55 protein-coding genes and 1 pseudogene (1 of these 56 running past the window's edge) are annotated in these 56,834 nt (G+C 49.8%); 30 read left to right on the top strand and 26 right to left on the bottom strand.

Annotated elements, in window-relative coordinates; all coding sequences use genetic code 11:
• Positions 1-776: the 5' portion of a formate dehydrogenase accessory sulfurtransferase FdhD gene (locus J3L11_RS11345; RefSeq protein WP_207571049.1), read on the bottom strand. 76 nt of this gene lie to the left of the window's left edge; 776 of the gene's 852 nt are visible here — the first part of the coding sequence; it begins with the start codon at positions 774-776; its stop codon lies off the left edge, out of view.
• 275 nt (positions 777-1,051) lie between these two features.
• On the opposite strand from J3L11_RS11345, the gene J3L11_RS11340 reads away from it, so the two are divergent.
• The 13 genes from J3L11_RS11340 to J3L11_RS11280 all read left to right on the top strand — a co-directional run bounded on the left by J3L11_RS11340 (position 1,052) and on the right by J3L11_RS11280 (position 16,152).
• Positions 1,052-1,507, top strand: coding sequence for a DUF3305 domain-containing protein (locus J3L11_RS11340; protein WP_207571048.1), 456 nt, complete (start codon positions 1,052-1,054; stop codon positions 1,505-1,507).
• Entirely contained in the window at positions 1,507-2,109 is a 603-nt protein-coding gene (locus J3L11_RS11335) for a DUF3306 domain-containing protein (RefSeq protein ID WP_207571047.1), read from the top strand. Before J3L11_RS11340 ends, J3L11_RS11335 begins: the two co-directional genes overlap by 1 nt.
• A 164-nt stretch (positions 2,110-2,273) precedes the next feature.
• Positions 2,274-3,938, top strand: coding sequence for a 4Fe-4S dicluster domain-containing protein (locus J3L11_RS11330; protein WP_207571055.1), 1,665 nt, complete (start codon positions 2,274-2,276; stop codon positions 3,936-3,938).
• A gap of 10 nt (positions 3,939-3,948) precedes the next feature.
• Entirely contained in the window at positions 3,949-4,605 is a 657-nt protein-coding gene (locus J3L11_RS11325; protein WP_133038226.1) for a molecular chaperone TorD family protein, read from the top strand.
• Between the two features lie 72 nt (positions 4,606-4,677).
• Complete coding sequence (locus J3L11_RS11320; protein WP_133038225.1) at positions 4,678-4,878, top strand: twin-arginine translocation signal domain-containing protein; 201 nt, start codon at positions 4,678-4,680, stop codon at positions 4,876-4,878.
• Positions 4,879-4,896: 18 nt separating this feature from the next.
• Positions 4,897-7,746 (top strand): molybdopterin-dependent oxidoreductase, encoded by a 2,850-nt coding sequence (locus tag J3L11_RS11315; protein WP_207571046.1) that lies wholly within the window; start codon positions 4,897-4,899, stop codon positions 7,744-7,746.
• Positions 7,747-7,773: 27 nt separating this feature from the next.
• Positions 7,774-8,373, top strand: coding sequence for a formate dehydrogenase FDH3 subunit beta (gene fdh3B / locus J3L11_RS11310; RefSeq protein ID WP_133038223.1), 600 nt, complete (start codon positions 7,774-7,776; stop codon positions 8,371-8,373).
• Positions 8,374-8,416: 43 nt separating this feature from the next.
• Positions 8,417-9,424: a formate dehydrogenase subunit gamma gene (locus J3L11_RS11305; RefSeq protein WP_207571045.1), complete on the top strand. Its 1,008-nt coding sequence runs from the start codon at positions 8,417-8,419 to the stop codon at positions 9,422-9,424.
• 370 nt (positions 9,425-9,794) lie between these two features.
• A complete protein-coding gene (locus J3L11_RS11300; protein WP_133038221.1) occupies positions 9,795-9,992 on the top strand; it encodes a twin-arginine translocation signal domain-containing protein in 198 nt (65 codons plus the stop codon).
• An 18-nt stretch (positions 9,993-10,010) separates the two neighbouring features.
• The gene (locus J3L11_RS11295) at positions 10,011-12,866 is read left to right on the top strand and encodes a formate dehydrogenase subunit alpha (RefSeq protein ID WP_207571044.1); all 2,856 of its coding nucleotides are present in this window, start codon (positions 10,011-10,013) and stop codon (positions 12,864-12,866) included.
• 29 nt (positions 12,867-12,895) lie between these two features.
• Positions 12,896-13,465 carry a formate dehydrogenase FDH3 subunit beta gene (gene fdh3B, locus J3L11_RS11290; protein WP_189617319.1) on the top strand — a complete coding sequence of 190 codons (570 nt, stop codon included), beginning with the start codon at positions 12,896-12,898 and terminating at the stop codon, positions 13,463-13,465.
• A gap of 56 nt (positions 13,466-13,521) precedes the next feature.
• Positions 13,522-14,538: a formate dehydrogenase subunit gamma gene (locus J3L11_RS11285; protein ID WP_133038218.1), complete on the top strand. Its 1,017-nt coding sequence runs from the start codon at positions 13,522-13,524 to the stop codon at positions 14,536-14,538.
• Positions 14,539-14,814: 276 nt separating this feature from the next.
• On the top strand, positions 14,815-16,152 hold the full coding sequence (locus J3L11_RS11280) for a coproporphyrinogen III oxidase family protein (RefSeq protein ID WP_133038217.1): 1,338 nt from the start codon (positions 14,815-14,817) through the stop codon (positions 16,150-16,152).
• 359 nt (positions 16,153-16,511) lie between these two features.
• Here J3L11_RS11280 and J3L11_RS11275 read toward each other — a convergent pair whose 3' ends face one another.
• Positions 16,512-17,057 carry a hypothetical protein gene (locus tag J3L11_RS11275; protein ID WP_207571043.1) on the bottom strand — a complete coding sequence of 182 codons (546 nt, stop codon included), beginning with the start codon at positions 17,055-17,057 and terminating at the stop codon, positions 16,512-16,514.
• 929 nt (positions 17,058-17,986) lie between these two features.
• Here J3L11_RS11275 and J3L11_RS11270 point away from each other — a divergent pair.
• Both J3L11_RS11270 and J3L11_RS11265 read left to right on the top strand, forming a co-directional pair.
• Positions 17,987-18,229, top strand: coding sequence for a type II toxin-antitoxin system Phd/YefM family antitoxin (locus tag J3L11_RS11270; protein ID WP_207571042.1), 243 nt, complete (start codon positions 17,987-17,989; stop codon positions 18,227-18,229).
• 7 nt (positions 18,230-18,236) lie between these two features.
• Entirely contained in the window at positions 18,237-18,536 is a 300-nt protein-coding gene (locus J3L11_RS11265) for a type II toxin-antitoxin system RelE/ParE family toxin (RefSeq protein WP_207571041.1), read from the top strand.
• A 217-nt stretch (positions 18,537-18,753) separates the two neighbouring features.
• On the opposite strand, the gene J3L11_RS11260 is transcribed toward J3L11_RS11265, so the two are convergent.
• Positions 18,754-19,110 carry a darcynin family protein gene (locus tag J3L11_RS11260; RefSeq protein ID WP_189617312.1) on the bottom strand — a complete coding sequence of 119 codons (357 nt, stop codon included), beginning with the start codon at positions 19,108-19,110 and terminating at the stop codon, positions 18,754-18,756.
• A gap of 88 nt (positions 19,111-19,198) precedes the next feature.
• On the opposite strand from J3L11_RS11260, the gene J3L11_RS19665 reads away from it, so the two are divergent.
• The 3 genes from J3L11_RS19665 (at position 19,199) to J3L11_RS11245 (ending at position 20,326) form a co-directional block, all read left to right on the top strand.
• Positions 19,199-19,825: a TetR family transcriptional regulator gene (locus J3L11_RS19665; RefSeq protein WP_207571040.1), complete on the top strand. Its 627-nt coding sequence runs from the start codon at positions 19,199-19,201 to the stop codon at positions 19,823-19,825.
• 65 nt (positions 19,826-19,890) lie between these two features.
• Positions 19,891-20,043, top strand: coding sequence for a hypothetical protein (locus J3L11_RS11250; protein WP_189617310.1), 153 nt, complete (start codon positions 19,891-19,893; stop codon positions 20,041-20,043).
• A 16-nt stretch (positions 20,044-20,059) separates the two neighbouring features.
• Positions 20,060-20,326 carry a DksA/TraR family C4-type zinc finger protein gene (locus J3L11_RS11245; RefSeq protein WP_189617309.1) on the top strand — a complete coding sequence of 89 codons (267 nt, stop codon included), beginning with the start codon at positions 20,060-20,062 and terminating at the stop codon, positions 20,324-20,326.
• A gap of 49 nt (positions 20,327-20,375) precedes the next feature.
• Here the strand turns inward: J3L11_RS11245 and J3L11_RS11240 are convergent, their stop codons facing one another.
• Positions 20,376-21,137, bottom strand: a complete 762-nt coding sequence (locus J3L11_RS11240) for a DUF4097 family beta strand repeat-containing protein (RefSeq protein ID WP_189617308.1) — start codon at positions 21,135-21,137, stop codon at positions 20,376-20,378.
• Between the two features lie 372 nt (positions 21,138-21,509).
• Here J3L11_RS11240 and J3L11_RS11235 point away from each other — a divergent pair, with 372 nt between their 5' ends.
• A complete protein-coding gene (locus J3L11_RS11235; RefSeq protein WP_207571039.1) occupies positions 21,510-23,570 on the top strand; it encodes an EAL domain-containing protein in 2,061 nt (686 codons plus the stop codon).
• 27 nt (positions 23,571-23,597) lie between these two features.
• Here J3L11_RS11235 and J3L11_RS11230 read toward each other — a convergent pair whose 3' ends face one another.
• The 3 genes from J3L11_RS11230 to J3L11_RS11220 form a co-directional block, all read right to left on the bottom strand.
• A complete protein-coding gene (locus J3L11_RS11230) occupies positions 23,598-24,977 on the bottom strand; it encodes a diguanylate cyclase (RefSeq protein ID WP_207571038.1) in 1,380 nt (459 codons plus the stop codon).
• Between the two features lie 94 nt (positions 24,978-25,071).
• Positions 25,072-25,377 carry an AzlD domain-containing protein gene (locus J3L11_RS11225; RefSeq protein WP_207571037.1) on the bottom strand — a complete coding sequence of 102 codons (306 nt, stop codon included), beginning with the start codon at positions 25,375-25,377 and terminating at the stop codon, positions 25,072-25,074.
• Entirely contained in the window at positions 25,374-26,120 is a 747-nt protein-coding gene (locus tag J3L11_RS11220; protein WP_207571036.1) for an AzlC family ABC transporter permease, read from the bottom strand. Before J3L11_RS11220 ends, J3L11_RS11225 begins: the two co-directional genes overlap by 4 nt.
• A 387-nt stretch (positions 26,121-26,507) precedes the next feature.
• On the opposite strand from J3L11_RS11220, the gene J3L11_RS11215 reads away from it, so the two are divergent.
• Complete coding sequence (locus tag J3L11_RS11215) at positions 26,508-27,656, top strand: MFS transporter (protein WP_207571035.1); 1,149 nt, start codon at positions 26,508-26,510, stop codon at positions 27,654-27,656.
• A gap of 18 nt (positions 27,657-27,674) precedes the next feature.
• Here the strand turns inward: J3L11_RS11215 and J3L11_RS11210 are convergent, their stop codons facing one another.
• The 7 genes from J3L11_RS11210 to J3L11_RS11180 form a co-directional block, all read right to left on the bottom strand.
• Positions 27,675-28,349: a Fe2+-dependent dioxygenase gene (locus J3L11_RS11210; protein WP_207571054.1), complete on the bottom strand. Its 675-nt coding sequence runs from the start codon at positions 28,347-28,349 to the stop codon at positions 27,675-27,677.
• Between the two features lie 66 nt (positions 28,350-28,415).
• Positions 28,416-30,671 carry a TonB-dependent siderophore receptor gene (locus J3L11_RS11205; RefSeq protein WP_207571034.1) on the bottom strand — a complete coding sequence of 752 codons (2,256 nt, stop codon included), beginning with the start codon at positions 30,669-30,671 and terminating at the stop codon, positions 28,416-28,418.
• Between the two features lie 245 nt (positions 30,672-30,916).
• A complete protein-coding gene (locus tag J3L11_RS11200; protein ID WP_189617301.1) occupies positions 30,917-31,678 on the bottom strand; it encodes a S1/P1 nuclease in 762 nt (253 codons plus the stop codon).
• 73 nt (positions 31,679-31,751) lie between these two features.
• Positions 31,752-32,528, bottom strand: a complete 777-nt coding sequence (locus J3L11_RS11195) for a CDP-diacylglycerol diphosphatase (protein WP_189617300.1) — start codon at positions 32,526-32,528, stop codon at positions 31,752-31,754.
• Positions 32,529-32,664: 136 nt separating this feature from the next.
• Entirely contained in the window at positions 32,665-34,410 is a 1,746-nt protein-coding gene (locus J3L11_RS11190) for an aryl-sulfate sulfotransferase (RefSeq protein ID WP_207571033.1), read from the bottom strand.
• A 113-nt stretch (positions 34,411-34,523) separates the two neighbouring features.
• On the bottom strand, positions 34,524-35,981 hold the full coding sequence (locus tag J3L11_RS11185; protein WP_207571032.1) for a HAMP domain-containing sensor histidine kinase: 1,458 nt from the start codon (positions 35,979-35,981) through the stop codon (positions 34,524-34,526).
• On the bottom strand, positions 35,974-36,699 hold the full coding sequence (locus J3L11_RS11180) for a response regulator (protein WP_189617297.1): 726 nt from the start codon (positions 36,697-36,699) through the stop codon (positions 35,974-35,976). Before J3L11_RS11180 ends, J3L11_RS11185 begins: the two co-directional genes overlap by 8 nt.
• Positions 36,700-36,876: 177 nt before the next feature.
• Here J3L11_RS11180 and J3L11_RS11175 point away from each other — a divergent pair, with 177 nt between their 5' ends.
• Positions 36,877-37,239: a hypothetical protein gene (locus J3L11_RS11175; protein WP_207571031.1), complete on the top strand. Its 363-nt coding sequence runs from the start codon at positions 36,877-36,879 to the stop codon at positions 37,237-37,239.
• Between the two features lie 96 nt (positions 37,240-37,335).
• Here the strand turns inward: J3L11_RS11175 and J3L11_RS11170 are convergent, their stop codons facing one another.
• On the bottom strand, positions 37,336-38,493 hold the full coding sequence (locus tag J3L11_RS11170; protein WP_207571030.1) for an iron-containing alcohol dehydrogenase: 1,158 nt from the start codon (positions 38,491-38,493) through the stop codon (positions 37,336-37,338).
• A gap of 171 nt (positions 38,494-38,664) precedes the next feature.
• On the opposite strand from J3L11_RS11170, the gene J3L11_RS11165 reads away from it, so the two are divergent.
• Complete coding sequence (locus J3L11_RS11165; protein ID WP_207571029.1) at positions 38,665-39,546, top strand: AraC family transcriptional regulator; 882 nt, start codon at positions 38,665-38,667, stop codon at positions 39,544-39,546.
• Here J3L11_RS11165 and J3L11_RS11160 read toward each other — a convergent pair.
• The 4 genes and pseudogenes from J3L11_RS11160 to J3L11_RS19660 all read right to left on the bottom strand — a co-directional run.
• The gene (locus J3L11_RS11160) at positions 39,540-41,177 is read right to left on the bottom strand and encodes a PepSY-associated TM helix domain-containing protein (protein ID WP_207571028.1); all 1,638 of its coding nucleotides are present in this window, start codon (positions 41,175-41,177) and stop codon (positions 39,540-39,542) included. The genes J3L11_RS11165 and J3L11_RS11160 overlap by 7 nt on opposite strands.
• Before the next feature lie 3 nt (positions 41,178-41,180).
• Entirely contained in the window at positions 41,181-41,462 is a 282-nt protein-coding gene (locus J3L11_RS11155; RefSeq protein WP_189617292.1) for a hypothetical protein, read from the bottom strand.
• The gene (locus J3L11_RS11150) at positions 41,459-41,722 is read right to left on the bottom strand and encodes a hypothetical protein (RefSeq protein WP_189617291.1); all 264 of its coding nucleotides are present in this window, start codon (positions 41,720-41,722) and stop codon (positions 41,459-41,461) included. Before J3L11_RS11150 ends, J3L11_RS11155 begins: the two co-directional genes overlap by 4 nt.
• 221 nt (positions 41,723-41,943) lie before the next feature.
• Positions 41,944-42,081, bottom strand: a pseudogene (locus J3L11_RS19660) (excalibur calcium-binding domain-containing protein); the annotation flags it as partial.
• Between the two features lie 296 nt (positions 42,082-42,377).
• Between J3L11_RS19660 and J3L11_RS11140 the strand changes: the two are divergent.
• The 4 genes from J3L11_RS11140 (at position 42,378) to J3L11_RS11125 (ending at position 45,558) form a co-directional block, all read left to right on the top strand.
• Positions 42,378-43,241: a patatin family protein gene (locus J3L11_RS11140; protein WP_189617290.1), complete on the top strand. Its 864-nt coding sequence runs from the start codon at positions 42,378-42,380 to the stop codon at positions 43,239-43,241.
• 18 nt (positions 43,242-43,259) lie between these two features.
• Positions 43,260-44,129, top strand: a complete 870-nt coding sequence (locus tag J3L11_RS11135; protein WP_133038193.1) for a PfkB family carbohydrate kinase — start codon at positions 43,260-43,262, stop codon at positions 44,127-44,129.
• 329 nt (positions 44,130-44,458) lie between these two features.
• Complete coding sequence (locus tag J3L11_RS11130) at positions 44,459-45,178, top strand: MOSC domain-containing protein (RefSeq protein WP_207571027.1); 720 nt, start codon at positions 44,459-44,461, stop codon at positions 45,176-45,178.
• A gap of 2 nt (positions 45,179-45,180) precedes the next feature.
• Complete coding sequence (locus J3L11_RS11125; RefSeq protein WP_207571052.1) at positions 45,181-45,558, top strand: DUF4870 domain-containing protein; 378 nt, start codon at positions 45,181-45,183, stop codon at positions 45,556-45,558.
• A 4-nt stretch (positions 45,559-45,562) separates the two neighbouring features.
• Here the strand turns inward: J3L11_RS11125 and J3L11_RS11120 are convergent, their stop codons facing one another.
• Together J3L11_RS11120 and rsmD are read right to left on the bottom strand one after the other, a co-directional pair.
• Positions 45,563-45,856: a DUF1145 domain-containing protein gene (locus J3L11_RS11120; RefSeq protein WP_207571026.1), complete on the bottom strand. Its 294-nt coding sequence runs from the start codon at positions 45,854-45,856 to the stop codon at positions 45,563-45,565.
• Positions 45,853-46,434 (bottom strand): 16S rRNA (guanine(966)-N(2))-methyltransferase RsmD, encoded by a 582-nt coding sequence (gene rsmD, locus J3L11_RS11115; protein WP_207571025.1) that lies wholly within the window; start codon positions 46,432-46,434, stop codon positions 45,853-45,855. The genes J3L11_RS11120 and rsmD overlap by 4 nt, the downstream gene beginning before the upstream one ends.
• Positions 46,435-46,677: 243 nt before the next feature.
• On the opposite strand from rsmD, the gene ftsY reads away from it, so the two are divergent.
• From ftsY to rpoH, 4 genes are all read left to right on the top strand, one after another.
• Complete coding sequence (gene ftsY / locus J3L11_RS11110) at positions 46,678-48,006, top strand: signal recognition particle-docking protein FtsY (RefSeq protein WP_207571024.1); 1,329 nt, start codon at positions 46,678-46,680, stop codon at positions 48,004-48,006.
• Positions 48,007-48,008: 2 nt separating this feature from the next.
• On the top strand, positions 48,009-48,695 hold the full coding sequence (ftsE, locus tag J3L11_RS11105) for a cell division ATP-binding protein FtsE (RefSeq protein ID WP_133038188.1): 687 nt from the start codon (positions 48,009-48,011) through the stop codon (positions 48,693-48,695).
• 8 nt (positions 48,696-48,703) lie between these two features.
• Positions 48,704-49,666 (top strand): permease-like cell division protein FtsX, encoded by a 963-nt coding sequence (gene ftsX / locus J3L11_RS11100; RefSeq protein WP_133038187.1) that lies wholly within the window; start codon positions 48,704-48,706, stop codon positions 49,664-49,666.
• 157 nt (positions 49,667-49,823) lie between these two features.
• Positions 49,824-50,681 carry an RNA polymerase sigma factor RpoH gene (gene rpoH / locus J3L11_RS11095; RefSeq protein ID WP_133038186.1) on the top strand — a complete coding sequence of 286 codons (858 nt, stop codon included), beginning with the start codon at positions 49,824-49,826 and terminating at the stop codon, positions 50,679-50,681.
• Between the two features lie 64 nt (positions 50,682-50,745).
• On the opposite strand, the gene menE is transcribed toward rpoH, so the two are convergent.
• From menE to J3L11_RS11070, 5 genes are all read right to left on the bottom strand, one after another.
• The gene (gene menE / locus J3L11_RS11090) at positions 50,746-52,140 is read right to left on the bottom strand and encodes an o-succinylbenzoate--CoA ligase (protein ID WP_207571023.1); all 1,395 of its coding nucleotides are present in this window, start codon (positions 52,138-52,140) and stop codon (positions 50,746-50,748) included.
• Positions 52,141-52,143: 3 nt separating this feature from the next.
• Complete coding sequence (gene menC / locus J3L11_RS11085; protein WP_207571022.1) at positions 52,144-53,187, bottom strand: o-succinylbenzoate synthase; 1,044 nt, start codon at positions 53,185-53,187, stop codon at positions 52,144-52,146.
• Positions 53,184-53,993, bottom strand: coding sequence for a 2-succinyl-6-hydroxy-2,4-cyclohexadiene-1-carboxylate synthase (gene menH, locus J3L11_RS11080; protein ID WP_242695206.1), 810 nt, complete (start codon positions 53,991-53,993; stop codon positions 53,184-53,186). The genes menC and menH overlap by 4 nt, the downstream gene beginning before the upstream one ends.
• The gene (menD, locus tag J3L11_RS11075) at positions 53,975-55,696 is read right to left on the bottom strand and encodes a 2-succinyl-5-enolpyruvyl-6-hydroxy-3-cyclohexene-1-carboxylic-acid synthase (RefSeq protein ID WP_207571021.1); all 1,722 of its coding nucleotides are present in this window, start codon (positions 55,694-55,696) and stop codon (positions 53,975-53,977) included. The genes menH and menD overlap by 19 nt, the downstream gene beginning before the upstream one ends.
• An 89-nt stretch (positions 55,697-55,785) precedes the next feature.
• On the bottom strand, positions 55,786-56,834 hold a 1,049-nt coding region (locus tag J3L11_RS11070), incomplete at its 5' end, for a LysR family transcriptional regulator (protein WP_207571020.1).

Genomic DNA, 56,834 nt, shown 5'->3' with positions numbered 1-56,834 from the left:
AAATGCCGCCCTTTCGCGCGGGCGATCATGGTAATTCCCAGTTGTTGCGCCAGTTCCAAGCCCATCTGGGTTACGCCGCTGCGAGACAACAGCACCGGAATGCCCATTTTAGCCACCTTGATGACCATCTCTGAGGTCAGACGGCCAGTAGTATAGAAAATCATATTGCCGCCGTCTTGTTGCTTCAACCACATCTCGCCAGCAAGTGTATCAACGGCGTTGTGGCGGCCGACATCTTCTACAAAGGAGCTGATACTGTCACCTATGCAGACGCCGCAGCCATGCACCGCACCAGCATTTTTGTAGGTATCATTGTATTGGGCAATGTTGCGCAGCAAGCTGTAAATCATGCTTTGTTTAAGCTGTGGTATCGGCAAGGTGATGTTGTCTAGACCTTCCATAAAGCCACCAAATACGGTGCCTTGACCACACCCGGTGGTGACGGTTTTTTCCGCCAGTTTAGCGTCTAGATCTTGCGTCTGTTCTTTGGTAATGACTGCGGCAGAATTTACTTCCCAATCGACAATCACTGATTCCAATTGCGTGACATCACTGATAAACCCTTGGTTTTTTAAATATCCTAGCGCTAAGGCTTCGGGCCTTGCCCCCAGTGTCATCAGTGTCACAATTGGGCGCCAGTTGAGATACACCGTCAGTGGCCGCTCACAGGCAACGGACTTTTGCTGAACGACTCCATTTTCGTCGATGGCGGTAACATTGATGGTGAGCGGAACTTCAGTCGCAGTTTTTATCAGATGCAGCTTGGCTTGGGTCATGATAGGACTCATGCAAAAAAACAAGACTCAGAACTAGCAATAATCATACCCGCCATAACTGAGAGCATAAATGCGTGATCTACTGCAACTCTCCGTCAAGTGGCAATGTATATTGTGCAAAGTGTCATTTGGGGTGCGACATAATGTCCGTCACCTCAGCTGGAATACTTGATCACCGTCATGAATTTTTTTGATTTTGTATCTGGTTTATTTTTTGCATACGCCTATGGTTGACCTTGTGACCCGAAAATAATAACTCGGGAGGAAGAATTCTTATGCAGCATACTCAAAGCGTATGGCCCATGTACGTAACCCTGAAAAAGGTGGAAAAACAGATTGGGCGTTGGATGTCAGAAAGCTGGGAACTGGATCAGGTTGTTCCAGCCTCGCAAGATGCGCCAGCAGGTGCCAGTCTAGTGTTGTTGGAGTTGTTTTTGGATGAACGCGCCAGCTATCGTCTTAATCTCGATATGGATAATCCCATGCTCTATATCGTGTGTGATGAAAAGGAGGATGGCACCTGGGTTCCTGCCGCGATTTCTGCGGATCAGAATGTGGCGGCCGGTTGTCTTGAAGGCGATACCCCAGTATTGAACATGGTGATGCCGGAGGCTATTGCCTGTTGGATTGAAGCGTTTATTTCGGAGCACGGTGAAGTGGAGATCTGTGCTCATCGTCGTAAACATGTTAACCGCCGTAAGGAAGTGGCCGAAGAACAGCGGAGGCATTAATGGCTGAAGAACGCAGTTTTCTGAGCCGTTGGGCGCAGCGCAAACAGCAGGCGCTGGAGGGCGAAGTCCTTGATGAGCCTGAAGTCGCGGCTCCTGACGAAGTGGCCGATGAGGAAGTAGCGACAGTCGTTGATGCTGATGGGGCGTCAGCGGTAACAGCAGAGGTTGCTAGCGCAGAGTCTGAGACCCTGCTAGGTGCTGAAGATTTACCCGATCCTGACAGCATCGAAATCGGTGGTAGCTTTGCCAGCTTTATGGCTAACAATGTGGATCCTGATGTGAAGAAAAATGCCCTGCGGGCATTATGGAAGCAGCCACATTTCAGTGAGATCGACGGCATGATGGAATATGCCTTGGATTATAGCTGCCAGCCGACCTTAAGTGCCGAGGTTTCTAGTGAACTGGCGAAGAAAGTCTTTCGTCATCTCCTTGAAAAAACAGAAGAAGCTGTTACGGAATTGGCCGATGAGCCTGTTCCTGCGGTTACTGAAGCGGAAATGCCCGCGCCAACCCTGTTGGCGGACAATTTGGACGAAGCTATAACAGCGGATAGCCAAAATGCCACGTTACCAGCAGCAGAACCCGACAAAGGGGTTGTTTAACGTCAGTTTGGCAGTATCTAAATACCATAATTTTGGTATGTGAATTGCTGATAATTCCAATTAGTCGGGCTGTGATAAAGCGCATAAATCAATAATAAAAGCAGATAGATACTAACAATCATCACAGCCAAAAACCTGTTCAGGAACGCAAAGTGAGCAATAGTGTGAGCAATACCCCCGCCCAGCAAGCGCTGCGGCAGGTGCGCACTGAGGTGCAACAGCAGACCCGGATTCTGCAAAACCTGATCCCGCCCACCGTCAGTTACACCACAGAGGGGAGTGTGTTGGTGATTGGGCCTGAGGATCTGGCACGGTTGGCGGCGGACAAATTGTCTAGCATGGCTGGCTGTGTGATTTTGGCCAATGAGGCGGTTACCAGCCAGGATGAGGCCCACCTAGAACGGGTGATGGCTGCCGCTGAAAACGTTGAGACTTATTACAACAAGCTGTTATCGGTAAAAGGTTTTTTAGGCCAGTTTCAGGTTGCGGTGGAGCATAACGGTGGTGCCGCAGAATTAAGTTTGGTGGCGTTGCGTAAGGCGCATTTTGACTTGATTCTGGATCTGAGTCGTGAGCCGGTTATCCAATTGGAAATGCTGCCGCCCGGTTATTTTTATGTGGGTCAGGATCAGGCCAAACTGGCGCAGGCGCTGGAAGAACTGCCGCAGATGGTGGGACAGTTCGATAAACCGCGTTACGTTAAGATCAATGCCGATATCTGCGCCCATTATCGTAATGGTGTTAACGGTTGTAACCGCTGTCTAAATTTCTGTCCCGCCGATGCCATCAAGAGTGTGGCGCAGCAGATTGAGGTTGACCCTTATCTGTGTCATGGTGCGGGTAGTTGCAGTAACGCTTGTCCCACTGGTGCCTTGACTTACGATTTGCCAACGCCCCAAGCCCTTCACTCCTATCTGCATAAACTGATCAGCCGTTATCTGGAAAAATCCGGCACGGCACCTGTCATCCTCTTCCACGATGCAACTCAAGGTGCAGCGTTGATCTCCAGCGAACTTCCGGGCGATGTCTTACCGGTAGAGCTGGAGGAGATCACGGTCGCGGGGATGGATCACTGGTTAGCGGCATTGGCATGGGGAGCACGTCAGATATTAGTGTTGAACACTGCGGCAACTGCTCCTAGCTTGACGCAGATGTTGCAGGGCGAGTTGTCGCTGACCAATACCTTGTTGCAAGAAATTGGTCAGCCTGCACGCATCTCTTTGATTGGCGAAACCGAGTTGCTAGAGCTCTGGCCTATACTTGATAGCAGCATGGGCTGGCCGTTAACGGTTCCGGCAACGTTCGAGGCAGACAGCAAACGTGCCATCTTGTTTGCGGCACTGGATTACCTCAACCAACAGGCAGCACAAGCCAAACACCGTTTGCCACTGAGTAACGTGCCGTTTGGTCAGGTGCAGGTAAAAGCTGACGGTTGTACCTTGTGTATGTCCTGTGTGGCGACTTGTCCGACGAAGGCGCTGCAGGATGGCGGTGACAAACCGGCGTTGTACTTTGTTGAGCAAGATTGTGTGCAGTGTGGGCTTTGTGAAGCCTCTTGCCCGGAAAAAGTCATCAGTTTGCAATCGTCTGTTAATTTGGATCAGCCGTCCAGACAACAACGACAGACCCTAAAAGAAGAAGCTCCGTTTGAATGTATTCGTTGCGGAGCCCCATTTGCGACCCAGTCTATGGTGCATCGGATGCTGGATATGGTCGGAACCCACAATGCTTTTAGTGCGCATATCGATCGCTTGAAAATGTGTGGGGATTGCCGGGTGAAGGATATGTTCGAAGAGATCCTTAACGACCCCGAAAAGCAACTGAGATAAGAGAGCCGTTATGACCGAAACAACAAAACAAGTATCCGAAAACGATCAGCTCCGGGCCGACATTTATCAGCTGTTGGCCGCTTTGCTCAGACGCGAGCCCAGCCAGGAACTATTGCAGTTTCTGACAAATTTGGAAGTAGATGCCAACGAAGATAACGCTATGACCCGTGCCTGGTTGGCCCTGAAACTGGCGGCGGCACAGTTCAGCCCTGAACAATTACAGGATGAATACTTCAATCTGTTTATTGGGGTCGGGGCCGGTGAAATTCTGCCTTATGGCAGTTGGTTTATGACCGGTTCTTTAATGGATAAACCGTTGGCTCTGTTGCGTCAGGATTTGATGCAGCTTGGCTTTGAACGGCAGGACGAGGTCAAAGAGCCTGAAGATCATGTGGCGGCGTTGTTTGAAGTGATGAGTGTGTTGATCCTGGAAGCGCCATCACATCAGCAATTGGCGTTCTATCGGCGCCACATCGGCAGCTGGATTGTGCGCTTTTTCGACACCTTGTCCCGCTGTCAGAGTGCGGCGTTCTATGGAGTCGTTGCGCAATTAGGCCGTGCCTTCTTTGAAACCGAAATCGCTGAATTTGAACGGCTGGTGCTCAGCACCCCGGTGGTGGAAACCCCAGACGTTCAGATCCAGCCCAAAGCCAGTGAAATGGCTTGATTGACAGGTCTGTTACTCAACAGATCTATGGTGTGGGAGTTCGCTCCCACGTAATTGAAACAAGGAGACGCTATGAAGAAGCAAGCTTCCGATATGAGTCGCCGTCAACTGCTGAAAGCCTTGGCGATTGGCAGTGCCGCCGGAGCTGTAGCCACTGTCAGTGGTCAGGCGATGGCTGCTGCGCCGCAGGCTACAAATGAGCCAAAGCCGCAGGACGGTTACCGTGAAACCGAGCATGTCCGCAGTTATTACGACACTTTGCGTAATAAATGATAAAAAGGAGTGTGTGAGATGCGATTAACCCGTACATCCGAACAGGCACCAGTGGCTGAAAAGCCATCGTTGGGCCTGAATCGCCGTCAGTTCCTCAAGTCAGCAGGCTTGGCAACTGGTGGTATTGCTGCCGCTTCCATGCTTGGGGCTGGAATGATGCGCAGGGCCGAGGCGACTGAAGTGCCTCATGATGCACCTACCGAAGTGAAGCGTACTATCTGCTCTCACTGTGCTGTAGGTTGCGGTCTTTATGCTGAAGTGCAAAACGGTGTGTGGACAGGTCAGGAGCCTGCATTCGACCATCCGTTTAACCGTGGCGGTCATTGCGCCAAAGGCGCGTCATTGCGTGAAGTAGCGCATGGCGACAAACGCAATAAATACCCCATGAAGCTAGAAGGCGGTAAGTGGAAGCGTCTGAGTTGGGAACAGGCCATCAACGAGATTGGTGACCAGATGCTGAAGATCCGTGAAGAATCCGGTCCAGATTCCATCTATTTCATGGGCAGCGCTAAGTTCTCTAACGAACAATCTTACCTGTACCGCAAACTTGCGGCGATGTGGGGCACTAACAACGTCGACCACTCAGCCCGTATTTGTCACTCTACCACTGTAGCCGGTGTGGCCAACACCTGGGGTTATGGTGCGCAAACCAACTCTTTCAACGACATGCATCACTCTAAGTTGATCCTGTTCGTTGGTTCTAATCCAAGTGAAGCCCACCCAGTTGCCATGCAGCACGTACTGGAAGGGAAAGAACGCGGTGCCAAAATTATTGTGGTTGATCCACGTTTCACCCGTACTGCAGCTAAGTCTGACGAGTACGTGCATATCCGTCCCGGCACCGACATTCCTTTCATCTACGGTCTGCTGTGGCACATCTTTGAAAATGGCTGGGAAGATAAGAAATTTATCGATTCACGCGTGTACGGCATGGAACGTATCCGTGATGAAGCGGCCAAGTTTAACCCAGAAGAAGTGACTAACATCACTGGCGTTAGCAAAGAGCAGATGTTCCGAGTTGCCAAAATGCTGGCTGAACACAAACCCGGCACTATTGTATGGTGTATGGGTGGTACTCAGCATCATATCGGTAACGCGAATACCCGTTCATACTGCATCCTGCAGTTGGCACTGGGTAACATGGGCGTTGTGGGCGGCGGTACTAACATTTTCCGTGGTCACGATAACGTACAGGGCGCTACTGACTTCGGTCTGCTGTTTGACAACCTGCCTGGTTACTATGGTTTGACTTCCGGCGCTTGGGGCCACTGGTCTCGCGTTTGGGATCTGCCTGCTGACTGGGTTGCCAGCCGCTTTGACCAAGGTGAATATCTGGGGCAGAAACCACAAACTTCTGCTGGTATTCCTTGTTCCCGTTGGCACGATGGGGTGCTGGAAGACAAGACCAAGATTGCCCAGAAGGACAATATCCGTCTGGCATTCTTCTGGGGTCAGTCCGTTAACACCGAAACCCGTGGTCGTGAAGTGCGTGAAGCACTGAACAAAATGGATACCGTGGTGGTAGTCGATCCACATCCAACCATGGCTTCTGTGATGCCGGAACGTAAGGATGGCGTCTATATTCTGCCCGCCTGTACCCAGTTTGAAACTTACGGGTCAGTGACGGCTTCCAACCGTTCATTGCAGTGGCGTGACAAAGTGATTGAGCCGCATTTCGAATCGCTGCCTGATCACACCATCATGTACAAACTGGCGAAGAAATTGGGTGTTGAGAAAGAATTCTGTAAACACATCCAAGTCAACAACGATGAACCTTTGGTTGAAGATGTTACCCGCGAATTTAACCGCGGCATGTGGACCATTGGTTACACTGGTCAGAGCCCAGAACGTCTGAAAGAACACCAGAAAAACTGGGGTACTTTCGACTTTGATTCACTGGAAGCTCCCGGTGGCCCATGCAAGGGTGAAACCTATGGTTTGCCTTGGCCATGTTGGGGCACCCCAGAGATGAAACATCCTGGCACCCAGATCCTCTATCGTACCGACCGTGAAGTCCGCTTTGGTGGTGGTAACTTCCGTGCCCGTTACGGTGTGGAACACAATGGTACCAATATTCTGGCAGAAGGCTCATTCTCAAAAGGCAGTGAAATTCAGGATGGTTATCCAGAATTTTCTGACAAGATGCTGAAGCAACTGGGTTGGTGGGATGATCTTACCGGCGAAGAAAAAGCGGCGGCTGAAGGCAAAAACTGGAAGACTGACCTATCCGGTGGTATCCAGCGTGTTGCCATCAAGCATGGTTGTATTCCTTTTGGTAACGCCAAAGCCCGTTGTATCGTGTGGAACTTCCCGGATGATATTCCGCTGCACCGCGAACCGCTGTACACACCGCGTCGCGACTTGGTAGCCAAATATCCAACCTATGAAGACCGCATGGTGGCGCGTTTGCCTACCTTGTACAAGTCAATTCAGGACAAGGATTTCTCTAAAGACTTCCCGATGATCCTCACCTCAGGCCGCTTGGTGGAATACGAAGGCGGCGGTGAAGAAACCCGTTCTAACCCATGGTTGGCAGAGTTGCAGCAGGAGATGTTCATTGAAATGAACCCTGCCGATGCGGCTGATCGTGGTGTGCGCAGTGAAGACGATGTCTGGGTACATAGTCCAGAGGGCGCACAGATCAAGGTCAAAGTGATGGTAACGCCAAGGGTTCAACCGGGCGAATGCTTTATGCCTTATCACTTTGCGGGGATCTTCGAAGGTAAGAGTTTGGTTGATAAATATCCTGAAGGCACCGTGCCTTATGTTCAGGGTGAGTCTGCCAACACCGTATTGACTTACGGCTATGACGTGGTGACACAGATGCAGGAAACCAAAACCAGCCTGTGTCAGATCACCAAAGCCTGACCGTACTTGATGAGGAGATAAGCCACTATGGCAGTCATGAAATTTCTATGTGACACCAAGCGCTGCATCGAGTGTAACGGTTGTGTCACAGCGTGTAAAAACGAAAACGACTCCGCTCTTGAGTGGGGTATCCAGCGTCGCCGCGTGGTTACCATCAATGATGGTCAGCCCGGTGAAGCCTCCATCTCAGTTGCTTGTATGCACTGTACTGATGCGCCTTGTATGGCAGTTTGCCCGGCAGACTGTTTCTACCGTACTGAGGAAGGCATTGTGCTGCATAACAAAAACACCTGTATCGGTTGCGGCTACTGCTTCTATGCTTGTCCTTTCGGCGCGCCTCAGTTCCCGAAAAAGACCGCATTCGGCAGTCGCGGCAAAATGGACAAATGTACGTTCTGTGCTGGCGGCCCGGAAGAGAATTTCTCCGAGCGCGAACGCAAACTGTACGGTGCCAACCGTATCGCAGAAGGTAAGTTGCCGATGTGTGCCGAGCTTTGTTCTACCAAAGCGCTGCTCGCGGGTGATGCCCAGGTTGTCTCTGGGATCTACCGTGAGCGTATGGCCCGCCGTGGTGCCAGTCCTGATGTGATTTGGGGCTACAACCCCAAGACTGGTGTGATCAACTAAGAGTGAACCGGAACGGGGTGACCCGTTCCGGCGAGGAGTGACTATGGTTATCAAATCACTGCGCAGCCTGTTCGCTCTGATGTTGTTGGTTTGCGGTATGGGGCTGTCTGCAACAGCTTTTGCCGCCGACCAACAGTCCAGTCAGCAGCAGGCAACTGCGCAAACCAGCGAAGCCGACTTGTGGCGTGCGGTAAAATCTGGCGAAGCCGGATATACCACCGCTAAAGGGGTGGAGCGGGGTGTGTTGATTAATGTGACCGGGGAACAAGGGCGGGAGATCCGCAACAAATACGTGACACCCGTGATGGGAATTGCTGTTGTCGGCGTATTTGGCGCGTTTTTGCTGTTTTACTTTGTTAACGGTCCGGCACGACTGAATGACGGCTTTTCCGGCAAGATGGTATTCCGTTGGAGTAAAGCCGATCTCATTCTCCACTGGTGCGTGGCTATCAGCTGTCTGACCCTGATATTCACCGGCCTTAATATTATGCTGGGCAAGCATGTATTGCAGCCGATGGTTGGTGAAGGTAGCGGCATTTGGGCATCATTGATATACGGTTCCAAAACTATCCACGATTGGGTAGGACCCTTCTTTATCGTCTGCTGGGCGATATTGGTGGTGAAATGGATGCCGCATCAGATGCTTAAAGGTTATGACTTTAAGTGGTTCCTGACTGTTGGCGGTTATTTCAACGTCGGCCCACTCAAAGGCAAACATGCTGATTCCGGCTTTGCTAACGCGGGTGAAAAGGCCTGGTTCTGGACGTTGGCGATCTTCGGCCTATTCATTGCCATTTCTGGCGTGATGATGGTACTACCAGGTTTGGATCTGCCACGTGAAGCCTCAATGGCAGCGCTGTTGGTGCACGGTGTCAGTGCCATTCTGATCATTGCCTTTACTATCGTCCATATCTGGATGGCGACTGTCCTCAGCGAGGGCGGTATGGAGTGTATGGTGTCCGGTTATTGTGATGAAAACTGGGCTATGCAGCACCACAATCTGTGGTATGACGAAATCAAGGCCAATGGCACGCTGAAATATCGCGAATAAAAGTTAATTGTTACGTAAAACACCTCGGCATGCCGGGGTGTTTTTTTAGTAAATTCAGTACGCGATTTCGATACAAATAGTTAACAGTTTGATGGCTATAATCCCTATCTAAACTAGGGTTTTCTAGCCACGAAAAACATGATGCAGTTAACGCTTTCCCCCGTTGATAAGCCCATTGAGACGGTAAAACTGCGCTAGATCAATATCAGTATTTCTTGATCCCCTTATATTCCCCGAGCCTAATGATAACCCCTTATTCAATTGATTGAATTTCGGTCAAATTTGGCCGGTGTTGTGAATAATTCGTTAATTCTCAAATACCGCATTTCCCTCATATTTCGTATGGATGCACCACCCCAGGAGTAACAAAGTGAAAGAGCAGAAGCCCGATCTGCAACGCAGATCCCTGCTGAAAGCCCTGACCATAGGCACAGCTGCCGGCGTAGCCGTGGCTGCCTCCCAGGTCTCTGTGGCACAGGCAAATGAAAGCACTGATAGCGCTACCACCCATCAGGATGGTTATCGTGAAACAGCGCACATCCGCAACTATTACAACAGCCTGCGTTAACCCAGGAGAAATTAAGCGATGAAGTTAACTCGCACATCTAGCGTCGCCGCCAAGACCGACGCCACCATACTGGGGATTAGTCGTCGCCAGTTTATGAAAAGCGCTGGTATCGCCACTGGTGGTATTGCTGCTGCATCATTCTTAGGAACCGGCATGATGCGCCGCGCAGAAGCCAAAGAAGTCCCTCATGATGCCCCGATTGAAGTCAAGCGCACTATCTGTAGCGCCTGCGCTGTAGGTTGTGGCCTGTATGCTGAAGTACAGAATGGCGTGTGGACTGGTCAGGAACCCGCCTTTGATCATCCCTTCAACCAAGGTGGTCACTGTGCCAAAGGTGCGGCACTGCGCGAACACGGCCACGGGGAAAAACGCGTTAAATATCCAATGAAGCTTGAAGGCGGCAAATGGAAACGCATCAGTTGGGAACAGGCCATCAATGAAGTTGGTGACCAAATGCTGAAAGTTCGCAATGAGTCAGGTCCAGATTCGCTGTACTTCATGGGCAGTGCTAAGTTTTCTAACGAAGGCTGCTATATGTACCGTAAATTTGCAGCAATGTGGGGCACTAACAACGTCGACCACTCAGCCCGTATTTGTCACTCTACCACTGTAGCCGGTGTTGCTAACACTTGGGGCTATGGTGCGCAAACCAACTCATTCAACGATATCCAGAATACCAAAGCGATTTTCTTCATCGGTTCTAACCCGGCTGAAGCACATCCGGTGGCGATGCAGCATATTTTGCTGGCGAAAGAACGTAACAAAGCCAAGATCATCGTAATTGATCCACGTTTCTCCCGCACCGCCGCGCACGCAGATCTGCATGTGAATATTCGTCCAGGTACCGATATTCCTTTCATCTACGGTATGTTGTGGCACATTTTTGAAAACGGTTGGGAAGATAAAACCTTTATCCAACAACGCGTTTTTGCTATGGATGAAATTCGCAAAGAAGCCGCTAAGTTCCCACCCAAAGAAGTGGCTAACATTTGTGGTATCAGTGAAGACTCACTCTATCAAACCGCTAAGTTGTTTGCTGACAACCGTCCGGGCACTGTGGTTTGGTGTATGGGGGGTACGCAGCACCATGTGGGTAACGCCAACACCCGTGCTTACTGTATTTTGCAGTTGGCCCTTGGCAACATGGGTAAACAAGGTGGCGGTACTAACATTTTCCGTGGTCACGATAACGTGCAAGGCGCGACTGACCTTGGTCTGCTGTTTGATACATTGCCAGGTTACTACGGTTTGACTACCGGTGCCTGGAAGCATTGGACCCATGTGTGGGATCTGGACTTTGATTGGGTCAAAGGCCGTTTCGACAATGGCAACTATCTTGGCCGTGAACCGATGATCACCCCGGGGATCCCTTGCTCTCGTTGGCACGATGGCGTGCTTGAAGACAAAACCAAGCTGGCTCAGAAAGACAATATTCGCATGGCGTTTTTCTGGGGTCAGTCAGTGAACACCGAAACCCGTCAGCGCGATGTGCGTGATGCGCTCGACAAGATGGATACCATTGTGGTGGTGGATCCTGCGCCAACTATGGCCGGGGTAATGCACCGTCGTAAAGATGGTGTGTATCTGTTGCCTGCCTGTACTCAGTTTGAATCCCGTGGTTCTCTGTCAAACTCTGGCCGCTCAGTACAGTGGCGTGAACAGGTTATTGAACCGCTGTTTGAATCTAAAAACGACTTGGAAATCATGTACCTGTTGTCTAAGAAATTGGGCTTCGATAAAGAGTACACCAAGCGCATCCAGTTGGATGAAAAAGGCATTCCATTAGTGGAAGATGTGACCCGCGAAATCAACCGTGGCATGTGGACTATCGGTATGAGCGGTCAGAGCCCTGAGCGTATTAAAGCGCACACCATGAACTGGGGTACCTTCAGCAACAAAACACTGGAAGCTGACGGCGGCCCATGTAAAGGCGAAACCTACGGTTTGCCTTGGCCATGTTGGGGCGCACCAGAGCAGAAACACCCTGGCACCCAAATTCTGTACAACACAAGCAAACACGTGTTGCAAGGTGGCGGTAACTTCCGTGCCCGTTACGGCGTGGAATACCAAGGCCACAACATTCTGGCTGAAGGGTCTTACTCTTTGGGATCAGAAATCCAAGACGGTTATCCAGAATTTTCCGACAAACTGCTGAAACAACTCGGCTGGTGGGATGATCTGACCGCAGAAGAAAAAGCCGAAGCAGAAGGCAAGAACTGGAAGACCGACCTGTCTGGCGGTATCCAGCGTGTGGCTATGAAGCACGGTTGTATCCCGTTTGGTAACGCCAAGGCCCGCTGTATTGTGTGGACCTTCCCAGATCAAGTGCCAGTGCACCGCGAACCGCTGTACACCCCACGCCGTGATCTGGTTGCCAAATACCCAACTTACGATGATATGCAAGTGCATCGTCTGCCAACGCTGTACAAGTCAATCCAACAGCAAGATATGACCGGCAAATACCCACTGGCGCTGACGTCTGGCCGTTTGGTGGAGTTTGAAGGTGGTGGTGAGGAATCCCGTTCCAACCCATGGCTGGCAGAACTGCAACAGCAGATGTTTGTTGAAATTAACCCCGCTGATGCTGCCGATCGCAGTATTCGCAACGGTGACAAAGTGTGGCTGGAAGGCGCCGAAGGTGGCCGCGTGCTGGTACAGGCGTTGGTGACTCCGCGCGTGAAACAGGGCGTAACCTGGATGCCATACCACTTTGCCGGTGTGATGCATGGTGAAAGTCTGGAGGCGAACTATCCGGAAGGTACTGCGCCGTATGTGCTGGGCGAATCTGCCAACACTGCGCTGACCTACGGTTACGACCCAGTGACCCAGATGCAGGAGACCAAAGCGTCTCTGTGCCAGATCGTCAAAGCCTGATTGCAGCGTAAGTGAGGAGAATTGCCACTATGGCTACTATGAAATTTCTGTGTGATACCAAACGCTGCATCGAATGTAACGGTTGCGTCACCGCTTGTAAAAACGAAAACGACTCCGCGCTTGAGTGGGGTATCCAACGTCGCCGTGTAGTCACTCTGCACGATGGGCAACCCGGCGAAGCTTCTATCTCTGTGGCCTGCATGCATTGCTCTGATGCGCCATGTATGGCGGTATGTCCAGCAGATTGCTTCTATCGCACCGAAGATGGTGTGGTGCTGCATAACAAAGACAAGTGTATCGGCTGTGGTTACTGCCTGTACGCCTGCCCGTTCGGTGCGCCGCAGTTCCCGAAAAAAGGCGCATTTGCTGCTCGCGGCAAAATGGACAAATGTACTTTTTGCTCAGGCGGCCCTGAAGAGAATTTCTCGGAAGCTGAACGCCAGAAGTACGGTTCCAACCGTATTGCCGAAGGCAAGCTGCCAATGTGTGCTGAGTTGTGTGCCACCAAGGCGCTGCTCGCCGGTGATGCCGAAGTGGTTTCTGGCATCTACCGTGAGCGTGTCGCCTATCGTGGTGCTGACAATGCAGCCTGGAAGTAAGCGTCCGTACAGAGATAACTGGCTCGCGCAATGCGAGCCAGTGAGAGAGGTTTTTAATGAACAAATGGTTCAAACAACTGGGTTTGGCCGCTGCGCTGTTATTTAGCACAGTGAGCTTTGCCGCTGAAACCCCGGCACCTGCAGCACAACCAGAAGCGGTGGTGGCTGCGGTGCAGGCGCAGCAATCGGAGTATTCACAGCTGTGGACCGAACTTAAAAACGGCGCGACCGGGTATACCACCTCCCAGAGCCAGTTTCATAACCAGCCGATCAATAGCTACGATCTGCGGGTACTGGAACTGCGCAGTGGCTGGTTGGCTCCCGGTTTGATGCTGGCACTGTTCGGTATGATCATCATTTTTGCCCTGTTTATCATGGTTAACGGTATTTCCAAACTACACCATGGTTTTTCAGGCAAGATGGTCCATCGTTGGTCAAAGCTGGATATTTCTATCCACTGGTTAGGGGCGATCCCTTGCCTGACATTGATCCTTACTGGCTTAACCCTGTTGGCAGGTCGTTTTTTCCTGCAGCCGGTGGTGAGTGAAGGGTTCTGGGCTGGGGTGGTGTATTTTGCTAAGCAAGTACACAACGTCATGGCTATCCCGTTTATGTTCGGTTGGTTGCTGATGACGTTGATGTGGGCGAAAAACCAAATGCCGAAGATGTATGACCTGAAATGGTTCCTGGTGGTTGGTGGTTATATCAACTTCGGGCCGTTCAAAGGTAAACATCCAGACTCTGGTTTTGCCAATGCTGGTGAAAAGATGTGGTTCTGGACCTTCGCCTTGTTTGGTCTGGTGATCTCGGCTTCTGGTATGTTGCTGCTGTTCCCGAACTTGTTCGAGCCTAGCCGCACCCTGAGCCTGATTTCGCTGATCCTGCATGCGGTCAGCGCCATCATCATCTGTGCCTTTTCTATCGTGCACATCTTCATGGCTACTGTGATGTCTGAAGGTGGTATGGAGTGCATGGTTTCCGGTTACTGCGATGAAAACTGGGCGACCCAGCACCATAATCTGTGGTTCGATGAAATCAAGGCTAACGGTACACTGAAGTATCGCGAATCCTGATTTTTTAAGCTTGAGTTAAGCCGCGTATCACACGCGGCTTTTTTATGCCACATACCTAGCAGTTTTGGCCTTAGCGGTTGACATTTATTCGTATTAGCTAAAACATGACAAACTTAACAAAACAGGGCGACCATAGCTGATAGGTGATGTTAACTTCTAGCCAGTTCACGTTTTGCCGGCGACTTAGGATGTACCCTGCAAACTCAAGACACTGCCTTGGATAGTCACTAACTTGTTGTGGTATTTAAGGATTATGTTACCCAGACAGGAACCGTTATGTCATCTGTGATCCAAACTCTCGATCGTCAACTGGTATCAAACTACCAATCCAATATCACAGTACCCAACTGGATGCTGCGAGCCATGGAAGGGGTGATGCATTACTATGTCGATAAGAATCTGAGACTGGATACTATCTCTGCTGACATTATGCCAGCGCCAGTGGCGGGCAAAAAGTACATGCTGTATGCCCATGTGCCGTTTTGCCATACGCTTTGCTCCTATTGTACTTTCCATCGCTTCCTGTTTAAGGAGGACAAGGCTCGTCGCTATTTTGTGGCGTTGCGTAAAGAGATGGATATGGTCAAGGCTTTGGGCTATGACTTCGAGTCCATGTATATCGGTGGTGGTACCACCACAGTGCTGGAAGATGAGCTAGCACGCACCATTGAACACGCTAAAACCTTGTTCCCATCGATTAAGGAAGTGTCTTGCGAATCTGATCCGCAGCATCTGGATAGCCCCGGTTTCAAGCAGCTCAAAGGGCTGGTGGACCGCATGTCGATTGGCGTGCAGAGCTTTAATGACGATATTCTGCGGATGACAGAACGGCTGGAAAAATTCGGCTCTGGTCAGGAAACGTTCGATAAGATCATGGCTGCTAAAGAGCTGTTCCCCATCATTAACGTTGACCTGATCTTTGGTTTCCGTGGTCAGACCGACGAAGTTATCCAGCATGATCTGGACATGGCTTCCCGGCTTGATCCGCGACAGATCACCACTTATCCACTGATGGTGACCCACCAGACCCGTAAGAGTGTGAAGGCTACGCTGGCGGCACCGCATGCGGATATGGCGAACCAGTATCGGATGATCCTCAATACCTTAGTAGGGCAATATAACCAGTTGTCTGCTTGGGCCTTCGGTAAAGCCAACAATGAAGGCTTTGATGAGTACGTCATTGATTACGATGAATATCTTGGTGTGGGTTCCGGCTCTTTCAGCTTCCTCAATGACACCCTGTTCGTAAATACCTTCTCGCTGCGTAATTATGAAGAACGCATCAAGAACGGCAAAATGGGCGTGGAGCAGCAAAAGAATTACAGCAAAAAAGATGTAATGCAGTATCGCTTCCTGTTGGGGATGTTTTCTGGCCGTCTGTCACGCAAATATTTCCGCGATACTTTTGGCGTTAACCTGGATACCGCCTTGCTGAAAGAGATGACCTCAATGAAACTGATTGGGGCGTTAAAGAATGACCCCGATAACCCAGAAGAGCTAATCGTCACCGATAACGGCAAGATGATGGGCTTGTTGATGATGAAAGAATTCTACTCCGGCATGGATAACGTGCGGGCGCAGCTGCGCAAGCCGCTGAAACCTTGTGATATGTAGTTATCTTGCAAGCTGTTGCTTGCGCTGATTTTGATGGAAGGAATGCTAAGGCATTCCTTTTTTGTTGGCTACGCCAAAGCAACCTAGCGGTTGCGGAAGTCGTGGAACTACTCGCTCCACACCAGAGCCAAAGGGCGATGCTCGTCCCTCGCCCTTTGGAAACCCGACGACGCCCCACGGCGCTAAACGCTACGGCACTTCTGGTTTGTCATTTTCGCAAATCGCTCTGATTCGCGGTCCCTCGCTCACCATCGCTTCTCGTCTTCCCTGACTCGATTGCTCAATGCCTGCCCAACGCACCTACGCAGCGTCGAAGGGGAATCAGTGTTGCCTGTTAGTTTGGAGTCTTTTCGGAATAACTACGGCATATATCCCTCACAGTCATCGATGAAAACTTCCAATTCTTCAAGATGAATTCTACAGATATCCCATATCGGAAGTTGTGGATCATCATTAGTAAAATAATAGTAACCTTTAGAAAACTTCAGTTGGATGGGGGTTATTTTATTTGCTTCAGCAATTTTATCTGATGGTCTGAATCGAAGAGTAACTTTGCCTATGGGTTGTGGGCTGTAACCATCGTAACTTGGCTCTACTGGTTTATAGTGCACCGCTGTTGTGCGGTAAGCGCCATCTGGGCCTGATTTATAAAAGTCGGGGTGCTGATTTCTAAATTCTTTCACCCTGTCAACTAAGATACTCATTCTCTTGAGGTGTTCACTAGAACTATAACAAGCGTTAAGAAAAGCGCTTAAAAAGAATGTAAATTCTTTGGCGGGTTCATGCTCTTTGAAAACTGATTTGCGAGAAATTTCTATATGGTCCATCAAAGACAAGAAAAAAGACGCTTCATCAACTTTTTGTCTAGCATTCAAAATTACATCATCCTTGATATTCTCTTTCATTATGGCACCTACCAATTCAACTGAAATTTAATCCTTAACCAACATTACGCCTAAAAATTTCATCGCCTCAATTAAAGAAAAATCTTTAGCTCTACTAAAATTTCGTCTATTCGCAAATAAGCCAATTGAGCCCCTCAATATTCTCATAATCGTTTGGGGAAAGCTTTCAAGTAAGCAGAGAACTTGCAGGTGTACTCCGTGAATTCCCAGCACATGCGGACTTGTGGCCGTCGCCAGCATGGATGCTGGTGTCGAGATTACAGGGATGTACTTGCATCGTGCCACAAGATCGCATGTGCGTAGTAGCCCACTGCAGGTGATTCCGCGCTTGGATCAGAGTGTAATCGCCCATACTGAGATAAGTACGCTGCAATTCGTTAAATCACATGGTGAGCGATTGATAACATCAGCACCATTCAGGAGATCTGCATGTCGAGTCAGTTTCACTTTTATCAGCCCAAAATAAAATATAGGACAGTAATCAATTTTGTTGGTTGCGCCAATGCAAACTAGCTTTTGCTAGAGCTTAGGCTAGCGCCTGGCATGGCAAGCGAGTATTTGGCTTAATGGTATCGCTGCGCGATGGCAAACTGCGTTTGCGAACGTCATAGAAGACATACAGAAAGTATTAATACTGCGGGCACATGGATGTGCTTGAGCGGCGAATGTCTCAATGACGCAATGCCTGTCCAACGCGCCTGTGCCGTGCCAAAGGGGAGTCGGTATTGCCTAGTAGCTCGATAGCAACTTTTGGGTGAACGCGAGTTTGATTGCTAACGCTAATTGATGAGTTTCTGGTAACAATTTTCATGGAATCCCTCTTGAGCTATTTGTGAGTTTATATTTCGCACAAATCACGTGATTTAATTAAATTGACCATTTCGTGCGATACATTATAATCTGACTGGGTACTCAACCGGGAATTGACCATGCATACATTGACAGCGAATGATGCCAAACGAAATTTTGGCGAACTACTGCTGAGCGCACAACGCGAGCCTGTAAAAATCAGCAAAAACAGTAAAGATGCTGTGGTGGTAATGTCGATTCGAGACTTTGAAGCGCTGGAAGCGATGAAAGCTGAATACCTTAAGCACTGCTTCACAGCAGCGAAGGAAGAGTTAAATAATGGCAATGTTGTTGATGGCGAAAATTTCCTGAATTCGCTGTAATTCACTGATGCAAAATAACAAATACAAGCTAAGTAGCTTAGCGCAGTCGCACTTGCGCAAAGTAAAAAGTTACACTGTTGAAAATTTTTCAGAATTGCAATGGCGTACCTACAAAGACACTTTGTTATCAGGGTTACAAATGTTAGCCGACAACCCGGGCGTAGGCATAAGCTGTGACGAGATCTACCCCAATGGCTTTTACTTCCCCATTGGCAAACATACGGCTTACTTCACCAAAGAAGACGGCTTTATCTTGATCGTGGCGGTTTTAGGTCAGCCACAACTCCCCCAGAATCATCTGAAGTAACGCTATTTCACCCCAGAAAACATGTAGAAAAGCATGACAGGCATCAACTTGGACCATTCCAGCAGAAGGGAGAAATGGAGCAATAGCTGTTCAATGTTTGCTGAATCCATTCAACTTCATGTTTTCCAGAGGGTGTTGGTGGATGACTGCATGGATAGAAAAAGCGGTGCTCACTTAAAACGCCGCTTTTTAGGCTATCGATTGTACGGTCAGATCGCTACTGATTGAGGTGCGTCTGGGTGAGCAATGCTTTATGTTCAAACTCAACAAATCCATCTTCAATGGCCGGTAAGATGGCGATAACATTGAAATAAGGTGTTGTGTATATTTTGCTGTCTCTTAGCTGTTCCATCATGAAATAGTAATGTTGAATGTTATCGGTTTCGCACATCATGATATCGCTACAAAACGTGGTGAAGGCTTCTGCATCAAACAGTCGAATATGTACGTCTGGATACTTGGCAAAGACTTCGCGTTTTAGTTGGTCAAAATAAGCGTTGCGGTCACGTCTATCTAATTGCAGCCATTCCTTTCTAGCATTTAAATGTACAAAAAAAGTATAGGTTCTAGCCATGTTTGTTTTCCTTCAATTCTGGTTTCGGCGGTAAATATAGAATACGATTAAACATTCGCGTTTTATATTCGCATTCCGAGATAAGCCAGTGAACTCAAAGGTAATAGATTGTATTGTAAGTAGAAAACTACCAAGACAAGGGCGTTCAAAGACACTCGTTGCTGCGATACTAGAAGCTGCTATTCATGTTTTAGCGGATGGCGGCATTCGGGGATTTACCACCGCCAGAGTGGCTGAAAAGGCGGGAATTAGCGTTGGCTCACTTTATCAGTACTTCCCAAATAAGGCCGCCATTCTGTTTCAATTACAAGTCAACGAATGGCGAAAAACTCAGCAACTTATTGAAACTATATTGGCCGACATGACCAAGCCACCACGAGAGAAATTAGAGACGGCTATTCGTTCATTCATACAGTCAGAATGTGATGAATCGAGTATTCGCAAAGCTTTGGGGGATGCATCGCCCTTTTACCGAAATGCCCCTGAATTCGCTGTTGCGAAATCCGATACAAAAATTAATCTCGTACAATTTATCAGCGAGTTTCTGCCTGATGCTTCCGATGAAACATTGGTTTTTGTTGAAGATTTACTACTCAGAGTGGTTACCAGCTTCGGCAAACAATTTTCTGAGGAAAGCAAAACAGACGCGGATATCAAACGTTATAGCGCAGCGCTAGCCAATATGTTAGCTATGCAGATTGAGACTTATAAGTAATACAACGTCTCTATTACATTTCGCTATCGCCAAGTGCCACATCAATAGTATTGGAGCCGCGAGCATTGGGCGCACATATCGATAAGCGCTTTATCAAAGACGGCATTTATCAAACCATTGCGGCAGAGCCGATATTGCGCGCTGGTGGTCCAGCGAGCTATTTTGGTATTAGCGTGGCGACCGCATTTGAGATGGTGCGGCCGTCAGTTACCAAGTAGATAAGTGGAGGTCATTTTGGCATCAGGTTGGGCACAAGATGGGGCTGAGCAACAGCAGATAGACAGCACTGTTGAAGATGCACTTGCTCGGGTGCGAGGCGAGCTTCCCAAAGGCGAAAGCCTGACAGAGTGTGAAGAGTGTGGCGAAACGATCCCAGAGGCGCGGCGTTTGGCGATTCCTGGCGTGCGTTTGTGCGTGAATTGTCAGGCGTTGGAAGACAAGCGACGCCAAGCATTTGCCGGATATAACCGTCGAGGTTCTAAAGATAGCCAGTTACGTTGATGCTGGCAAAAAGCCGGACAGCAAGTCCAGCTTTTCGCGTTAATGCTGATTATTTGTCCATCGTCACCGGGCCATTGATATCGTCGAAATGTACATCGCCGGAGCCAGCGCTGATGATATTTAACCCTTGTGTATGACGGACATTGATGTCCCCGGAACCATCGTCAATGGTGACAATGCCGTTTACATTGGTAACAGTCAGTGAGCCGGAGCCATCATCAATGCGGACATCACCACCCACGTCACGGATATCGATGTCACCCGAGCCATCATCCAGACGAATTTTACCGCTGACATTTGCCAGTGTCACACTGCCGGAACCATCTTGAATATCCAGATCGTGACCACCGCGAATAGTCAACTCACCTGAGCCATCTACGACCTTGATATTGGCCGTCATATCGCGGATTTCCAAAGGACCAGAGCCATCGGTCACATCCAGCATCAGCGCGGCGGGCACCGTAACGCGCAGGTTGATATAAGGCGAACGATGGCTGAAGGAAACATGGTTGGCAAATTTTGCAGTCAACACTGCACGTGAGCCTTGCTGTTCCAGCGTCAGAATGGCGGGCACATCGGCATATTCATACACATCCGCTTCTACCTTGATCTGCTGTTGGTCAGCAACACCGACGATAACCAGCTCACCTGCGCCAGTGTCGGCCTGCAGTTGGCTGATATTGGTGCTATCCAGTACCAAGCTGCGGTGACCATAATTCAGTGGCTCGCTGTGGGCGCCATTTACATAGAAAACACAGCCAGTGAGTGGCAGCATGCAAACAAGTGCTAGCAAAGTTGAGCGTACAAACATAATTTTTGTGTCCTTAACGGTAAGCGTCAGTGATTGCAGAAGACTGAACATTGGGTGTTATTAATGTAGTCACAGTGTAAGCAGATGTTGTGCCATAAATAATTTTAATTAATAATCAATGAGATATAGATTTTAGATGAACGAATTAAATAACAAGATGGCAATTTTCATTATTAAACGGTGAGTTTCGCTAACGGTCACAGTTCCACCATTGTATTCGTCCAGCACACGGGCATTGGCAGCGGTTTCCAATAAAAAATTCTCTCGTTGTCAGACGGAGGCAACTACACTAGAAGTGGTGATAAATTCGCCATTACCTCTTATTTTTCGTCAGAAATTACCACTGCGCTGTTAACAGGGAGTGTCTACAGTATGAAAAGAGCCTTGTATCAGAATCCCCATCTGCTGCGGTTACACTGGCGCCGTGGCACCCTGACATATCTGTTGGCGTTGCTGATCATTGGCATTTTGGCGTTACTGTCACACTACTTAGTACAACGCATTGTTAATCAACAGGAAGCTAGTGCCCGCGTGGTGAACCTCGCCGGTCGTCAACGTATGCTATCGCAACGTATTACGCTGTTTGCCGGGCAATTGTTGGCGGAAAAAGATCAACGATCGCCAACTCTGTTCCCGGGGGAATATCTTGATGCGATAGCTACTATGAACAAGGTTCATCAGGCGCTGATGCATGGCTCGGTATCGATGGCGATTCCGGCTCCAAGTTCAAAGGCTATACAGCAGATCTTTCATCAACCGCCCGTAGATCTCGACCAGCGCTTGCAAGCGTTTTTTCGTTTGGCAAAGCAGGTCGTGGATCAATCGCTGACCCTGCCGGAAAGGGAACAAGCGTATTTGCAGCTGCGGGCATCCGCGCGTTATGACATCCTCAACTCACTGGATACCCTGGTGTTGCAATTCCAACAAGACAGCGAAGCCGCCATTGTGAAATTACAGCGCTATAACCGTCTGTCATTGATCGGGATGCTAAGCACTCTATTGTTAGAGGCGTTGTTTATTTTTTGGCCGCTGTTGGTTTCCTTATACCGCCGCGAGAAACAGTATCTGCAGTTGCTGCGAAAAATGGATAGCGAAATTGCCCATCGGGTACGTTTTCAAGCATTTAACGACCCGCTGACATGCTTGCCAAATCGATTGTCGATGTTAGAAAAAATCCAGACATGCGTTGATTTAGCGCAAAAAAATAAAAGTGCCTTGGTCGTTATTTCGGTGGGGTTGGATCGCTTCAAGGATATCAACAATAGCCTTGGACATGATAAAGGGGATGAATTACTCGTCGGCATCGCTACGCGCTTAGAAACCCTGGTGAAGCAGTATCGCGGCTTTCTTGGCCGCATCACCGGCGACGAGTTTGCCATTGTATTAGACCAACGTAAGGATAATCTCGAGCTGGTACAACTGATGCGGGAACTGCTACAGGCCGTGGCCGCACCGTTTGAAGGTGACGGTTTTTGTGTGCAGGTTACCGCTTCTCTGGGGTTGGCTTTTTATGCCGATGATGGTGCCAGTGCCCGCAGTCTGCTGATGCATGCCAACCAAGCGATGCGTATTGCCAAAGATGAAGGCGGGCGGTGTTTCCGTTTCTTCCAGCCGATGATGACCTCCAAAATGACCCGACGTATTCAGTTGGATCAAGAGCTGCGACAAGCGATGACTGACTGCGCGCAACTAATGTTGTTCTATCAGCCAAAGGTGGATCTGCGCGATGGGCGGATTTGTGGCGTGGAAGCGTTGTTGCGCTGGAAGCATCCGCAACAGGGCATGATTTCTCCGGCGGAATTTATTCCCATCGCAGAAGATTCTGGACTGATAGTAGAGTTAGGTGATTGGGTGATGGTTCGGGCACTGGAGCAACTGGCACAGTGGCAGCAACAGGGGATGGCAGTCGATGTTGCTATCAATGTATCGGTCAAACAGTTGTTGCGCAGTAACATCAGCGAGCGTATCCAGACCTTAGCGCAGCAGTTAGGCGTCGCATCACAGCATGTCCAGTTAGAGATCACCGAAAACAATATCATGGACAATATGAGTCGCATTATGCCGCAGCTGCAAGCGTTGACACAGCAAGGATTTACCTTGGCTATCGATGACTTTGGCACCGGCCATTCCAGTCTGTCTCGGTTACGGGATTTACCGATGAAGGTGCTGAAAATTGATAAATCTTTTGTCGCAAATGCCCTGCGTGATCAGAAAGATGTGCAACTGGTTGAGGCAATTATAGAAATTGGCCATATTCTGAACCGGACTATCATCGCGGAGGGGATTGAAACTGCGGAACAGATGGCATTGTTGCAGCAACTGGGCTGCGAAGAAGGACAAGGATATTTGTTTGCCAGACCGATGGCGGCGGAACAGTTGGAGCCGTTGTTAAGGCAGGGCACCATTGATATTCGTCACGAGGCTATGGCTTGACAGCTGCCATAGCCAGAATCTCCGCCGTCAGAGCTGATCTGTATCGGCAACAATAACGCGGTTCCGTCCCAAGTGTTTGGCGTCATACAGTGCTTTGTCTACCTGTCGCAAAATCACTTGATAATCGGGATGGCCATTAAACAATGCCAGGCCAGAGCTGACGGTAATTTGGATACGCTCACCGTTTGGCAACATAAAGTTTTCGGCGGACACTTTATTACGCATATTTTCGGCAATCGCTTGGGCGTTGTGTTTGTTCACATCAACCAGCACCACCATGAATTCCTCGCCCCCCAGACGAAAGACAAAATCACCAGCACGCGAATTGCTCACCAGAAAACCGCTCAGTTGCTGTAATACACTGTCTCCGGCCTCATGACCGTAAGAGTCATTGACCTCTTTAAAGTAGTCAATATCCAGTGACAACAGTGCGAACTGACTGTGATTGCGGCGGGCGTGGGTAATTTCACGGCTTAGTACTGTCGGCAGGAATTTGCGATTCAGCAGTTTGGTCAGGACATCCCGACCGCTTTCCAACTCCGAGCTTTTGGCAAAAATGTCATCCAGCAGGAATTTGATCCGTTTGGTTTCGTCTCGTACCTTGCGTAAGCTCTGGATCCTGGTGTCAGCAGGCCCTTGCTGCATATCTGCTAGCAGTTGTTCATCAACGATGTTTATACGTTCGTCAATGAGCTGGGTTTCCGGGTAGTCTTGAAATGCATGTGCCCCTTTGTGTGTAAACCATAAACCAAATTCAGAAGTAGACAGCGCTGGCAGTTCGGCATTGGGATTGCCAAGGGTGCACTCAAACATCAAGCGATTTTCCCAGTCCAGCAACGCCCCTTTCTGCTTTTCGCGTTCAGTCGACAGGTTCTGAGAGATAGAGAACAGCCGGTATACCTCATCAGAGCGGGTGTTGCGGTCGTAAGAGCTGGCATAGGCTTGCGCCATGACTTCCATAGAGACATCAAGGGTATCGCAAAAATGCTGCAAGCACTCATGCTGTTGCTCCGCGGTCAATGGCTCTTGCTGCAACAACTCACCGTAGTGCTGTTTCAGGTAGCGCGCACCACGCAGTACCAAGTGCATCGGAATTTTGATACGGGCGTGAATTTCACCGACTTTTACCTGCAGGGCTACCGCTGCTGCGAGATCATACTGCTCATCAATATCAAACAGCGTGACCAGCCATTGCTGTAAAGAACCATGTAAACGTGTTTTCACTTGGTCGTGGGAAAGAAAGATCGACGCATCTTCAGCTCCCAACATATGGGCATAGAATTGCGTCGCCAGTTCACCACTATGGTTGGCAACAAGTTGTCGATTTAGTTGAATACTCTGTGGATTTATTCCGGAAATCAAAGTATTCCAGTCATTAGCAACTTTACTGCTGGTTGTGCCGCTCATAATATTCCCTGGCTATAGACATTATCCGGCGGCAAAACTAGCAAGATTACTGCTGAAAGTCCAAAGAAATGCTTGAATATTCACCAGCACAGCATCACCAGTTCAACAGATAAAAAGCCAGTAGACTGAGTAAGACTGCACTGAGCATATGCCTGACAAAGTAGGCGATAATCACCGAGATTATTGCCCCCCAAAGATAAGGATTATCTGGAAAATGCCGTAGTTCTCCATTATCCAGTAAGATCACCGGCGCGCAGATGGCAATCAACAAGCAAGGGGCGGAATAAGATAGCGCTTCCCGCACTAATGTGGGAATACGCAGTGGCAACCGGGGTTCTAGAAACAGGTAACGGTTAAAAAATACGATGAACGCTAACAGCAGCAGTAGCCACCAACTCATGTTGTTGTCTCCCCGGATTTTCTCGTCAGGTGCGCTACTGCGACCGCAAACATCATTCCGGCAATGCCAGCGATCACGATAGCGCCTTCCACTTGCGCTAGTGACAGAGCGGCGGACAGCAGCAACGAGCACAGCACACCTGCGAGAGTGCTAAGGCTCTTTATCATTGGCACCACGATAGTAATAAAGGTGGCGATGATGGAAAAATCCAGATGGTACTTTGCCAGATCGGGTACCGATGCCGCGAGCCAAATACCTAAGGCACTGACAATTACCCAAAACAGATAGAACGTCAGTCCGGCCCCTATCAGGTAGCTGACCGTCAGCGCCTGTTCGCGGACCTTTGGCACACTCAGCGCAAACAGCTCATCGGTTAGCAAGAAGCCGATCGGCAGGCAGTACTTGAGTTTCAGTTGGGTGACAAATTCACGCAATGTCAGCCCATAGATAAAATGCTGCGATGTTAAAAAGAAGATGGTGATAATAATGCTGAAAACATTGGCGCCAGAGATCAGCATGCTCAAGGTGACCAGTTGCGCTGCTCCGGCAAAGATAATCGCCGACATCCCCAGACTCTGCCACACATCTAGCCCAGATTGAATCGCCATTGACCCAGCAAGGAGCCCCCACGGCAGGACCGCCAGACACAAGGGAATAATGTCGATTGCGCCCTTAAAAAACTGGGCTCGTTGTCCTCGTAGCGAATGCGCCGAAGCTGGCTGCAGGTGTTCGAAATTATTCATGATGTTTGTTAGTTACGCGCACTGTGTATGGTGTTGCTTATATGTAAAAATTGAGATTAGCGTTATAGCATGAAGCCGCTGATGTCGGCACGAATTTGTTATGGGCGCGGTAGTAATCATCGCTAGTCTCTCTCAGCCGTTTTTTGTACAGCAGATGAAATAATGTATTGATGAAATTTTTTGGATGAAGCTACCGATTTTTTATTGACGTATTGTATTAACACTATAAAAATCAATTAATAAGATAATATCTTATGTGGTTTGGTCAGTTTTTTAATCCGTGTTTCTACAACGGCTTCAATGGTGATGCGACGGGTGATTGACTGTTGGTACGCTGGTGGAATAATGCGCGCACTTTGATTGCGACACCTTCTGTGGTTTTATCCCATGTCCATTTATACCCGCCCCGTGCTGTTGCTGCTCAGTGGCTTGCTGTTGCTGACCTTGGCGATTGCAGTACTGAATACCTTAGTACCTTTATGGTTGGCGCACGAGAATCTGGCGACTTGGCAGGTAGGTATGGTGAGCTCCTCCTATTTTGCTGGTAATTTGCTGGGCACGGTGTTGGCTGGGCACTTTATCAGTCGTTTTGGGTTTAATCGCAGTTATTACATTGCCACCGTTTTGTTCGCGTTGGGCTGCGCAGGCCTTGGACTGATGGTCGGTTTCTACAGCTGGTTTATCTGGCGTTTTATTGCCGGTATCGGCTGTGCCATGATTTGGGTGGTGGTGGAAAGTGCATTGATGTGCAGTGGCACTTCAAGCAACCGCGGCCGATTGTTGGCGGCCTATATGATGGTGTATTACTTTGGCACCGTTGCCGGACAATTGCTGCTGACCAAGTTGCCCACAGCATTGATGAGCGTGCTGCCATGGGCTTTAGTGTTGGTCCTCTGTTCAGTGTTGCCCTTGCTGTTTACCCGGATTGTTAACACTCAGGAACAACCACAACAGAGTCCTCAGGTCTTGCCTATGCTGAAATTACGACAGGCGCGGCTCGGTGTCCACGGTTGCCTGATCTCTGGCGTAGTGTTGGGGTCGTTATATGGATTGATGCCACTGTACCTGAATCATCTGGGCATGACTGATGCCAGTGTCGGTTTCTGGATGGCATTACTGGTCAGTGCCGGTATTGTCGGACAGTGGCCAGTAGGACGGCTTGCTGACCGCTACGGTCGATTAATGGTGTTGCGGGTTCAGGTGTTTGTGGTGATCCTTGGGTCATTGGCGATGCTGGTGCATGCGGCATTGACTCCAGCTTTGTTTATTCTCGGCGCAGCCGGCTTCACTTTGTATCCGGTCGCTATGGCATGGGCCTGCGAAAAAGTACCGCATCAGCAGTTGGTTTCCATGAATCAGGCGCTGCTGCTCAGTTATACCGTGGGGAGTCTGATTGGCCCGTCAATGATCGCGTTGTTGATGCAGCAGTATTCAGATAGTCTGCTGTTCCTGACCATGGCGAGCGTGTCATTTATCTACCTGTTGATGTTGCTGCGGAAACCAGGGCAACATCCCAATCCAGTGGCGCATGCCTGATAAGCGTTGGGGTTGAGCTTACAGTTCACTCCAGCGTCGTAACAGGTTGTGATAGATACCGCTGAGATTAAAGATCTGCTGCGCATCGGCCTGCTGTGCTGTGAGCGTTTGAATCGATTGATCGAGTTGAAACAGTATCCGTCGTTGTCCTTCGTCGCGGATCATGCTTTGCAGCCACATAAAGGCGGAGGTGCGCTCGCCAGCGGTGACAGGGGTTACCTGATGCAGGCTTGTGGAAGGATAGAGCACCAGCGATCCGGCACTGAGCTTCACCCTTTGCTGACCATAGGTATCCTGGATCACCAATTCCCCGCCTTCATAACTGTCTGGCTCGCTGAGAAATAGCGTGGCAGACAAGTCTGTCCGTACCATGCCATTTTCTGTTGCACGAATCGCATTGTCGATGTGATAACCAAAGGTTTGCCCACCTTCATAGCGGTTGAACAGTGGTGGGTAAAACTCTAGGGGTAACGCGGCAGAAACAAATAAAGGGTGTGCCAGCAGTCGATCCATTATCAATTGCCCCAACGCTTGTGCAACGGGGTCATCTTTGCTCAGTTGCTGGTTGCGTTTGCGGGTTGCAGCCAACTCGCCAGAGGTTTGATTACCGTCAATCCAAAGGCGTTCGTCCAGTTGTTGTCTGAGTTGCAGGACTTCATCGCTGGAAAAAACCTGTGGGATTTCAATTAACATCATTAGGCTCCGTCAGCCAGGTGGTAAAGATGGCTTTCCCGTAGGAAAGCCTTGGTTTTCAAGATATTAAAAATGCACTTCAGCACTCAGCATGGCCAAGCGACCGGGAGCCACGTTGGCAAAATGGGACGCATAGGCTTTGTCGTAGTAACGCTTATCCGTGAGATTCTGTACATTGAATCTGAGCGTGAGGTAATCGTTGACCCGGTAAGATGACATCATGTCGAAGCGCCAGTAGGACGGGATCCACAAGGTGTTAGCGGTATTGCCATAGACTTTACTCATGTAGTAAGCCCCAGCCCCTGCCGTTAGCTGCTCGGTAATATCATAAGTGCTGAACAGACTAACACTGTGCTTGGCGGTATTGGGGAAACGGTTACCGTCATATGCAGTGTTGTAGCCGTTACTTTCTAAAGTGGCATCCAGATAGGTATAGCCGCCAAAACCGTGCCAGTGGCGCATGATGTCACCGGAAAATCCGACTTCAAACCCCTTGACCTTCTGTTTCCCAACGTTGGCCTGTGGCGCATTACGACCCGCTTCGGTGGCTACTCGGGCGTTGTTCTTTTCTATCTGAAACAACGAGCCATTCAATGATAGGCGGCCATGGAACAGTTCCCATTTGCTGCCTATTTCATAACTTTTGGTATCTTCTGGCTGCAAATCATCATTGTTATCGCCAAGTTGATCACTGCCATCGCCGTTTGACGTGCCTGGTGGGTTAGAAGAGGTTCCCCACGCCGCATAAACACTGCCATTGTCGGCAGGTTTATACAGCACCGACAACTGATAATTGAAGAAATCACTGTTGTTATTCAGTGTCGCCGTAGAGGACTCACTGCTGGTGTCGTAATCATCCCAACGGATACCGCCATTGATGAACCAGGCATCACTCAGCTCTAGGGTGTTAAAAGCATAAAGTGAACGGGTGTCGGTTTCTGTCACTGTCGTGGCGCTACTCAGACTGATAGTGCCAACCCAGGGATCGTGCGGATTTGGATCTGATAACAAGGTGCAGTTATAGCTGTCCAACATCGCTTCATCGCAGCCCGCGTTGCGACCATTACCCGTGTCGACGCTGTAGCTGCGGTTGCTGGTGCGTTCATTGCTCAATTCGGTGCCCACGGCAAAACGATTGGGCATCCCCGCTAAGGTGACTTCGCCGCTCAATTGCAGCTGTGTGGCGAGCGTTTTGGTTGCGGAATGGCGTGATTTGGTATTACGCCACACATAACCATTGGCAACATTACCGGCGCTGTCATCTGGGTTGGTGACGATATAGTGGTTAGTGTTGCGGCTGTATACTGAGGTCGAATTAAAGTGCAGGGTATCGCTAAAATCGTGATTGATAATCACTGAAGCCGTATCATCACCATTGTCTCGAAAATCGCGATTCAACAGACCATAGAAATTATCTTCATCGACCTTAGCCGGACGGCCAGAGCTCTGATCATAGGGGATACCATAATCGGGGATGTCGTGGCTTTCAAAATGGTAATACTCCAACGTCACCTGGGTGGCGGTAGTCAGACCGAAGGTTAACGAAGGTGCAACCCCCCAACGGTTACCTGATACTTGGTCACGTCCAGGCGTGTCAGCATCATGACTCATCATATTGATACGGAACGCGGCTTCATCGCTAAGCTCTTTGTTTACATCCAACGTGCCACGCTTGAGCGCATCGGTGCCCAGGGTCACATCGGCAGTGATGAAGTCGCCGGCGCGGGCTTTCTTGGTGACAATATTGATGCTGCCACCTACTGCTCCGCGACCGTTATAGACAGAACTTGGGCCTTTTAGCACTTCGATCTGCTCGATGTTAAAGGTTTCGCGATTCTGTGAGCCAACGTCGCGCATCCCGTTGATAAAGGTTGACGATTGGGCATCATAGCCACGGATAAATGGCCGATCGCCGTAAGGATTACCTCCCTCCCCAGTGCCCAAGGTAATCCCTGGTGTCGCACGTAGCGCATCGCTAAAACTTTCAGCGCCCATATCTTTCATTAGATCTTGATTGATTACTGTCACGGTTTTGGCGCTATTAAGCAGATCTTCCGTGAACTTGCCAGATTGTACCCGGCGGGTGTTATAGCCTTGGTAGTCACCATTAACTTCGATGTGTTCAAGCTTCTTGTCACCTTGATGTCGATGGCTTTTATGGTGTTCTTTCGATTTATCTTCGCTGTGGTGTGGTTCGGTTTGAACCTGCGATTGTTCAGCGGCAAGGACCGGAAGCGCTGAAATTGCCATTCCTAAGGTTAAAGATCCCAAAACCTGGGTGCCGAGTCGAATCCTTCCATTGCGGCGTTGTGCTGTTGTCATTGCAAAATTCCCAATTAGATGTGTTATCAGCGGCAGTTCATCTGCTGTGCTTTTAGCACCAGCTAATATAGAGATTTGTAAATATGAGATCAAGAACGATTATCATTTAGATTATAAATTGATATGGGTCATATTCTTCCTGCGGCATTTATGATGGGACTGTCGAATGAGGACGCCTGTGTTTACGGCATAAAAATGCCCGGAAGTTCCGGGCATCGCACTAAGGGTAATGCTGTCGATAGTGATTAAGGGGTATAGATATTGTCGAGCATCCGGGCCAGCCGCACCGCGCCTTTTTCGATACGTAGCTCAATCACTGGACCATATTTTTCTACGTAAGCTTGCCCGAGAATTTCATGGGGTTGATAACCCGCGTAAATATCCCGTGTCAGCGTGAGCGATTCATCGCCCCATTGTTCTGGTGTGCCGCTAGCATCCGCTTTATTGGCCAGTTTGGCTAAGCGGTCACCAAAGCCTTTCCAATCATCACCTACCATATGTTCAATGATGCCGTAATCGAAAATGCCATGCAGATTAGCGGGTTGCCCGAAAAAGGTCACTTCCGTCTTATTACCACCCCAGTCATCGGCATAACTGACATGTAATGGTTGGTGCAAATCACCTACGAAATGCGCCAGGAAGAATAACGCTTGCCAGTCCTGCGGATTTTTCTGCAGTTTGGCTTGCTGCTCGGCAATAGCACTTAACACACAACCTTTGCTGCAGTCGGCATCATGCAGGTCTTTTTCATTACGGGTGACGTTGATGTAATGCAGGTGCTTTGACCAATCCCACTGGTGATCCTTTTTGATATCGTCTGCCCAAGTACAGGCTTCAGCGAATGAATGATAATCGCCCTGTTTGGCGGCAACGGCATCCAATGCTTTCTGGGTCGCAGGTGAGGTCAAATCATAGGCGGCTTCACAAAAGGCCTTGTGGCCGGTAAAACCCCAGGCGTGTACCTGGCTGGAGAGGACTAACAACAATAAGCCACAATAACGATACATAATGCTTCTCCTATTTTTGGGGGAGCCATTGTAACGGCCGCAGCCGTATGGGCGAAGTACACAACACAGGCTGTTACAAAGTCGGTTGCAGAATACTGCAGCTGTGATCCTGCAGTTCTTCGGCAGAGGCATTATTGGCGGTGAGCCAGTTGGCTTTGATAGCCATCAGCACCAACTGTCCGTTGGGCAGGTTAGCCAACGCCAGACCGTAATGTCCCATGTCGTCGGCAGCCTCAGGAAGTTCTTGCGCTAGGCGGATAAACACACTCTCATCCTGTAACTGCTGTGGCGTCAGGGTTCGCAACAAATAGTCACTGGGTCCCAGTTCATGCTGTTGCCACTGTGACGTAAGCGTTGGTGTCAGGCTATCCAGTTGTTGTCTGACATCCTGTCGTAGGCAGGAGATGTGAATATGCAGCTGGTTCTGGGTGCGGCCATAAGCGGAGTTGATCGCCAACGACAACGCTCGGTCGGGAACAGTCCGTTGCTGTTGCGCCATCAGCTCGATTGCCAAGGCTCGCTGTTGCCAGGCGATAGCGAAGAAATTGGGGGTCAGCGGTTGCAACAATTCAGGACTTTCTACTCCTGAAATCTTATCTACTGGCATCAGCAGATACTGCAAAATTCCATGTCGGTCTTTAAGCGTGACGTAGCCTTTGGATTCATTCACTTCGCTGCACGGTGCGGGTTTGCCGTGCTCTTCCATATCAGGCACACAGCGCTCGCTGATTAAGTGCCACAGGGCATCGGGATTATGGGCTGGCGTTTGCCAAAAATAAGTGGCCGTAGCAGCGGCAACCAATATCAATACCGCAAACACTAGCAGGAATTTTCTCGGTGTTCTGACCATGGAGGGTTCCAGAGTAACAGTTAAAACTGGGTTAAGTTAAAAGTCGGCTATTGTAACGGCCGACGTTAAAAAGAAAACGTTTAGCACTGCAAAGCCGGGGCAAATCGCAGTGCTGAGGTCGATACCAGATTCAGTTTCAGTGGCTGAACGCCAATTCTGGATGGATCACCAATGCCCGATACGATGCCTGTTGCGGTGTGGTAGCGAGCATATCCAGTTCTACGGCGATTTGCTGCGTACCGTATTTCACTTCGACTAATCTGGGTTCGGTCAGTTCCTGCTCCAGTAATTTTCCAGTGGCGAAAAAAATTAGCATGCTGTCAGTGTCCGGTTGATAACGGACAATGGATGTCACTGGGCTATACCAGTCATAGCCTTTGTCTTTACCGAACTCCCAACGCTGTTGGACGGTGAGTTTTTGCTCGTCAATCTGGTACTCCACCGCGCGGCTGTATTTCTGATTGGCAAAAAACGGCTGAGCGAGATGGCGGCCATCACCGTTATCAAACAAGGTGAGCGTACCTTTTTGTGGCACTAGGTAGGCGGCATGTTGGGCATAACCAAAATCAAAATCGCTGTGTTGACACACCCCATTTTCGTCACAGTCCAGCGGCTTGCCATCGGCATCCACAGGTGTTAGTAGTTTGCTTGCCAGTTGGCTGTCCCAGCCTTTGCGTGGTGCCAGAATCCACTTTACCTGCTTATCGCGGCCGATTTTAAACACCCCTTGATGGCGCGATGAGATGATAATGGCATCGTCACTGGCATCATACTCGACCGAATTGACATGCGCCCAATTGCGGCCGGTACCAACGCCCATGTGATCACCAAAGGGCGCATCAGGCTCTAGCTCGTTGCCTTTGGCTTGCAGATCGACATTCAGACATACGGCACGCGGATCCAAGGCCTTCATCAGACTGTCCCGTAACGGGTCGAGGATGCGGTTAAGGTCCCAGACATCGACCAGACGGCCATATTCATCGACTTCCAGAATTTGGTCACGCACGGTATTTACCACTTTCCCGTCAGCGCGATGGTAGTTTTGTTTGGCTGCCCGTAACAGATAGTGGCCATTTGGCAGGGCTTTCATGTCATGGGACAGGTCGATGTAACCCTTGGGCAACCAGCGTTCAAATACCATGCGCCCTAGCAAGTCCATGCGGTAATAGCGTTGCCCTTGCAAAAATATTATGTCGCCGTTAGCAACTTGATGGACGCCCATCAGAATGCCGCGTTTGCCAATATCTTGCTGATCATGAATTTTATGCGGGTCGAGATACCAGCGAACTTCGCCCTGGGTATCGGTAATGAAATCCAGTGGCCAACGATCCCACTCTAGTGCGCCACCATTAGCCCACTGCATCGATTCTGAATGCTGATCGGCGACCAGATGATTTATCCAGTACAAACGTTGTTTAAAGCCTTTGGCAACGGTGACTGGTTTGATGGTCGGAAAGGCCGCCACCGCATTATCCACGCTGATCCCTTGCAACGGTTGAGTGAAAATGTTGTAGGTTTCGTCGACTTTGTTCCCTGCTAATGTATAACGCAGCTGCACCCGGTTCTGGTAATTGGCATATAGCCCAAACACTGGCACCCCGTCATAGGTCAGTAGCTGGCTATGACCAACACGGTAGTGAATATCAACGCCCGCTTTGCCCTTGCCTAAGACGGTCACCTCCATGTCGGTAGGCTGTTTTCCTGCCAGGCCGATAATCGCGGTCAGTGGTGCATAACCGTAAGGATTGACGCTGACCAGCCCCAACTGACCTTGTGCTGGTCGACTGATATTCATTACCGAGGCGGTCGCCGGTGTGGTAACGGTGGTGATAGAAGTAATGGTCAATGCGAGCAGCAGTGTCGCGATGAAAGACTTATGCATCCTTTCTCTCCCAGAATAGAAAGGACACAAGACTGCAGTCTGGCGCTGCTTTTGGGTAGCGAGAGGATCACAAAAGCAATATTTATATGGTGTTACGACTGTCAGTCAGGTGCTTAATGCCGCGAGAGACTGACCGTTGCTTTAAGTCCAGATGGCTGATTAGGCTGCAATAGTAGGTTGCCGCCATAGGCGGTCGCCAGCGAATGGGTGATGGCGAGTCCCAAGCCCACATTGGAGCTGTCAGTGTCACGTGCCTCGCTGAGGCGGGTAAACGGTTTTAAGACTTCTTGCAGCTTATCGGCGGGAATACCTACGCCATTATCGGCGACACAGATACGTAATTGCTCATGATCTTGCGCTAATGCCAGCGTTATCTGCGCATTGTTTCCAGCGTACTGAATAGCATTATTGATCAGGTTTTCGGTCATACGGCGCACGCTCACCGGGGGGATATTACCGGTTAAGCCAGGTTGTGGCTGGTAGTGGATTTCGACCCCTTTCTCATCGTATTCATCGACAATCGTCTGCAACAGACTATCAATGTTGGTCATTTGTCTTGGCTCTCGGTTGCTATCGTTTTTAGCAAAACGCATGGTCGCCGTCAGCATTTTCTCCATAGTGCCGATGGTCCGCAGCAGTTGCTGTTTATCTTCACTCTCTTCAATAAATTCTGCCCGCAACCGCAGGCTGGTCAGCGGTGTACGTAAATCGTGAGAGATTGCCGCGAGCAACTGCGTGCGCTCTTTGATGTAATCAGTCAGTTGCCGTTGCATATCATTGAAGGCATTAATAGTTGGTAACAGATCGCGCGGCACCTGACTATTCACTTCCTGCACCTGTTTATTACGGGCAAAGGCTAATGCGGCGCTGCCTAACTGCGCAATCGGCGTCAAAGCCCGGCGGATAACCAGCAGTGACAACAATATGGTCAACAGCATGACACTCGCCAGCGCGATCAGCACACTGTTGGACCAATGGGTAATATCGGTTTCCATGCCAGAAGAAAAGTTCAGCCACTGTCCAGAAGCGAGTTTTACCGAGCCATCAATGGTGGCACTGTAATTAAGATTACGTCCTCGGCCTGCAAATGGTGCTCCGTTACGGCCAGGTTTGGTCGATGCGCCACGCATCATGTCGCCGTTATTCATCATCCCCCGCATGCCTTCCATGTTGTGTCTGGAAAGATCCATCAACGGCCTTTGTGATTGTGAAATCAGCGTCAGGTTGGCTTCTGTAATGCCGGCAGCGGCCAACTGTTGGATAAATCGTCGACTCATGTTGTCGGTTTGGCTGGCGGCGGTGACACGTGGTGTGTCGGTCAATGACAGTTGTAAATCAGAACTGCTACTGGCGTTGAGGATGGACTGGTGCAACGATTGCGGGGTTTGTTGCAGTGTGTCTGCCACCGCAATCACTCGCTGTACTGCGCCGGATACAGACAACTGGTTGAGCCGTTGTGATTTATCGTATGACAACAGAAACAGCGTCAGTAAAAAACTCAAGGCAAAACCAATCAGGATCACCAGCCCTATCTGGTAAATCAGCGGTTGCCGTTGATACCAGTTAACCATGGCTGACCTCACAACTGAGCTGATAACCGCCGCCCCAGATGGTTTTAATTAATCTGGGCTGTTTCGGATCCGGCTCGATTTTCTTACGTAACCGGCTGATCAGCGTGTCGATGGCACGGTCATAAACATCGGCACCGCGACCTTGTACCAGGCGCAGAATATCTTCCCGGCTCAGTACCACATTGGGATGGGCTAAAAATGCCAACAACAGCGTAAACTCGGTCGATGTCAAGGCGACCAATGCGCCCTGAGGATCTTGCAGTTCGCGAGAAAGGGTATTGAGTTGCCAATCGGCGAACCGATATAACGTTGGGCTGGTACTTAACTGTTCATCTAGGGTAGGGATGGCAAAATGGCGCCGCAGTACAGATTTGATCCGTGCCAACAGTTCACGTGGGTTGAACGGTTTAGGAACATAGTCATCAGCCCCCACTTCCAGACCAACAATACGGTCAATCTCTTCCCCCAGCGCTGTCAGCATGATGATGGGTACGTTGCTGGTGCTGCGAATTTCGCGGCAGAGGGTGATACCGTCTTTCCCTGGCAACATTAAGTCGAGGATAATCAGATCAAAACGCTGGGTCGCCATCAATTTTTCCATCGCTGCCCCATCGGCCGCTGTGCTTACCCGCAGGCCGTGCTGTTGCAGGAAGCGCTGCAGCAAATCGCGAATATCTTTGTGGTCATCCACGACAAGTATCTGATAAGCCCGTTCCATTTCAACCCCTTATAAAGCCCCTTGGTCATTACTATATACAGATTGCACAGGAAAGTGTGGCAAAGTTTGTCAGTGCTATAGATTGTGACTGTTTGTCAGAAAAGAAGGGAATTGCGACACACATCGGCTGCGGGTTCTTGCTGTAATAAAGGCGTACACAGCAATAGGAGAATTAACATGAAAACTTTTATGAAAGCAGCTTTGATGGTTAGCGCGCTGGTCATTTCTGCCGGTGCATCCGCTCACTACTGGGGTTATGGTTTTGGCATGATGAACAGCAATAACCCGCAGTATAAGACCATGCAGGCGTTGCATCAGAATCCAGAGGCAATGCAAAAATGGCGCGACAGCATGCGCAATGATCCTCAGGCGCGGCAGCAGTGGATGCAGCAAATGCACGCTAACGGTGGTCGAGGTCAGCATTTCGCCATGCGTGGCAGCTGTGGTGGTACCCCGGCGTTTATGGGCCGAGGCATGAGATGGCAGGCACAACCAGGTAATGTATCAGCGCCTGCTCCAGCCCCCAAAGTGGTGAAATAAAGGTAAGTTGTTAGTGAAAATCAGGGCCTGCTGGCCCTGACTTTTTACACTATTAGCGATCATGAACCTTGATATGTTGTCAGCCCAAAGTGCTGGTTACCAGGCTTGTTCCAAGATCTGGCGGCTGACTGCTGGCGTGATTGCTTGGTGCTCTCCCAGTTTTACCATACGATGGGCTTCCAAGGCAGAGATGATATCGTCGATATCAGCTTTTGCCACATCGTAATCCCGGAGCCGGGTTTTAATGCCCAGGCTTTCAAAAAATTCACGGGTTTTGGCAATTGCGGCATCAATACGCTCTGCATCGCTGCCCGTTGTAATATTCCAAACGCGCTCAGCATATTGCAGTAATTTTGTGTGTTTCTGCTCGCGGCATACCTGCCACAATGATGGCATGACAATCGCCAATGTTTGTGCATGATCAATCCCAAAACGGGCAGTCAGTTCATGACCTATCATATGAGTTGCCCAGTCTTGCGGTACCCCAGTGCCTATGAGGCCGTTAAGGGCGTTGGTGGCGGCCCACACCAGATTGGCGCGCGCATCATAATCCTGTGGCTGTGCTACAGTGATCGGCCCCACTTCAATCAGCGTCTGCAGCAATCCTTCGGCAAAGCGATCCTGCACTTTTGCTTCAGCAGCATAAGTCACGTACTGCTCGCATACATGGACAAAAGCATCGACTACGCCATTTGCGACTTGGATTTTTGGCAGCGTGAAAGTCAGACTCGGATCAAGTACTGAAAATTGCGGATAGCACTGCGCATGAGTGATACCAAATTTGCCTTTAGGATGGCTAACCACCGCAAAAGCATTCATCTCTGAACCTGTGGCGGGCAACGTTGCAACAGTGGCCAGCGGCAGTATCTTACTGCTGTCAACGGCGGCGGTGCCGTTCCACAGTAAGGTGGCTGCATCACCTGCAAAATGGGTCGCTAGCGCCACAAACTTAGTACCATCCATTACCGAACCACCGCCAACAGCTAGCAGGAAATCGATGTTTTCTGCTTTTGCTAAGGCAGCGGCACGCATCAGTGTTTCATAACGTGGATTGGCTTCTATCCCGCCAAACTCGAACTGTTGGCGAGTACCAAGTGCTTGTTTGACTGCCTCAAGGGTACCAAATTTTTTAACGCTGCCACCGCCATACAACACCAATACCCGCGCTTGCGGTGGTATCAGCTTGTCGATTTCGGCAATGCGGTCTTTACCAAAGACGATATGAGTTGGATTACGATAATCAAAGTTAAACATGGACACAGTCTCCATTTGCCAAGCATAGTTCAATGGTTGCCATAGTAATCCTCTGCCAGCGAAGCGCCATACCCATTGCTGGCCAATTTATGCCTATTCCTGCTTCATACTGTAAAATAGTGGTCATTTGATGGTTAAATACTGCTGATTTCTGCAAATGAGGATTAATTGATGTCTGAAATAGCGCGTCTGATGGCGGCACTTGCCCCCAAGAGCGGTACTTTTGCTACCGTCATACCGGGGATCCGTATTTTCCGCGCTGACAGCTATCGCAGCCGCCGCCCTATGTATTACTGGCAAGGCATCATGATTGTGGGACAGGGGCGCAAGCGATTATTCATCGAAGACAACGTATTGGAATATAACCCTCAGCAGCCATTGGTGATGACGGTGCCAATGCCAGTTGAATGTGAAACCTTTGCCTCAGCCGATGAGCCTACTCTAGTGATGATGGTGGATATTGATGCGCAGCAGCTCAGCCACGTGATCCACCAATTAAGCCAGCATTATCGGTTACCGGTTACTCAGGATATGAGTCGTCAAACCGGGGTTTTTCTCACCCAAAATAGTGAGTTGCTCAACTGTTGTATTGAACGATTGTTGTGTGTATTGCAGTCGCCATTGGAAGCTGCAGTGCTGGGGGATGGCATAGTGCAGGAACTGCTATTCCGTATTTTGCTGAGCGAGAACGCGGCTCCGCTGTATGCGCTGGCCTCAGCACATAGTCGTCTGGCGCGGATCGACAAAGCGCTACAGTTCATGCACCGACATTACAGCGATACCGTTGAAGTGGAACATTTGGCGGAGTTGGTCAATATGAGCAGCTCGGCATTTCACCGTTGTTTCCGCGAAGTAACCGCGTCATCGCCGATCCAATATCTGAAGAAGTTGCGCTTAAATCGGGCACGGGAGTTGTTGCTGCAAGGGGCGCGGGTAAAGCAAGCGGCGGCAGGGGTCGGGTATGAGAGCGCTGCGCAATTTAGCCGTGAATTCAAACGTTATTTCAATCAGAGTCCCGGCAACTATGCCAGGACTCCCGAAGAATTTCAGTAAACAGACAAGCGTGAAGCAGGCGTTGCCGAATTTTGTTTATCGATGATAGCCCAGATGCTATCTGCAGGACCATTAACTGTCCGTTGTTGCGTCAGACGCGCACTGTAGAGAAAGCCGAAAGCGAATAACAGTGCCACTAAATCTACCATCAGGGTGGTCAGTGTGTGCGGTGCCCAAATGCCTAATGACGGCGCATAAGTTGCCAGCACGGATGTTAGTGGCATGGCGATACAAGCGAGCGCGCCTATCCGCAGCAGATGAATGGCAGCACGGGCGGCACCACGCCAAAAACTGTACAATACCGCGGCGGCAAAACACAGATAGTAACTCCACAGATAACTGTAATTGATGTTGGTGACCCAGCTATACAGCCATTTCCCTAACAACATGGTGATTGCCACCGCAACCATTGCCCCAAGGCAACAGCCAACGGTTGCCGCTGCCATCAACCGCACCTTTCGTGGCTGCTGTGGCAATTCCGCGCCTTTTTGTTGCTGGCGGCGTTTTTCCAGCCACAGCAGGTTGCCACTGTAAAACAGCATGGCGCCACTGAGTCCCATAAAAAAGTAGAGCCAACGTCCTGGCATACCGCCAAAACTGCCAAAATGTAGTCCGAAGAATACCGCAACGATACGGCCCCATGTGCCTGCTGCCGTTGGCGAGAAGGTACTGAACTGAGTTTCCAGTGAATAGGGTTGTAACGACAAAAAGTCAGCCAAAGGGCCTCGCATCAACGCTTGCTCATTGTACATTTCAATCCGCACGGCCGGGCGTGGAGTATCTAGTCCCATAAACGTGAGTGTACGCGCCTCATATCCTGGCGCATGTTGATTAGCGGTGGCAATGATTTCACGAATGGGGGGCAAATGGGTAATGTTCAGTGGTTGCACTAGCGGTGCACCGCGGCTGAAGCCGGGTGTCTTACCATACACAAACTCTCCCAGCGCATCGTAAAAGACATCGTGAAAGGCAAACACCACGACCGTAATCGCAATGACGATATGAAAGGGTAATGCGGTGATCCCTAACAGGTTATGACTGTCCAGCCAAAATCGGCTTGGCCCCTTCTTTTGTCGCAACGCAAACAGGGTTTTGACCAAGGTCGGTAGCAGAAAGATGACGCCGGAAATCAGCGCCATAAAATACAGTATCGAGGCCACCCCCATCACCAGTACCCCTAGTTGTTCATGTCCCAAATTCCCGGGGATACCTGCCGTGCGATGTAATTGATCGATCAAGGTACCGAGTTGGCTTGGCTGCACTTTCTGGGTCAATAACTGACCATGTTCATCCAATGTTGCTTGCCATTGTTCAGCATTTAGATTCAGTCCTCGGCCACCACCATGACTATACCAAGTCAGCGGTGCATGCTTGTCATCCTCCAGATGCAAGGTAAAGCCTTTAGCAATCTCGGGATGTTGCTCCAATGCCTGCTGCAACAGCTCATCGGCCTGAGCCGTGGCGATTTGCGGCAATATGCTGGTAGGCGGTGATGCCCAGGCAGACAGTTGTGGCTTGAACATTGTCAGTGCCCCAGCGAAGAAGCAGATAAATAGTAAGATACCAGCTGTAATGCCAGTCCAAAGATGCACTTTCTGATAGATCCTTAGGATATCACTGCGGATTTGCATGGTTTACCTCAACAACAGCAGCAGGCCCCAGGCCAGCAGGTTGGCACCACCGAGCCACAGCAATGCCCGACGGGTGGAATGGAACAAATAGACAAAGCTGAGCACGCTTAACCAGATGGGGGCTAGCAGCCACATGTTGAACTGATATTTATCTTGGGCATCAATGCCTCCAGGGCCGAACCAAGCAAAGCAACCCACCAGTGCCAGCGCTAGGGCGAATCCCAGGAATAGGCCGCAAACGGTTTTACCAAACCAGTCAGGCTGGATTTTACTGCGCTCATTCATTTCAGCGGACTCCCGCGTAACAGCGATAAAAACGGAATCCATCCTAATAAGCTGCCCAGCAATAACAGCCACAGAAAAACTGCGGCTGTTGTACTTAGTAACAGGTTCCAACCTACTAATGCCGCCAGCAACAGCGCATAAGACAGGTAACGGTAGGGTGCCACGGGTAAGGGCGTGTGGAGCAAGGCTTGTTGTTTACTGCTCAGATACAGCAGTGTACTTGCTACCAACATGGTAAGAATTAGGGCGCTATACCACATGAAAATTCCTTATAAAGTGTGGGCATCAGCAACTTAAGAATGAAGAAATGAGCCGCAAAATAACATAATCACATTCAATATCAAATGATATTTATTATCATTTGTATTATTAAGTTTGGCAATTGTGATGTGTGCAGGAATTCACGCATGATAGTGAGGCTTGGCTGGACAAAATGGCCGCTGAGTATCCGGAGGCCACGTTTACATTGCGGAGAACGTGATCACCAGCGACTGTCTCGCTCGCAGGGGATCCCGTCATGGTCGCCATCCATTTTGACATTAGGACAGTGGCGCAGGAAAAACTCGGCTTCTGCTCGAGAACGCATCTGTGAACAGTATTGGCGGCCATCACATTTAAATTGAGGTGGAATTTCGGGTAGCCGTTCCTCGATACTGTCTATCACAGTCGGCTGCCATTCTGGTGATGCTACAACCTTGTCTTCGTGGCCCGCTAATCGCTGCCAGATCATCCAGCAGGCATAGGCAAAAATCAGATAGAACAACAACCGTTTCACTATTTCTCTCCTTGTGACAGTGAAAACTCATACGACGCTAGCTTAGCATCTGCTGAAAAATATCCAATGTCAGTGACAAAAGGTTTTCCTGTGCTGCCAGCTTGGGTATGCTGCATGCCGTGAAGTTCAGGAGAACAGCAATGGAGCAAACCGCATTAGTGTTGGAAGGTGGTGGACTGCGGGCAATGTATACGGCGGGAGTACTGGATAGCTTTATGGCGGCCGGACTGACTTTTCCGTATCTGGTCGGTGTCTCGGCGGGGGCGATTTATCCGGCATCTTATCTGTCACGGCAAGCTGGACGTAACCTGCAAATTCAGCAAGGTTTCCTTAATGATAAACGTTACATGGGGCTGAGCCATTGGTTGCGCCGCGGTAATTATATCAACGTGGATTTTGCCTACCGTCGTATGGCAAATGAGTTAATCCCATTTGACTTCGAAAACTTCCTAAACAGCGGTTCAGAGTTCAAAGTGGGGGCATTCAACTGTGTCACAGGTAACACCGAATTCTTTGGCATGGCTGATTTCCATGATCATCAGCGATTGCTGGATGTCTTGATTGCATCCTCCAGTTTGCCTTTTATATCGCACCCAATGCTGATTAATGACATACCTTATCTCGATGGTGGTATTGCCGATGCCATTCCGATAAAGCAGGCGCAGGCTGATGGTTTCAGTAAACAGCTAGTGATCCTGACGCAGGATGCTGCGTACCGCAAATCGCCCTTCAAGCCGACTTGGTTGGCAAAGTGGGTGTACCGAGATTATCCCGAGGTCGCTAAAGCATTAATGGTACGGCATCAGCGCTACAACCAGGCGTTACAACAGTTACAGCAGGCGTTGCAGGCTGGCACGGCGCTGGTGATCCAGCCCAAAGCGCCATTGGGGCTGTCGCGCTTGGAGCGTAATATCGACAAAGTGGCGGCGGTTTATCATTTAGGACGCAGCGATGGTGCGGCACAATTGCCTCGCGTACAAGCGTTTCTACAATCTGCTGATTAAGTGTTTTCCAGAGGAAATATGGCCAATATTCTACTGATAGCCAATCTAAATTGTGACCGTATTCTGTTGCTCAACAAAGCGTTACGAACCGGCGGACGCTTTCATTATCAAGACGGCGGTCGGCGCTTGGGTGGCGGTGGCGCCAATACTGGGATCGGACTGGAATGGGCCGGACATAAAGTGGCCTTGGTGAGTCAGGTCGGTCACGATGAGTTAGGCGATTGGGTACTGGCCGAAGCGGGTATGCAAGGACTGGATTGTCGGCGGGTACAACGACATGACGGAAGTACCAGTGAAATCTTGTTGGTGATGACGCCTGATGGCGAACGCACCATTATCCGACCACAACGGCCCACATTTCAGTTAGCCGCTCCGCCACGCTGGCAAGAGTGGGACGCGCTGTATCTTAATACCTCCGCTGAAGGCGCGGTCAGTTGGGCGCATAGCGCTTTGGCACACACGCTGGTGGTGGCGCAGTTGGCGAAAGATGATCGACCGCGGCCCTGTCATGTGCTGCTGTCATCGCATTCCGATATGCATGAACGCACGTCATTAAACTATTGGCAGTTTGCCCAGCAGATTGCCGGTGATGAATTGCGCTATTTTATTGTGACTGAGGGCGAACAAGGGGCACGGCTATACAGTGCTGAAGGGGAAACACGTATTTCTGCCGTGACCGCTGCGGTGGTGGATACTACGGGTGCCGGTGATGTCTACGCTGCGGGGTTGATCCACGGTTTATTGTCGGGGTTGGAGATTACTGCTGCCATGGGCGAAGCCGCGGTGTGGGGGGCATATGCCGTGGCCTCGGAAACCTCAGTGCCCGGCATCGCCTTGCGGCAATATCTGCAGGATGCCAGCAGCGGATGTCACAAAAACACTATATAGACGTCATGTCGCTGTCATGCTGTCCCAATAATATTCGCTGCGAGTACTGAGAAAGTTTTCTGCATACTCTCCCTTCATTCTTCCTTTTAGATGGTTTTTTGGCCTCGCATGATGCGGGGCTTTATTTTTTGTCATACACCTGTCATGGCAATAGCGCATGATTAACCGCGTAACCCTCGTTTGCAGCAATGACGAGAGGTTCGCTCATTTGCTGGTTATTCCTTCCACCCCGTTCCCCAACGGGGTTTTTTTCAAATTTATCGTGTGGCTAATCGCCAGCTTCTGTGATAAAAACTGCAGATTAATTATTTGTTCATCAAGACGTTAAGATGCCATTTTCTCTTTTGCCCGAACATCAACTCTGCGGCCTTTATGCCGGTGACAATCTGGTGTTTCGTGATGGCTTGCCCAGTGGTATTGACAGTAAAAAACCGCAGTCATTGTTACAGGTGACTTACACAGGGGTACTGCATGATGCTCAGGCCGATAGCAAAAACCACGGCGGGGTTGACAGAGTGCTGCATCATTTTCCCCTAGAACATTATCAAGCTTATCAACAGCTAGGGTTAGCCGGAACAACCCATACAGCTCCCGCTATGGGCGAAAATATTTCATCGTTGGGGCTGACGGAACAGGATCTGTTCATTGGTGATATTGTCGCCATCGGTACGGTGCGGTTGCAGGTAACGCAACCGCGGTCGCCTTGCTTTAAGCTCAATGTCCAATTTTGTCAGCCAAATTTTTCACAGGTGATGCAAGATAGTGCCATGTGCGGTTGGTTTTACCGAGTGCTTGATGAGGGCAGTATCCACCCTCAACAGCAGTTGCGCTTGCTGGAGCGGCGTTCGTCGGTCAGCTTAGCGCAGGCGATGACATTATATTTTACGCCACAGTATGATGCCGCGGCTTATGAAAAGCTGTTAGCGGCCGATGGGTTAGCCGCCAACTGGCAGCATAATTTGCAACAACGCCTGAATAACGGTGTGGTGGAAGATTGGCACAAGCGGTTGCATGGGCCTGCGCAGTTACAAACTTTACAGGGAAGCTAGTCATTATGTACGAATTGCCAAAACAGGAACGTGACATGGGGATGCTGGTGCATCTGGCAACATTTGCCGGTTATCTGATCCCCTTTGGTAATATTCTGGGGCCGCTTATTGTGTGGTTGATGAAACGGGAAGACTCAGCGTTTGTCGATGCCTGTGGCCGTAATACCTTGAATTTTCAAATCAGCATGTTGATCTACTATGCCGTTGCCATTGTTTTGGCGTTCTCTCTGGTAAGTTTCTTGCTGATAGGTTTCTTTCTGGTAAGTTTCTTTCTGATTGGACTATTGGTGTTGTTGAATGTGATCTTCACCATCATTGCCGCCATTAAAGCCAGCGAAGGCAAAGTCTTTAAATACCCGCTGGCCATTGGTTTTCTATAAGGTGTTAACGCTTGCGGCTGGCGTCAGAGCTGCGCTTTAGCAGCCGCTGACGATAGTCCAACAGTGCAAATACGCCAAAGACAAAAGCGTTGATATAGTCTTTTGCGCGCAGTGGCAACGCCTGGCTGAACAATGTATGAAAGATCAATGTCTGCAGGCCGTGCATAATGGCGGTAACCCCCAACAGGATATTCAAAATGATGGCGATGTTGCCGTCAAAAGGATGCAGCAGATTGAACAGCATCAGCAGCCATGCAAAGGCGGTGACCAGCTTGCCAATGATAATACTCATGTTCATGCAGTCTGCTCCTGGTAGCGATATAAGCGATAACTGACTTGACCCGCCTGTTTCTCTTTTAAAGGTTGCCATTGCGCGGGCACCTGCAAGTCGTGCAATTCAGTCTCTACCTCCACATAAATCAGCGCGTCATCGTTGAGCCATCCTTGCTGCAACAGCGCTATGGTTGGCGCTGCCAGGCCTTTGCGAAAAGGCGGGTCGATAAATACGATATCAAAACCTTTATCAGCTGGTCGCTGCAGGAGTTGCAAGGTATCACCGACCAGCACTTCCGCGTTGTCACATTTGAGGGTTGCCAAGTTGCGTTTGAGCTGATCCGCGGCGCTACGCTGCAATTCATGAATTCGGGCAAAGGCGGCATAACGCGACAGCGCTTCTAACGACAGCGCACCACTACCGGCAAAACAATCAAGCACACTCGCGCCAGTAAGATGACCACTGAGCCAGTTAAACAAGGTTTCTCTGACTCTATCTGTGGTTGGGCGTAATCCTTCCAGATCCTGTATGGGTAATTTGCGTGACCGCCATTGACCTGCAATGATCCTTACCTGTCCGCTGCCTGGACGATTTCTGGCCATGTTGCCCCCGTTATGTTGCCGACAGAAATAAAGTGGTAAACTGTACCGAATATTTTAAATCCCTTCATAATGCAGAGCGTTAACAGCCAGTTAAGGCTGATGAGGGGAGTGAAGCGTCGCTATTCTATAACAAAGTTGCCGTTGAAGGCGAAAACGCTGGCAGCAGGTAAATCCGCGACCACTGAACAGTGGCCTCCAAGGCTTCTGGCAATTCCCACCCAAGAGATTGAGCACTGAATACTGATGGCAAAGAAAGGTTTATTTTCCTGGTTCCGTAAAGATACTGACGCTGAAACCAAGCCCGAGCTGCAGCAGTCCACGTCTGCATCTGCCGAAACAGCATGCGAGGTTGCAGAAACAGACGCTGCGGCGGCGACAGCGGATACAAATACCACAGTTCCAACGGCCGAAGCAGAGCAAGACCTACCAGACAAAGAGCCTGAGTCGCCGGATGCTGACGATATCGCCGAGGAAGTGTCTGTTACTGATGACCATGCGGTAGGCACTGATGACGAAGTAGCGGTAACTGCAACCATCCCTGCAGAACCTTCAGTCGCTGATCATGTTGCCGCAGCGAAAGCCAGCGATGAACATGGTGAGAAGCTAGAACAACAGCCGGAACCGCAGGCTAAACCACATAAGGAAGGGCTATTTGCTCGACTGAAACGGGGGTTGATGCGCACCAGCGAGAACATCGGCAGCGGTTTTATTGGCTTGTTCCGCGGCAAGAAAATTGATGAAGATTTGTTTGAAGCGCTGGAAGAACAACTGTTGATCGCCGATGTAGGCGTAGAAACCACGCGCAAATTGATCGATAACCTCACCGAACATGCGAGCCGCAAACAGTTAAAAGATGCGGAAGCGCTGTATGCTTTGATGCAACAAGAGATGCTGGCAACCTTGGAACCGGTGAGCCAGCCACTGGTACCGGAAAATACCACGGGTCCGTTTGTGATCCTGATGGTAGGGGTGAACGGCGTGGGTAAAACCACGACCATCGGCAAGCTAGCGAAACAGTACCAGCGCCAAGGTAAATCTGTGATGCTGGCCGCAGGCGATACTTTCCGTGCCGCTGCGGTTGAACAGCTGCAGGTGTGGGGCCAGCGGAACAATATTCCGGTCATCGCCCAGCACACCGGTGCTGACAGTGCCTCCGTATTGTTTGATGCGTTGCAGGCCGCAAAATCCCGTAAAGTGGATGTGTTGATCGCCGACACCGCTGGCCGTCTGCAAAATAAAGCACATCTGATGGATGAGCTGAAAAAAGTGGTGCGAGTGATGAAGAAGCTGGATGACGCCGCACCGCACGAAGTGATGTTGACACTGGATGCCAGCACGGGCCAGAACGCCATCAGTCAGGCACAGTTATTCCATGAAGCGGTGGGTATTTCGGGGATCACTATCAGTAAGCTTGATGGCACTGCCAAAGGCGGCGTGATCTTTGCCATTGCGGATAAATTTGCTATTCCTATCCGTTACATAGGGGTAGGTGAACAGATTGATGATCTACGAACCTTCAACGCCAAAGACTTTATCGACGCCCTGTTCAGTCAGGAGAAGACGGATAGCTGAGTATGATTCGATTTGAGCAGGTCAGTAAAATCTATCCCGGTGGTCAGAAAGCGCTAACCGAGGTGAACTTTCACCTGCAACGGGGAGAAATGGCATTCCTTACCGGTCATTCTGGTGCTGGTAAGAGTACCTTGCTCAAACTGATCACTGTGATTGAGCGCGCCAGTGCAGGCAAGGTCTATATCAACGGTCATGATATTGCCCATATCAAACGCCAGCATGTGCCTTATCTGCGACGGCAGATAGGGATGATTTTCCAGAACCACCATCTGCTGATGGATCGCAGTGTGTTTGACAACGTGGCGTTGCCGTTAGTGATTGAAGGTTTTTCGCTGGGCGAAATTCGCAAGCGGGTGGCAGGTGCGTTGGATATGGTAGGGCTATATGGCAAAGAACGGCATTACCCCATTATGTTGTCTGGTGGTGAGCAACAGCGGGTTGGCATTGCGCGAGCGATTGTGAACAAACCGGCACTGCTGTTGGCCGATGAACCGACAGGCAACCTCGACCCTAAATTGTCGATGGACATTTTGCGGCTGTTTGAGACTTTTAACGATGCTGGCACCAGTGTGTTGATTGCTACCCATGATCTTGGTCTGATCGCCCGTATGAAATATCGTACCCTGACGTTACGGCAGGGGCGTATGATTGGTGGTGAAGCCGATATCGTTGAATCCTTGAGCGATTAGGAGTTGTTATGTCCCCATCTTCGCTGACCCGCTCCAAGCTACCACTCTCTGGCCGCATTGTGATGTTTTTCATCCGTCACATTCAGCATGCCACTGCCAGCATGGGCGAGTTGTGGCGGACGCCGGTGTCCTCCATTATGACCATGGCCGTACTCGGGGTGAGCTTGAGTTTACCGGCGGCATTACAGGTGCTGGTTAAGAATGTTGAAAACATCACGCACTCTTGGAGCAGCGCCGCGCAGATTTCCCTGTTCATAGACGGTAGTCGCTCCGAACAGAGTATTCAAAGCCTGATCGCCCGCATTAAGGTTTATCCTGAAATCAGTGATATCAAATACATCACACGAGCACAGGCACTGGCAGAGTTTCAGCAACAATCCGGTTTTGGTGACGCGCTCTCTTATCTGGATGAAAATCCGCTACCCGCAGTGGTTATTGTAACCCCCAGCAGTCGTTACTCCACCCCCGTGGGTGCTAGAGAGTTATTGGCAAAGCTGGAGCAGGAACCGGAAGTCAGTTTCGGACGGCTGGATATTGAATGGCTGGAGAAACTCCAGGCACTGGTTAACGTGTTGGAACGCACTGTGTTCGGATTGGCAGCTTTGCTGATCCTGGCTGTGGTATTGGTGATAGGCAACACCATTCGATTGGCAATTATGAACCGGCGCAATGAGATTGAAGTGATGAAGCTGGTGGGCGCAACCGAAGCCTTTATTCAGCGCCCATTCCTTTATACTGGCATTTGGTACGGTGTTATTGGTGGTACTTTAGCGTGGCTGATTATCAATCTGTTAGTGTGGTTTTTATCCGGTGCAGTGACTACTTTTATCGGGCTTTATGGCAGCAACATGCAGCTACAGTCGCTGAGTTTCAGTGAATTGTTACAGATGGTGTGTGCCGCATCGTTTCTCGGTTGGCTGGGGTCTTATTTATCCGTACGACAGCACCTGCGGGCCATTGAACCCAGCTGATATTACCGTGAACTAAATGGGACTTGCATTGTCCTATTTGTGGAGCAAAAATAACACTCCGCACCGAGTTGTGTTGACATATAATGTCAATTAACCGATAGTGCAAAAGTTCGGTTGAAATCCTTTAATTGAACTGTAGTAATGAAAGGGAGCGTGAATGACTGATCAAACGCAATCAATGGCACTGATGGTTCCTCAGGGAAGCAGCAGTCTCGAAGCCTATATTCATTCAGTGAGCAGTATGCCAATGCTGGAAGCTGATGAGGAATATGCATTGGCTAAGCGTTTGCAGGAAACAGGTGACCTGCAGGCGGCTAAGCGGCTTATTATGTCGCACCTGCGCTTTGTAGTGCATATTGCCCGTGGCTATGCCGGTTACGGTTTGCCTCAGGCAGATTTAATTCAGGAAGGCAACATAGGCTTGATGAAGGCGGTAAAACGCTTCGACCCCGATGTCGGCGTGCGTCTGGTTTCTTTTGCCGTGCACTGGATTAAAGCGGAAATCCATGAATATGTTTTGAAAAACTGGCGTATCGTTAAGGTTGCTACCACTAAGGCACAACGCAAGCTGTTCTTCAATCTGCGTAAGGCAAAGCAACGTCTTGGCTGGTTCAGCGATGAAGAAGTCTCCATGGTGGCCGATAGTCTTGGCGTCTCCAAGGCGGATGTGACCGAGATGGAGTCACGCATGTCAGCCCAAGATGCGGCGTTTGATATGAGCAGTGATCAGGATGATGACCATGACTTTGCCCCTGCTCTGTACTTGGAGGATCACTCTTCTGATGTTGCCGAACAGGTGGAAAATGATAACTGGGAAGCCAACTCGCAGGCCCGGTTGCTGGCCGCAATTAAAACGCTGGATGAACGTAGTCAGCATATTCTGAAAGCCCGTTGGCTGGATGATGATAAAACCACCTTGCAGGACTTGGCAGACCAGTATCAGGTGTCAGCGGAACGTATCCGGCAGTTGGAAAAGAATGCCATGAACAAGCTCAAAGCATGTATGGAAATTTAAGACTGAGTCAGAATTATCTGAGCCCGGCAAATGCCGGGCTTTTTACATGATGAGAGCCTCGATTTTAGTGAGGGTCGGTGTTGGTCACTTGGGCAATGATCTGCTGCCGTTGCACTTTCAGACCGGTCTGATCAATAGCTGGCCAAGCGTAGTAACGTCTAGGTCGCTTGAATGCTGCAATATACTGGCTAAGAAACGCCTTGATCTCCTGCGCATCTGGCAATTCTCCGCTACGGGTTTTCACTATTGCTGATGGCAGATAACCAAATTTGAGATCTGGCTCTGGAAACACTATAGCTTCAAGAATATCTGGGTGCAGTTTTAATGCGGCCTCTACTTCTTCTGGCTGAATATTTTCGCCACCACAGATGAACATATTATCGGCGCGCCCTTGAATATGCAGTCGTCCCTGTTCATCTAAGAATCCCCGGTCTTTACTGCAAAACCAACCGGACTCATCTATGGCTTTATCCACACTGCCATCATCCTGCAGATAGCCGAGAAACAACGTTTCTCCCCTTACCCAGATGATATTGTCGCGGATTTGCAGTTGGCGTCCTGGCAGTAGTTTACCGCTGCTACCGTCAGTGCGAACTGGCCCTGTGGTAATTTGCGAACCCATTTCGGTCATGCCGTAGCTGGTGAAGACCTGCATGTCCAGCGGTTGTAAACGGTCCAGTAATGACTGACTGATAGCACTGCCACCGAGTAGCAGATACTTGATGAGTAACAGACTGTTAGGCGCCTCATCCAGCAGTTGTTGTAATTGGGTCGCTACCAGTGACAAGTGGCTGATGGGATCGCGTTTGAGTTGTTGTGCTAGGCTCAAGCTGCTGTCAGGCAATACTGTGGTCGCTGCGGCTAGGGCACAGCGATTGATAATCGCCACTCCACCGATATGAAACAGCGGCAATGATGCCAACCAGCCATCACCGGTTTGCAACGCGATTAAGCTACGGCTGCCTTCGGCGTTGGCAATATGTCCAGCCAGACTGTGCATGGCGGCTTTCGGCTTGCCACTGGAGCCAGAGGTCAAAATAATATCAATCGCAGTATCCAGTGCTATTTCTGGTGCAGTGCTATTCGCGGTTAGGGCAAAATTGAGGTTTAATCTCTGACGTGTTTGCCACAGCGGCTGACGAGCATCATCTGGGCACCAGAGGTATTGGATCGCAAAGCGCTGCATCAACCCTTCAAGCTGGCTGTCAGGAAATTTTGGTGACAAGGGACAAAATAGTAAGCCGTTGTCGACGCAGGCCCAGTAAAGTTTCACCAATTCGGCACAATTGCCAGCAATACAGGCAAGTTTATCTCCCGCGTGTAATCCAGCGTCCCGTAGCTGTGTACCTAATGCCAGTACTTGCTGACTTAGATTGCGATAACTGATGCCTCGGCCGTTAGCCATCAGCGCAATGGCGGTGGGATGCTGGCGGGCACTCTGATGCAGGGGCGACAACATCGATTATTTCCCTACACTGAATACAGGAGTAAGCGCTTCAAACTGCAAGCAGGTCTTATGCTGATCGCCAACGATCAAATCCTTGCTAAATGGCGACAGTGTATCAGCGCCCGGGGTTTCATCGGGAGTTAACAGTGCTGCCACCCGGCATAAATCACGGATCCCCAGCGATGCCTCCAGTGACGAACTCAGCACACTACGAATACCCAGCGCATTGGCTTCGTCTACCAGTTGTTGCAATCGTTGCAGTGTGCCTAGCAACATGGGTTTGATCACCAGTGCTCTCAGACCATGTTCGAAGGCATCTTCCGCCACTTTAAAATCCGCTGTTTTGGCCAGCGTTTCATCTAGTGCGAATGGAATGCCGGTGCTGGCGAACAATGCTCGGTTATTTTGCCAGATACGGCAAGGCTCTTCGAAATACTCGATAGCTGCTTTTGGCAGGCAGGCACAGAAGCTTTCTGCCTGTGGCTGCTCAAAGCCTTGGTTGGCATCGAGCCGTAGCTTTAGCTCTGGGCGTAACTCTAGCACGGCATAGATCAGGGCCAGCTCTTCTGCCATAGAAGTTTGCGCTACTTTGATTTTTACCCGACGGATATGAGTGGGTAAGTTGCTGATGCGTTGCTTGGTTAAGGTTATGGGTTCGCCTTCTCGTGGAACCAGTAGCGGAATAGGTTCAAATTGGGGGTGGTGTACTGGTAACTGCCCTGCAATCTTGGCATTGAGCAGACTTAAACCCCACGCCAGCGACGGCAGTTGGGTGAGATTACTGGCGGCAATAAGATCATGTCCGCCTTCTATGACAGACTGTAACAGTAGTTGCGCTTCAATAATTACGTCATCCAGCAACTCGTGGCTGAAGCCGTTAATGGGGCTGCCATCACGATCTAGACCGCTTAACGGGGCGATTTCCACATAATGTTGCTGGTCGCCAACACAGGCTTTGAGCACTAATCCCTGACGCAATTCAATACGCTGTTTCCCTACAGGTAAAGGTGCTTCCAACGGAATATGGTAACGGGCAAGCGCAAAGGAATCGGCAATCATGGGGTAACCTCCGCTGATGAACCTAAAGCGGGTAAAAGCGCTGCAAGAAATTGCTGGGGATTGGCCTGATGGCTGTTATGCCCAGCGGCAGCAATAGCATGGCAGTGGATGTTACTCCGTGTCTGCCAGTGTTGTGCCAACGCGGAAAATTTCGCATCCTGCTGGCCATAATAATAGTGTACCGGACAGCCACAGCTGGCCGGGACCTGATGCAAATCCTGTTGCCAAGCGAGAGACGTGGCACGGAACATCGCCAGTAACGCGTCAGGGCTCTGTTGACTGCGGCGTTCGATTAATAGCGCTCTCTCGGCGTCAGATAACTCGGCAAACACGGGCTGTTGATACCAGAGTGCCAGAAATTGCTGTATCGGCAGGTGTGCAAGTCGGGTAGCCCATTGCGAATCGCTAACGGCGCGTTGTTCCTTTTCTGCCACCGTCAGTAAGCCAGGATGGCAGGACTCCAGCTGCAGACTCAATAAACGCTGTGGTGCCATTTGTGCGACATGCAAAGCGATACGTCCACCCAGAGAATAACCCAGCAGATGGAAACGGTTTACCCCGAGATTGTCCAGTGTCTGCAACAGGAGCTCGACCGTCGCCTTGAAACCCGGCTCTGGCACCCTCTGGATGCTACTGTTGCCATGCCCTGGCAGGTCGATAGTAATACAGTAAAAATGTTGGCTTAGGACGGGTAATAACTGAGCCCAATCCGCGCCACTACCAAGAAATCCATGCAACAGCACCAGATTAGGTTGCCGATTGTCGCCTGTACATTGATAGGCCAGCATCAGCTTTGTCTCACCCATTGACCCAACTGAGCAATCTGCTCGCTGGCTTGGGTCTGACTGACGCGAACTTCAATCACTGACGCTCCGTCATATGCTAAGGCTTCTTGATAGGCATCATTGAACGCCTGTAAATCTTCCACCCGGTTATAGGGCAGACCAAACATGGCGCTGCCGTACCCAAATTCCAGTCCGTGTTCGAGGCGGTAATAGCGTTGGCGCACTTGTTCATCGGGCACCGGCAAAATGTTAAAAATACTACCACCATCGTTATTGAGAATGACCAGCACTAAAGGTCCTTTAGCCTGTCGCGCCAGTGCCAGAGAGTTCAGATCATGCAACGCGGAGATGTCACCAATAATCAGTGTTGTCGGTCGCTGCTGATGGGCTGCTACACCACAACTGGTCGCAATCAGGCCATCAATACCGGAAGCGCCACGATTGGTGTAGGTCTGCGCAGCGTCGGCCGTCACTGGTGCAAACATATCGTATAACCGCACCGGCAAACTATTACCGATGAACAGTTGCTGTTTCCCCGGTTGCGTGGCGGCTATGGCCCTGATCACCTGTGCTTCACCAAACGGACCATTATCTATCTGCTGTCGGAACAGTTGGTGTAACTGTTCATTGACCGTGATTAGCTCCAGTGCCCAGTTAGCAGCAGAGGAGCGTGGCCAGTCGAGTGCGGCAAACGCTGTCAACGGCGTCAGCCAGATTTCTTTGGCTTTGTGGTTGGGATCCAACCTTTGTTGTGATGGCAATACTTGCCAGTAACTCTGCCAATCCTGTTGTGCTAGATAAGCAATTAAGCGCTTTGACAGCAAACGGCCGCCAAACACCAATACCCGGTCAGCGCGCTCCAATAGTGCTTTGGCTTTAGGTTGCTGCAGCAACTGATCAATATTGCCGATAGCTGCTGGGTGCTGCCGCAGCTGTGACTGGGCATCGGTCAAAAGGGGCCAGCCCAATTTGGCTGCTAACTCTGTCAACTGCGCTGGTTGTTCTGCAGCATCTAGGGTGCCAGCGATAATAACGCCCTGACCATGGGCAAAGCGGTTGAGCATGTCGCGACTTGGTAATTGCCCCGAGATTAACCGACTGTATTGACTATAGGGTTTGGCATGGCCTTGCCAGCGCTGCAATGGTAACAGGTAATGATGGAGTTCCTGCGCTAGCGGCGCGTGCAAATCCTGCGGATATAATGGTTCGCGGAACATACAGTTGATATGCACCGGGGATTGTTGATTGCAAACCGCTTCATCCACGGTTGTTAGCAGTGTTTGTGGTGCGATAGCCAGATCCGGTGTTGGCAGATTAACGGGTCGTGCATATTGGCCATAAATCTCGGGCTGATGGATTGCCTGATTGGCCCCACAGTCAATCAATTCCGGTGGACGATCTCCAGATAACACAATCAAAGGTACTTGCGTCAGCCAGGCTTCAACCACTGCTGGCAATAGATTGGCAACCGCGGTGCCGGAAGTGGTAATAATTGCCACTGGGGCACGACTGGCCTTCGCCAGTCCCATGGCGTAAAAGCCCAGTCCTCGTTCGTCAAAATGCAGATGTTGTTGCAGCTTCGTCTGCCTGGCCGCCGCCAAGGTCAAAGGGGTAGAACGTGAGCCAGGAGCCATACACACATGTTGTACTCCCAGCCGCGCCAGTTCTTCCAGGATGAGTTCGCCCCAAAGTAGATTCAGATCGGCGTGTTGATTCTTTTGCATAAACAGACACCCTGTGGTGGATGGCTGTTAGTGTAACCTGTTTGCGGTATGCAATGTATGTTCAGATAGTTAAAAAACGTGTCAGGCCGTTACACCAGGGCCTGGGTCACTTCTCTTACTTTCTGTTTGAGCCAATTTAGCTCAATATCATTACTATCGGTCGGCGCTACCATTTCAACGGTTTTGGGTTCGGCGATGCCAAACATGCGCATTGTTTCGGATTCCGCCAGCTTACAGCCATGTAATGTTGGTACATCGGCCAGCAGATCAAAAACGGACTTATAAGGCACCAGACATACCGCCTGGCTTTCTTCCAGATAATTAAACAGCGATGAAACACTGCTAATGCTGATCTCTACATCCAGTTGGATCTCATTACGGCGGCACCAATCTTCAAACGGACAGGTTGCGTGCGGATTACAACCGAGGTCAGTTTTGATAAAAGGAAACTTGGCAATCGATTCGAGGGTGATTTCCTGCTGCAACAACGGATGTTTACTGCTACAGATCAGGAAAATATCTTCCAACCGTTTCAACGATTCGATCTCGTACTGACCATCGACCAGTTTCATGGCATCTTGATGGTTACCACAGCAAACGCCCATGGTAATTTCACCATCCATAATCCCCTGTAAAGTGCTGTTATTCCACGGCACAATATTCAGATGGAACTGTTTATCTTCATTACGGATAGATTGCATTAAGGCTTTGGGATATAAATAAGTGACTAAGCCCGGAACAGCCACTTCAAACCAACGTTCACTATTTTGTTGATTATTGGCGAGATTGTTAAAACTATGCGCGTGATCTACTATTTCTTTCGCAATTGGATAGATCCGCTTAGCATATTCGTTAGGAATTAATCCATATTTCTTTCTATAAAATAATTCGTTGCCAAAAATTGTTCTAACATTTCTTAAGCAACGGCTAATCTTTGATTGCGGTACATTGAGGATTTTTGAAACATGGGTAGCTGATTTGTTTTCACACAATCCAACAATGATCATTAAACTCAGTAGGTCGAGTTTTTCAAAATCGATGTGTTTCATTGTTAGTACTCCATTTGTGGAAATTCCTATTGCAATTAGATTAATAAAAAAAATGAAAAATGGAAAATCCAAAAGGTGTGTTATATCAC

Source organism: Shewanella sp. 4t3-1-2LB (genome assembly GCF_017368415.1).
GTDB lineage: Bacteria > Pseudomonadota > Gammaproteobacteria > Enterobacterales > Shewanellaceae > Shewanella > Shewanella fodinae.
Note: the sequence above shows the minus strand (reverse complement) of the source record. Positions and strands in the feature narration are given on the sequence as shown.

What these genes read in the sequence shown, in the direction of transcription:
- J3L11_RS11340 (WP_207571048.1), top strand. Translation starts at nt 1,052, where the DNA reads ATGCAGCATACTCAAAGCGTATGGCCCATGTACGTAACCCTGAAAAAG.
- J3L11_RS11335 (WP_207571047.1), top strand. Translation starts at nt 1,507, where the DNA reads ATGGCTGAAGAACGCAGTTTTCTGAGCCGTTGGGCGCAGCGCAAACAG.
- J3L11_RS11325 (WP_133038226.1), top strand. Translation starts at nt 3,949, where the DNA reads ATGACCGAAACAACAAAACAAGTATCCGAAAACGATCAGCTCCGGGCC.
- J3L11_RS11320 (WP_133038225.1), top strand. Translation starts at nt 4,678, where the DNA reads ATGAAGAAGCAAGCTTCCGATATGAGTCGCCGTCAACTGCTGAAAGCC.
- J3L11_RS11315 (WP_207571046.1), top strand. Translation starts at nt 4,897, where the DNA reads ATGCGATTAACCCGTACATCCGAACAGGCACCAGTGGCTGAAAAGCCA.
- fdh3B (WP_133038223.1), top strand. Translation starts at nt 7,774, where the DNA reads ATGGCAGTCATGAAATTTCTATGTGACACCAAGCGCTGCATCGAGTGT.
- J3L11_RS11305 (WP_207571045.1), top strand. Translation starts at nt 8,417, where the DNA reads ATGGTTATCAAATCACTGCGCAGCCTGTTCGCTCTGATGTTGTTGGTT.
- J3L11_RS11295 (WP_207571044.1), top strand. Translation starts at nt 10,011, where the DNA reads ATGAAGTTAACTCGCACATCTAGCGTCGCCGCCAAGACCGACGCCACC.
- fdh3B (WP_189617319.1), top strand. Translation starts at nt 12,896, where the DNA reads ATGGCTACTATGAAATTTCTGTGTGATACCAAACGCTGCATCGAATGT.
- J3L11_RS11285 (WP_133038218.1), top strand. Translation starts at nt 13,522, where the DNA reads ATGAACAAATGGTTCAAACAACTGGGTTTGGCCGCTGCGCTGTTATTT.
- J3L11_RS11280 (WP_133038217.1), top strand. Translation starts at nt 14,815, where the DNA reads ATGTCATCTGTGATCCAAACTCTCGATCGTCAACTGGTATCAAACTAC.
- J3L11_RS11275 (WP_207571043.1), bottom strand. Translation starts at nt 17,057, where the DNA reads ATGAAAGAGAATATCAAGGATGATGTAATTTTGAATGCTAGACAAAAA.
- J3L11_RS11270 (WP_207571042.1), top strand. Translation starts at nt 17,987, where the DNA reads ATGCATACATTGACAGCGAATGATGCCAAACGAAATTTTGGCGAACTA.
- J3L11_RS11265 (WP_207571041.1), top strand. Translation starts at nt 18,237, where the DNA reads ATGCAAAATAACAAATACAAGCTAAGTAGCTTAGCGCAGTCGCACTTG.
- J3L11_RS11260 (WP_189617312.1), bottom strand. Translation starts at nt 19,110, where the DNA reads ATGGCTAGAACCTATACTTTTTTTGTACATTTAAATGCTAGAAAGGAA.
- J3L11_RS11240 (WP_189617308.1), bottom strand. Translation starts at nt 21,137, where the DNA reads ATGTTTGTACGCTCAACTTTGCTAGCACTTGTTTGCATGCTGCCACTC.
- J3L11_RS11235 (WP_207571039.1), top strand. Translation starts at nt 21,510, where the DNA reads ATGAAAAGAGCCTTGTATCAGAATCCCCATCTGCTGCGGTTACACTGG.
- J3L11_RS11230 (WP_207571038.1), bottom strand. Translation starts at nt 24,977, where the DNA reads ATGAGCGGCACAACCAGCAGTAAAGTTGCTAATGACTGGAATACTTTG.
- J3L11_RS11225 (WP_207571037.1), bottom strand. Translation starts at nt 25,377, where the DNA reads ATGAGTTGGTGGCTACTGCTGCTGTTAGCGTTCATCGTATTTTTTAAC.
- J3L11_RS11220 (WP_207571036.1), bottom strand. Translation starts at nt 26,120, where the DNA reads ATGAATAATTTCGAACACCTGCAGCCAGCTTCGGCGCATTCGCTACGA.
- J3L11_RS11215 (WP_207571035.1), top strand. Translation starts at nt 26,508, where the DNA reads ATGTCCATTTATACCCGCCCCGTGCTGTTGCTGCTCAGTGGCTTGCTG.
- J3L11_RS11210 (WP_207571054.1), bottom strand. Translation starts at nt 28,349, where the DNA reads ATGTTAATTGAAATCCCACAGGTTTTTTCCAGCGATGAAGTCCTGCAA.
- J3L11_RS11205 (WP_207571034.1), bottom strand. Translation starts at nt 30,671, where the DNA reads ATGACAACAGCACAACGCCGCAATGGAAGGATTCGACTCGGCACCCAG.
- J3L11_RS11200 (WP_189617301.1), bottom strand. Translation starts at nt 31,678, where the DNA reads ATGTATCGTTATTGTGGCTTATTGTTGTTAGTCCTCTCCAGCCAGGTA.
- J3L11_RS11195 (WP_189617300.1), bottom strand. Translation starts at nt 32,528, where the DNA reads ATGGTCAGAACACCGAGAAAATTCCTGCTAGTGTTTGCGGTATTGATA.
- J3L11_RS11190 (WP_207571033.1), bottom strand. Translation starts at nt 34,410, where the DNA reads ATGCATAAGTCTTTCATCGCGACACTGCTGCTCGCATTGACCATTACT.
- J3L11_RS11185 (WP_207571032.1), bottom strand. Translation starts at nt 35,981, where the DNA reads ATGGTTAACTGGTATCAACGGCAACCGCTGATTTACCAGATAGGGCTG.
- J3L11_RS11180 (WP_189617297.1), bottom strand. Translation starts at nt 36,699, where the DNA reads ATGGAACGGGCTTATCAGATACTTGTCGTGGATGACCACAAAGATATT.
- J3L11_RS11175 (WP_207571031.1), top strand. Translation starts at nt 36,877, where the DNA reads ATGAAAACTTTTATGAAAGCAGCTTTGATGGTTAGCGCGCTGGTCATT.
- J3L11_RS11170 (WP_207571030.1), bottom strand. Translation starts at nt 38,493, where the DNA reads ATGTTTAACTTTGATTATCGTAATCCAACTCATATCGTCTTTGGTAAA.
- J3L11_RS11165 (WP_207571029.1), top strand. Translation starts at nt 38,665, where the DNA reads ATGTCTGAAATAGCGCGTCTGATGGCGGCACTTGCCCCCAAGAGCGGT.
- J3L11_RS11160 (WP_207571028.1), bottom strand. Translation starts at nt 41,177, where the DNA reads ATGCAAATCCGCAGTGATATCCTAAGGATCTATCAGAAAGTGCATCTT.
- J3L11_RS11155 (WP_189617292.1), bottom strand. Translation starts at nt 41,462, where the DNA reads ATGAATGAGCGCAGTAAAATCCAGCCTGACTGGTTTGGTAAAACCGTT.
- J3L11_RS11150 (WP_189617291.1), bottom strand. Translation starts at nt 41,722, where the DNA reads ATGTGGTATAGCGCCCTAATTCTTACCATGTTGGTAGCAAGTACACTG.
- J3L11_RS11140 (WP_189617290.1), top strand. Translation starts at nt 42,378, where the DNA reads ATGGAGCAAACCGCATTAGTGTTGGAAGGTGGTGGACTGCGGGCAATG.
- J3L11_RS11135 (WP_133038193.1), top strand. Translation starts at nt 43,260, where the DNA reads ATGGCCAATATTCTACTGATAGCCAATCTAAATTGTGACCGTATTCTG.
- J3L11_RS11130 (WP_207571027.1), top strand. Translation starts at nt 44,459, where the DNA reads ATGCCATTTTCTCTTTTGCCCGAACATCAACTCTGCGGCCTTTATGCC.
- J3L11_RS11120 (WP_207571026.1), bottom strand. Translation starts at nt 45,856, where the DNA reads ATGAACATGAGTATTATCATTGGCAAGCTGGTCACCGCCTTTGCATGG.
- rsmD (WP_207571025.1), bottom strand. Translation starts at nt 46,434, where the DNA reads ATGGCCAGAAATCGTCCAGGCAGCGGACAGGTAAGGATCATTGCAGGT.
- ftsY (WP_207571024.1), top strand. Translation starts at nt 46,678, where the DNA reads ATGGCAAAGAAAGGTTTATTTTCCTGGTTCCGTAAAGATACTGACGCT.
- ftsE (WP_133038188.1), top strand. Translation starts at nt 48,009, where the DNA reads ATGATTCGATTTGAGCAGGTCAGTAAAATCTATCCCGGTGGTCAGAAA.
- ftsX (WP_133038187.1), top strand. Translation starts at nt 48,704, where the DNA reads ATGTCCCCATCTTCGCTGACCCGCTCCAAGCTACCACTCTCTGGCCGC.
- rpoH (WP_133038186.1), top strand. Translation starts at nt 49,824, where the DNA reads ATGACTGATCAAACGCAATCAATGGCACTGATGGTTCCTCAGGGAAGC.
- menE (WP_207571023.1), bottom strand. Translation starts at nt 52,140, where the DNA reads ATGTTGTCGCCCCTGCATCAGAGTGCCCGCCAGCATCCCACCGCCATT.
- menC (WP_207571022.1), bottom strand. Translation starts at nt 53,187, where the DNA reads ATGATTGCCGATTCCTTTGCGCTTGCCCGTTACCATATTCCGTTGGAA.
- menH (WP_242695206.1), bottom strand. Translation starts at nt 53,993, where the DNA reads ATGGGTGAGACAAAGCTGATGCTGGCCTATCAATGTACAGGCGACAAT.
- menD (WP_207571021.1), bottom strand. Translation starts at nt 55,696, where the DNA reads ATGCAAAAGAATCAACACGCCGATCTGAATCTACTTTGGGGCGAACTC.